Origin of the sequence: Nonomuraea soli, from assembly GCF_013761175.1 — a bacterium.
Lineage (GTDB): Bacteria > Actinomycetota > Actinomycetes > Streptosporangiales > Streptosporangiaceae > Nonomuraea > Nonomuraea soli.
In genome coordinates this window covers 55,023-110,785 of record NZ_JACDUR010000003.1, presented here as the reverse complement: position 1 = coordinate 110,785, position 55,763 = coordinate 55,023, and the positions used below count along the sequence as shown (strand labels likewise).

General features: G+C 70.0%; 58 protein-coding genes and 1 pseudogene (2 of these 59 cut by a window edge). 34 read left to right on the top strand and 25 right to left on the bottom strand.

Going from position 1 to position 55,763, the window contains the following annotated elements; all coding sequences use genetic code 11:
* The 5 genes in view from HNR30_RS13325 to HNR30_RS13305 are tightly spaced (at most 9 nt apart) and all read left to right on the top strand, a layout consistent with a single transcriptional unit that may run on beyond the window.
* Window positions 1-54, top strand: partial view of a taurine ABC transporter substrate-binding protein gene (locus HNR30_RS13325; protein ID WP_181610155.1) — the final stretch only. It extends 945 nt beyond the left edge of the window; 54 of the gene's 999 nt are visible here — the last part of the coding sequence; the start codon falls outside the window, past its left edge; the stop codon is at window positions 52-54.
* Window positions 38-742, top strand: a complete 705-nt coding sequence (locus tag HNR30_RS13320; protein ID WP_181610154.1) for an ABC transporter ATP-binding protein — start codon at window positions 38-40, stop codon at window positions 740-742. Before HNR30_RS13325 ends, HNR30_RS13320 begins: the two co-directional genes overlap by 17 nt.
* A 9-nt stretch (window positions 743-751) precedes the next feature.
* Window positions 752-1,831 (top strand): LLM class flavin-dependent oxidoreductase, encoded by a 1,080-nt coding sequence (locus tag HNR30_RS13315; protein WP_181610153.1) that lies wholly within the window; start codon window positions 752-754, stop codon window positions 1,829-1,831.
* Complete coding sequence (locus tag HNR30_RS13310; protein ID WP_181610152.1) at window positions 1,815-2,924, top strand: GAF domain-containing sensor histidine kinase; 1,110 nt, start codon at window positions 1,815-1,817, stop codon at window positions 2,922-2,924. The genes HNR30_RS13315 and HNR30_RS13310 overlap by 17 nt, the downstream gene beginning before the upstream one ends.
* Complete coding sequence (locus HNR30_RS13305; protein ID WP_312894385.1) at window positions 2,921-3,523, top strand: response regulator; 603 nt, start codon at window positions 2,921-2,923, stop codon at window positions 3,521-3,523. Before HNR30_RS13310 ends, HNR30_RS13305 begins: the two co-directional genes overlap by 4 nt.
* A gap of 4 nt (window positions 3,524-3,527) precedes the next feature.
* Here HNR30_RS13305 and HNR30_RS13300 read toward each other — a convergent pair whose 3' ends face one another.
* The gene (locus tag HNR30_RS13300; protein ID WP_181610151.1) at window positions 3,528-4,202 is read right to left on the bottom strand and encodes a hypothetical protein; all 675 of its coding nucleotides are present in this window, start codon (window positions 4,200-4,202) and stop codon (window positions 3,528-3,530) included.
* Window positions 4,203-4,270: 68 nt separating this feature from the next.
* Window positions 4,271-4,900, bottom strand: coding sequence for a DUF11 domain-containing protein (locus HNR30_RS13295; RefSeq protein WP_181610150.1), 630 nt, complete (start codon window positions 4,898-4,900; stop codon window positions 4,271-4,273).
* Window positions 4,901-5,031: 131 nt separating this feature from the next.
* On the opposite strand from HNR30_RS13295, the gene HNR30_RS49225 reads away from it, so the two are divergent.
* Entirely contained in the window at window positions 5,032-7,572 is a 2,541-nt protein-coding gene (locus HNR30_RS49225) for a serine/threonine-protein kinase (RefSeq protein ID WP_181610149.1), read from the top strand.
* On the opposite strand, the gene HNR30_RS13285 is transcribed toward HNR30_RS49225, so the two are convergent.
* Window positions 7,569-8,285: an Rv1486c family protein gene (locus HNR30_RS13285; RefSeq protein ID WP_181610148.1), complete on the bottom strand. Its 717-nt coding sequence runs from the start codon at window positions 8,283-8,285 to the stop codon at window positions 7,569-7,571. The two genes, HNR30_RS49225 and HNR30_RS13285, sit on opposite strands and share 4 nt — an antisense overlap.
* Before the next feature lie 61 nt (window positions 8,286-8,346).
* Here HNR30_RS13285 and HNR30_RS13280 point away from each other — a divergent pair, with 61 nt between their 5' ends.
* From HNR30_RS13280 to HNR30_RS50790, 5 genes are all read left to right on the top strand, one after another.
* A complete protein-coding gene (locus HNR30_RS13280; RefSeq protein WP_181610147.1) occupies window positions 8,347-9,135 on the top strand; it encodes an ABC transporter ATP-binding protein in 789 nt (262 codons plus the stop codon).
* Window positions 9,136-9,174: 39 nt separating this feature from the next.
* Window positions 9,175-9,312, top strand: coding sequence for a hypothetical protein (locus tag HNR30_RS13275; protein WP_181610146.1), 138 nt, complete (start codon window positions 9,175-9,177; stop codon window positions 9,310-9,312).
* Between the two features lie 212 nt (window positions 9,313-9,524).
* Window positions 9,525-10,424: an SPFH domain-containing protein gene (locus HNR30_RS13270; RefSeq protein ID WP_181610145.1), complete on the top strand. Its 900-nt coding sequence runs from the start codon at window positions 9,525-9,527 to the stop codon at window positions 10,422-10,424.
* 32 nt (window positions 10,425-10,456) lie between these two features.
* Window positions 10,457-11,206 carry a sulfite exporter TauE/SafE family protein gene (locus tag HNR30_RS13265; protein WP_181610144.1) on the top strand — a complete coding sequence of 250 codons (750 nt, stop codon included), beginning with the start codon at window positions 10,457-10,459 and terminating at the stop codon, window positions 11,204-11,206.
* 9 nt (window positions 11,207-11,215) lie between these two features.
* Window positions 11,216-11,449 carry a DUF8836 family protein gene (locus HNR30_RS50790; protein WP_512699300.1) on the top strand — a complete coding sequence of 78 codons (234 nt, stop codon included), beginning with the start codon at window positions 11,216-11,218 and terminating at the stop codon, window positions 11,447-11,449.
* On the opposite strand, the gene HNR30_RS13260 is transcribed toward HNR30_RS50790, so the two are convergent.
* From HNR30_RS13260 to HNR30_RS13225, 8 genes are all read right to left on the bottom strand, one after another.
* A complete protein-coding gene (locus HNR30_RS13260) occupies window positions 11,385-12,266 on the bottom strand; it encodes a DMT family transporter (protein ID WP_220133562.1) in 882 nt (293 codons plus the stop codon). The two genes, HNR30_RS50790 and HNR30_RS13260, sit on opposite strands and share 65 nt — an antisense overlap.
* A gap of 69 nt (window positions 12,267-12,335) precedes the next feature.
* Complete coding sequence (gene argG / locus HNR30_RS13255; protein ID WP_181610143.1) at window positions 12,336-13,781, bottom strand: argininosuccinate synthase; 1,446 nt, start codon at window positions 13,779-13,781, stop codon at window positions 12,336-12,338.
* A gap of 48 nt (window positions 13,782-13,829) precedes the next feature.
* Window positions 13,830-14,642, bottom strand: a complete 813-nt coding sequence (locus tag HNR30_RS13250) for an NAD(P)H-binding protein (RefSeq protein WP_181610142.1) — start codon at window positions 14,640-14,642, stop codon at window positions 13,830-13,832.
* A gap of 18 nt (window positions 14,643-14,660) precedes the next feature.
* Entirely contained in the window at window positions 14,661-15,515 is an 855-nt protein-coding gene (locus tag HNR30_RS13245; protein WP_312894384.1) for a Rieske (2Fe-2S) protein, read from the bottom strand.
* Window positions 15,516-15,597: 82 nt separating this feature from the next.
* Entirely contained in the window at window positions 15,598-16,209 is a 612-nt protein-coding gene (locus tag HNR30_RS13240) for an HD domain-containing protein (protein WP_181610140.1), read from the bottom strand.
* A 1-nt stretch (window position 16,210) separates the two neighbouring features.
* The gene (locus HNR30_RS13235; RefSeq protein ID WP_181610139.1) at window positions 16,211-18,271 is read right to left on the bottom strand and encodes a molybdopterin-dependent oxidoreductase; all 2,061 of its coding nucleotides are present in this window, start codon (window positions 18,269-18,271) and stop codon (window positions 16,211-16,213) included.
* 98 nt (window positions 18,272-18,369) lie between these two features.
* On the bottom strand, window positions 18,370-18,975 hold the full coding sequence (locus tag HNR30_RS13230) for a hypothetical protein (RefSeq protein WP_181610138.1): 606 nt from the start codon (window positions 18,973-18,975) through the stop codon (window positions 18,370-18,372).
* Window positions 18,975-19,199 carry a hypothetical protein gene (locus HNR30_RS13225; protein ID WP_181610137.1) on the bottom strand — a complete coding sequence of 75 codons (225 nt, stop codon included), beginning with the start codon at window positions 19,197-19,199 and terminating at the stop codon, window positions 18,975-18,977. Before HNR30_RS13225 ends, HNR30_RS13230 begins: the two co-directional genes overlap by 1 nt.
* 416 nt (window positions 19,200-19,615) lie before the next feature.
* On the opposite strand from HNR30_RS13225, the gene HNR30_RS13220 reads away from it, so the two are divergent.
* The 5 genes from HNR30_RS13220 (at window position 19,616) to HNR30_RS13200 (ending at window position 24,308) form a co-directional block, all read left to right on the top strand.
* Window positions 19,616-20,422 carry a helix-turn-helix domain-containing protein gene (locus HNR30_RS13220; RefSeq protein WP_246378546.1) on the top strand — a complete coding sequence of 269 codons (807 nt, stop codon included), beginning with the start codon at window positions 19,616-19,618 and terminating at the stop codon, window positions 20,420-20,422.
* Between the two features lie 64 nt (window positions 20,423-20,486).
* On the top strand, window positions 20,487-20,684 hold the full coding sequence (locus HNR30_RS13215) for a DUF397 domain-containing protein (protein ID WP_312894383.1): 198 nt from the start codon (window positions 20,487-20,489) through the stop codon (window positions 20,682-20,684).
* Window positions 20,685-20,829: 145 nt separating this feature from the next.
* Window positions 20,830-21,909, top strand: a complete 1,080-nt coding sequence (locus HNR30_RS13210; RefSeq protein WP_181610136.1) for a CapA family protein — start codon at window positions 20,830-20,832, stop codon at window positions 21,907-21,909.
* A gap of 9 nt (window positions 21,910-21,918) precedes the next feature.
* Window positions 21,919-23,619: an SDR family oxidoreductase gene (locus HNR30_RS13205; RefSeq protein WP_181610135.1), complete on the top strand. Its 1,701-nt coding sequence runs from the start codon at window positions 21,919-21,921 to the stop codon at window positions 23,617-23,619.
* Between the two features lie 32 nt (window positions 23,620-23,651).
* The gene (locus HNR30_RS13200; protein ID WP_312894382.1) at window positions 23,652-24,308 is read left to right on the top strand and encodes a TetR/AcrR family transcriptional regulator; all 657 of its coding nucleotides are present in this window, start codon (window positions 23,652-23,654) and stop codon (window positions 24,306-24,308) included.
* Here HNR30_RS13200 and HNR30_RS13195 read toward each other — a convergent pair.
* Entirely contained in the window at window positions 24,262-24,594 is a 333-nt protein-coding gene (locus tag HNR30_RS13195; RefSeq protein WP_181610134.1) for a hypothetical protein, read from the bottom strand. The genes HNR30_RS13200 and HNR30_RS13195 overlap by 47 nt on opposite strands.
* A gap of 163 nt (window positions 24,595-24,757) precedes the next feature.
* Here HNR30_RS13195 and HNR30_RS13190 point away from each other — a divergent pair, with 163 nt between their 5' ends.
* Window positions 24,758-25,288: a hypothetical protein gene (locus tag HNR30_RS13190; RefSeq protein WP_312894381.1), complete on the top strand. Its 531-nt coding sequence runs from the start codon at window positions 24,758-24,760 to the stop codon at window positions 25,286-25,288.
* A 61-nt stretch (window positions 25,289-25,349) separates the two neighbouring features.
* On the opposite strand, the gene HNR30_RS13185 is transcribed toward HNR30_RS13190, so the two are convergent.
* The gene (locus HNR30_RS13185; protein ID WP_181610133.1) at window positions 25,350-26,018 is read right to left on the bottom strand and encodes a hypothetical protein; all 669 of its coding nucleotides are present in this window, start codon (window positions 26,016-26,018) and stop codon (window positions 25,350-25,352) included.
* Between the two features lie 172 nt (window positions 26,019-26,190).
* Between HNR30_RS13185 and HNR30_RS13180 the strand changes: the two genes are divergently transcribed.
* The gene (locus HNR30_RS13180; protein ID WP_181610132.1) at window positions 26,191-27,135 is read left to right on the top strand and encodes a LysR family transcriptional regulator; all 945 of its coding nucleotides are present in this window, start codon (window positions 26,191-26,193) and stop codon (window positions 27,133-27,135) included.
* Here the strand turns inward: HNR30_RS13180 and HNR30_RS13175 are convergent.
* Together HNR30_RS13175 and HNR30_RS13170 are read right to left on the bottom strand one after the other, a co-directional pair.
* A complete protein-coding gene (locus HNR30_RS13175) occupies window positions 27,123-28,154 on the bottom strand; it encodes a protein kinase family protein (RefSeq protein ID WP_181610131.1) in 1,032 nt (343 codons plus the stop codon). The two genes, HNR30_RS13180 and HNR30_RS13175, sit on opposite strands and share 13 nt — an antisense overlap.
* A 5-nt stretch (window positions 28,155-28,159) precedes the next feature.
* Window positions 28,160-29,104, bottom strand: a complete 945-nt coding sequence (locus tag HNR30_RS13170) for an acyltransferase domain-containing protein (RefSeq protein ID WP_181610130.1) — start codon at window positions 29,102-29,104, stop codon at window positions 28,160-28,162.
* Window positions 29,105-29,106: 2 nt separating this feature from the next.
* On the opposite strand from HNR30_RS13170, the gene HNR30_RS13165 reads away from it, so the two are divergent.
* Window positions 29,107-29,268 carry a hypothetical protein gene (locus tag HNR30_RS13165; RefSeq protein ID WP_181610129.1) on the top strand — a complete coding sequence of 54 codons (162 nt, stop codon included), beginning with the start codon at window positions 29,107-29,109 and terminating at the stop codon, window positions 29,266-29,268.
* Window positions 29,269-29,280: 12 nt separating this feature from the next.
* Window positions 29,281-29,640 (top strand): VOC family protein, encoded by a 360-nt coding sequence (locus tag HNR30_RS13160; protein WP_181610128.1) that lies wholly within the window; start codon window positions 29,281-29,283, stop codon window positions 29,638-29,640.
* 498 nt (window positions 29,641-30,138) lie between these two features.
* Here the strand turns inward: HNR30_RS13160 and clpB are convergent, their stop codons facing one another.
* The 5 genes and pseudogenes from clpB to dnaK all read right to left on the bottom strand — a co-directional run bounded on the left by clpB (window position 30,139) and on the right by dnaK (window position 36,713).
* Entirely contained in the window at window positions 30,139-32,685 is a 2,547-nt protein-coding gene (gene clpB, locus HNR30_RS13155; RefSeq protein ID WP_181610127.1) for an ATP-dependent chaperone ClpB, read from the bottom strand.
* A 31-nt stretch (window positions 32,686-32,716) separates the two neighbouring features.
* Window positions 32,717-33,040 (bottom strand): annotated as a pseudogene (locus tag HNR30_RS13150) (heat shock protein transcriptional repressor HspR); the annotation flags it as partial.
* Window positions 33,041-33,078: 38 nt separating this feature from the next.
* The gene (gene dnaJ, locus HNR30_RS13145) at window positions 33,079-34,263 is read right to left on the bottom strand and encodes a molecular chaperone DnaJ (protein WP_181610125.1); all 1,185 of its coding nucleotides are present in this window, start codon (window positions 34,261-34,263) and stop codon (window positions 33,079-33,081) included.
* A 4-nt stretch (window positions 34,264-34,267) separates the two neighbouring features.
* Window positions 34,268-34,846, bottom strand: a complete 579-nt coding sequence (grpE, locus tag HNR30_RS13140) for a nucleotide exchange factor GrpE (protein ID WP_181610124.1) — start codon at window positions 34,844-34,846, stop codon at window positions 34,268-34,270.
* A 1-nt stretch (window position 34,847) separates the two neighbouring features.
* Complete coding sequence (dnaK, locus tag HNR30_RS13135) at window positions 34,848-36,713, bottom strand: molecular chaperone DnaK (RefSeq protein WP_181610123.1); 1,866 nt, start codon at window positions 36,711-36,713, stop codon at window positions 34,848-34,850.
* Window positions 36,714-36,847: 134 nt separating this feature from the next.
* Between dnaK and HNR30_RS13130 the strand changes: the two genes are divergently transcribed.
* The 5 genes from HNR30_RS13130 (at window position 36,848) to HNR30_RS13110 (ending at window position 43,082) form a co-directional block, all read left to right on the top strand.
* Window positions 36,848-37,525 (top strand): Crp/Fnr family transcriptional regulator, encoded by a 678-nt coding sequence (locus tag HNR30_RS13130; RefSeq protein WP_181610122.1) that lies wholly within the window; start codon window positions 36,848-36,850, stop codon window positions 37,523-37,525.
* Window positions 37,526-37,662: 137 nt separating this feature from the next.
* Complete coding sequence (locus tag HNR30_RS13125) at window positions 37,663-38,346, top strand: hypothetical protein (protein WP_181610121.1); 684 nt, start codon at window positions 37,663-37,665, stop codon at window positions 38,344-38,346.
* Window positions 38,343-40,262 (top strand): hypothetical protein, encoded by a 1,920-nt coding sequence (locus tag HNR30_RS13120; protein ID WP_181610120.1) that lies wholly within the window; start codon window positions 38,343-38,345, stop codon window positions 40,260-40,262. Before HNR30_RS13125 ends, HNR30_RS13120 begins: the two co-directional genes overlap by 4 nt.
* Window positions 40,243-41,775 carry a hypothetical protein gene (locus HNR30_RS13115; RefSeq protein WP_181610119.1) on the top strand — a complete coding sequence of 511 codons (1,533 nt, stop codon included), beginning with the start codon at window positions 40,243-40,245 and terminating at the stop codon, window positions 41,773-41,775. The genes HNR30_RS13120 and HNR30_RS13115 overlap by 20 nt, the downstream gene beginning before the upstream one ends.
* Window positions 41,772-43,082 carry a DUF4407 domain-containing protein gene (locus tag HNR30_RS13110; RefSeq protein WP_181610118.1) on the top strand — a complete coding sequence of 437 codons (1,311 nt, stop codon included), beginning with the start codon at window positions 41,772-41,774 and terminating at the stop codon, window positions 43,080-43,082. The genes HNR30_RS13115 and HNR30_RS13110 overlap by 4 nt, the downstream gene beginning before the upstream one ends.
* Before the next feature lie 12 nt (window positions 43,083-43,094).
* Here the strand turns inward: HNR30_RS13110 and HNR30_RS13105 are convergent, their stop codons facing one another.
* Window positions 43,095-43,733, bottom strand: coding sequence for a CGNR zinc finger domain-containing protein (locus tag HNR30_RS13105; protein ID WP_181610117.1), 639 nt, complete (start codon window positions 43,731-43,733; stop codon window positions 43,095-43,097).
* A 102-nt stretch (window positions 43,734-43,835) separates the two neighbouring features.
* Here HNR30_RS13105 and HNR30_RS13100 point away from each other — a divergent pair, with 102 nt between their 5' ends.
* From HNR30_RS13100 to HNR30_RS50100, 3 genes are read left to right on the top strand one after another with little or no spacing between them, the layout of a single operon-like run.
* The gene (locus tag HNR30_RS13100) at window positions 43,836-44,291 is read left to right on the top strand and encodes a VOC family protein (protein WP_181610116.1); all 456 of its coding nucleotides are present in this window, start codon (window positions 43,836-43,838) and stop codon (window positions 44,289-44,291) included.
* Between the two features lie 10 nt (window positions 44,292-44,301).
* Entirely contained in the window at window positions 44,302-45,186 is an 885-nt protein-coding gene (locus HNR30_RS13095) for a pyridoxamine 5'-phosphate oxidase family protein (RefSeq protein ID WP_181610115.1), read from the top strand.
* 44 nt (window positions 45,187-45,230) lie between these two features.
* Complete coding sequence (locus tag HNR30_RS50100; RefSeq protein WP_181610114.1) at window positions 45,231-45,902, top strand: winged helix-turn-helix transcriptional regulator; 672 nt, start codon at window positions 45,231-45,233, stop codon at window positions 45,900-45,902.
* 7 nt (window positions 45,903-45,909) lie between these two features.
* Here HNR30_RS50100 and HNR30_RS13085 read toward each other — a convergent pair whose 3' ends face one another.
* Entirely contained in the window at window positions 45,910-46,359 is a 450-nt protein-coding gene (locus tag HNR30_RS13085) for a hypothetical protein (RefSeq protein ID WP_246378542.1), read from the bottom strand.
* Window positions 46,360-46,453: 94 nt separating this feature from the next.
* Between HNR30_RS13085 and HNR30_RS13080 the strand changes: the two genes are divergently transcribed.
* Complete coding sequence (locus HNR30_RS13080) at window positions 46,454-47,335, top strand: proline dehydrogenase family protein (protein ID WP_312894379.1); 882 nt, start codon at window positions 46,454-46,456, stop codon at window positions 47,333-47,335.
* On the opposite strand, the gene HNR30_RS13075 is transcribed toward HNR30_RS13080, so the two are convergent.
* Window positions 47,324-49,276, bottom strand: coding sequence for a WD40 repeat domain-containing protein (locus HNR30_RS13075; RefSeq protein WP_181610112.1), 1,953 nt, complete (start codon window positions 49,274-49,276; stop codon window positions 47,324-47,326). The two genes, HNR30_RS13080 and HNR30_RS13075, sit on opposite strands and share 12 nt — an antisense overlap.
* Before the next feature lie 63 nt (window positions 49,277-49,339).
* Here HNR30_RS13075 and proC point away from each other — a divergent pair, with 63 nt between their 5' ends.
* The 5 genes from proC to HNR30_RS13050 are packed head-to-tail and all read left to right on the top strand — an operon-like array spanning window position 49,340 to window position 54,575.
* Window positions 49,340-50,134 (top strand): pyrroline-5-carboxylate reductase, encoded by a 795-nt coding sequence (gene proC / locus HNR30_RS13070; RefSeq protein ID WP_181610111.1) that lies wholly within the window; start codon window positions 49,340-49,342, stop codon window positions 50,132-50,134.
* Window positions 50,135-50,181: 47 nt separating this feature from the next.
* Complete coding sequence (locus HNR30_RS13065) at window positions 50,182-51,360, top strand: MFS transporter (RefSeq protein ID WP_181610110.1); 1,179 nt, start codon at window positions 50,182-50,184, stop codon at window positions 51,358-51,360.
* Between the two features lie 22 nt (window positions 51,361-51,382).
* Complete coding sequence (locus tag HNR30_RS13060; protein ID WP_181610109.1) at window positions 51,383-52,732, top strand: efflux RND transporter periplasmic adaptor subunit; 1,350 nt, start codon at window positions 51,383-51,385, stop codon at window positions 52,730-52,732.
* Entirely contained in the window at window positions 52,729-53,394 is a 666-nt protein-coding gene (locus HNR30_RS13055; protein WP_181610108.1) for an ABC transporter ATP-binding protein, read from the top strand. The genes HNR30_RS13060 and HNR30_RS13055 overlap by 4 nt, the downstream gene beginning before the upstream one ends.
* A complete protein-coding gene (locus HNR30_RS13050) occupies window positions 53,391-54,575 on the top strand; it encodes an ABC transporter permease (protein ID WP_181610107.1) in 1,185 nt (394 codons plus the stop codon). The genes HNR30_RS13055 and HNR30_RS13050 overlap by 4 nt, the downstream gene beginning before the upstream one ends.
* On the opposite strand, the gene HNR30_RS13045 is transcribed toward HNR30_RS13050, so the two are convergent.
* Window positions 54,576-55,328, bottom strand: a complete 753-nt coding sequence (locus tag HNR30_RS13045; protein WP_181610106.1) for an ABC transporter permease — start codon at window positions 55,326-55,328, stop codon at window positions 54,576-54,578. It abuts the gene before it with no gap.
* Window positions 55,325-55,763, bottom strand: partial view of an ABC transporter ATP-binding protein gene (locus HNR30_RS13040; protein ID WP_181610105.1) — the 3' end only. It continues 452 nt past the right edge of the window; the window shows 439 of its 891 coding nt (coding positions 453-891); its start codon lies beyond the right edge, outside the window; it ends in the stop codon at window positions 55,325-55,327. Before HNR30_RS13040 ends, HNR30_RS13045 begins: the two co-directional genes overlap by 4 nt.

Sequence of the window (55,763 nt, the reverse complement as noted above, 5' to 3'; positions counted from 1 at the left end):
GTCTTCAAGCAGGCCCTGGCGGTCAAGGAGCTGGCCGGTGCCTTCGCCGGATAGCGTCGCGCTGAAGGGCGTCACGCTCACCTACGGACGCAAGGTCCACGCGCTCGACGGCATCGACCTCGCCATCGAGCCGGGCGAGTTCGTCGCCATCGTGGGCCCCTCGGGCTGCGGCAAGTCCACCCTGCTCCGCCTGGTGGCCGGCTTCGCCCGGCCCACCGGGGGAGAGGTGCGGGTGGGCGGCGAGCCGGTGGCGGGGCCGGGGCCCGACCGCGGCATGGTCTTCCAGCAGCCCCGGCTGTTCCCGTGGCTGAGCGTGCGGCGCAACGTGGCCTTCGGGATCCGGCGCCACCCCGGCCGCGACGCTCGGGTCGCCGAGCTGCTGGACCTCGTGGGCCTGGCCGACGCCGCCCGGCTGCGGCCGTACGAGTTGTCGGGCGGCATGCAGCAGCGCGCGGCGATCGCCCGCGCGCTCGCGCCGGACCCCGGGATCCTGCTGATGGACGAGCCGTTCGCCGCCCTCGACGCGCTCACCCGCGAGCGGCTCCAGGAGGAGCTGCGCCGCATCTGGCAGCAGACCGGCAAGACGGTGCTTTTCGTGACGCACTCCGTGGATGAGGCTGTGTTTCTCGGCACCCGCGTCCTCGTCATGTCCAAGCGGCCAGGACGCATCGTCCTCGACCTTCCCCACCAGCCCGACCTGCGCGAGACCGTCTCGACGGCGGTACGGCAGGCGGCGGTCTAGGAGTCACCCATGCGCTTCCACTGGTTCCTGCCCACCACCGGAGACGGCCACGAGGTCCGCACCGCCATCACGACGACCGACACCTTCCGCCCGGCGGCCCGCCCTGCCACCGTGGCCTACCTGGCGCAGGTCGCCAGGGCGGCGGAACACGCCGGGTTCGAGGCCGCGCTGACCCCCGTGGGCGCGGGCTGCCCCGACCCATGGATCGTCTGCAGCGCCCTGGCCCAGCACACGTCCAGGCTGAAGTTCCTGGTCGCCTTCCGTCCTGGGTTCACGCTGCCCAGCCTGCTGGCCCAGCAGGCCCAGGCCTTTCAGGAGATATCGGGGAACCGGCTGCTGCTCAACGTCGTCACCGGCGGCGATCCCGTGGAACAGCGCTCCTACGGCGACTTCCTCGACCACGACGCCCGCTACGCCCGCACCGACGAGTTCCTCGACGTGCTCAGGCGCGCGTTCAAGGGCGAGCCGTTCGACTACCGGGGCGACTACTACACGCTCGAAGGCGGCGGCCTGACCGAGCCCATCGCCCCCGAGATCTACTTCGGCGGAGCCTCTCCCGCCGCCGAGCAGGTCGCGGCCAGGCGCGTGGACGTGGCGCTCATGTGGGGCGAGCCGCCGTCGGCCATCGCCGAGCGGGTCAAGCGGCTGCGCGACCTGGCGGGCGAGCGCCCGCTGCGTTTCGGGGTCCGGCTGCACGTCATCGCCCGCGACACCTCGGAGGAGGCCTGGGCCGAGGCCGACCGGCTGCTGAGCGGCATGGACCCGGCGCGCATCGCCAGGGCCCAGGAGCGCTTCGCCCGCTTCGACTCCGTCGGCCAGCGGCGCATGGTCGACCTGCACGGCGGCGGGAGTGCCCGAGACCTGGAGATCCACCCGGGCCTGTGGGCCGGCGTGGGCCTGGTCCGCGAAGGGGCGGGCACCGCGCTCGTGGGCTCCTACGCCGAGGTCGCCGAGCTGATCCGCCAGTACGCCGCGGCCGGCGCGGAGGAGTTCATCCTGTCCGGATGGCCCCACCTGGAGGAGGCCCTGAGGGTCGGCGATTTCGTCCTGCCCCGGCTCGTAGGGTTGGAGGGTGTCAACCGATCGTGAGGCCATCCTGCAGGCGGTCAGCTCGGCCGTGCTGGCCGTCACCCGCCACCTGTCGGTGCGCGAGGTGCTGCAGGTCATCGTGCGCTCGGCCCAGCGGCTGCTCGACGCCCGCTACGCCGCGCTGGGCGTGCCCGACGAAGACGGCTCCTTCGGCGAGTTCGTCGCGGAGGGCCTCACCGACAAGCAGTGGGACGCGATCGGCCCGCTCCCGCGCCAGCACGGCATGCTCGGCGCGATGTTGCGCGAGGGCGCGCCCGTACGGCTCGACGACCTGACCAAGGACCCCCGCTTCGAGTGGTGGCCCAGGGCGCACCCGGTGATGCGCGACTTCATCGGCGTGCCCATCAAGGACGGCGAGCAGGTGCTCGGCATCATCTTCCTGGCCAACAAGCGCAGCCCCGGCGGGTTCGACCAGGCCGACGAGGAGCTGCTCACCCTGTTCGCCGCGCACGCCGCGATCGCGCTGACCAACGCCCGCCTCTACGAACGCGGGCGCGAGCTGGCCATGCTCGAGGAGCGCAACCGCATGGCGCGAGAGTTGCACGACGCCGTCACCCAGAAGCTGTTCTCGCTGCGACTGACCGCCCAGGCCGCCGCCACGCTGCTGGAGGCCGACCCCGGAAGGGCGGCGGTGGAGCTGGAGCGGGTCCAGAAGCTGGCGGGCGAGGCGCTCTCCGAGCTGCGCGCGGTGATCGTCGAGCTGCGCCCGGCCGAGCTCGACCGGCACGGGCTGGCCACCACGCTGCGCAAGCACGTCCAGCTGCTCGACCGGCTGCACCCGATGGAGGTCTCGTTCGACGCCGCCGAGCTGCCCGATCTCGACCCGGCCGTGGAGGTCGCGGTGCTGCGCGTGGCCCAGGAGGCGCTGCACAACGCGCTGCGCCACTCGGGAGCCACCCGCGTGGCCGTACGGCTCGGCCACGCCGGAGGGGTGCTGGCGTTGTCGGTGGCCGACGACGGCACCGGCTTCGAGCAGGGCGACTCACGGGGCCTGGGGCTGGCCTCCATGCGTGACAGGGCCGAGTCGGTAGGTGGCACGCTTGCCGTGTCGTCCCACCGGGGGACGACAGTCGTGATGGAGGTCCAGGCGTGATCAAGGTGCTCATCGCGGACGATCACCCGATCGTGCGGCAGGGGCTGCGCACGTTCCTCGATCTCCAGGACGACATCACCGTGGTGGGCGAGGCGGAGGACGGTTTGCGGGCGGTCGAGCTGGTCGAGAGCCTGGAGCCCGACGTGCTGCTGCTCGACCTGAAGATGCCGCGCCTCGACGGGCTCGGGGCACTGGGCAGGTTGTCGGGCTCCGCCGTACGGGTCGTGGTCCTGACCTCGGTCAGCGACCGTGCCGACGTCGGCCCGGCGATGCGGGCGGGTGCGGCGGGATTCCTGTACAAGGACATCGACCCGCCGGCTCTGGTGCAGGCGGTGCGGGCCGTGCACGGCGGGCAGGTGCTGATGGCGCCGGAGGCCGCCGAGGCGATGATCGGCGCGCCGGTCGCGGTGCCGCTGACGGATCGCGAGCTCGAGGTGCTCAAGCTGATCGCCGCGGGCCGCTCCAACCGGGAGATCGCCGGGGCGCTGCGGGTGGCGGAGAAGACCGTCAAGACGCACGTGTCGAACGTGCTCATGAAGCTCGGCGTACAGGACCGCACCCAGGCGGCCCTGTACGCCGTGCGTCACGGCCTGGGCTGAAGGGTCAGGAGCCCTTCTTCTCGTTCTCTTCCGTCTTGGTCGGTGTCGGCGGCTTCCAGTTCTTGGTCACCGGCGGCACCCAGCGCGGGGTCGGGCGGCCGGGCGACGGCCAGATGACGGTCGTCCTGGCGGTCACCAGGTCGTAGTGGTCGTCGGCGCTCATGCCGAGCCGCTTCAGCTCGTCCTCGGGCAGGTTGTGCGCGCCGGTGGGCAGGTCCCACGAGCGCACGCCCAGCCTGGCCACGGCCGGTCCCCTGGTCTTCTTGTCGAGGGTCAGCTGGAACTGCAGGACGTCGGTCTCACCGACCGGCAGCGCCCACGGGCCCCAGCACCAGAACCACTCGCCCTTCCAGTCGCAGCGGGTGCTGGCCGTCTTGGGCCCTGTCCACCACCGGAGCCTCTTCACGACGCCCTTGGGCACCCTGCCGCCGATCCAGTAGTAGTTGGCGTAGTGGGGCCCGAGGTTCTTGGCCTTGAGCAGGTAGGTGATCTTCCCGCCGCGCGTGGTCTTCTTGTCGTACGTCAAGGAGATCTTGAACTTGGAGTACGGCGGGCGTGCGGCAGCCACCGTCACCGGGGCCGCGGCCGGGGCCGCGACCTGGGCCTGAGCGGGCGTTGTGACGGTGAGCGGCGCTGCCACCAGGGCAGCGCCGATTAATGTCGCGATGGACTTGCGCATGTAGTCGTCTCCCCGTGGGTATCCCGGAAAGCCCTGATTCTTCAGGGGTTGCTGGGATATGGGCAAACTCAGGTGCCCTTCTTGTCGTTCTGACCCTTGCTGGGAGCGGCGGGCGGCGGGGTCCAGGTGTCCCTCGGCGGGGTCCACGGCTTCGACGGGCGCGGCCAGACGATCTTCGTCTTCGCGGTCTTCAGCCAGTACCAGCCCTTGATGCCGATGCGCTTGAGCTCGCTCTCCTCCAGGTCGTCGGCGCCGGTGGGCACGTCGTAGGAGAGGATGCCGAGCTGGGCCTTGTAGCTGTTCTTGGTGTTGCTCTTCAGCGTGACCTGGACGTCGAGCCACTCGGTGTCGCCGACCTCGAGAATGTCGGGCGTCCAGCACCAGAAGCCGTAGTCGTCCCACTCGCATTCGGTGCCCTTGGGGCCCCACCAGGAAAGGCGGTCCTTGATGCCTCCGGGCAGCTTGCCGCCGATCCAGAAGTAGTCGGCGTAGTGCGGCCCGGTGTTGGTCGCGCGGATGCGGTAAGTGATCTTTCCGCCTCGCTTCACGGCCTTGGTGTAGCTGACCTTGACCTTGAAGTGAGAGTACGGGTCGTTCTGGACGACGGTGGTCTCGGCGTTGGCCGGCGCGGTCACGGTGACAGTCGCGACCAGAGCTGCGGCGAGCAGCGCGCCCATCGTGGTACGCACGATGATCATCTCCCCCTGCTGTAGCTGGAAAACCCCGCTTTTGTGGGTGATTATTACCTAAGGCAAATATTTCGCAAAGAGCGTTGATCTATGGTGGTCACGCCGGCGTCGGGGGAGACGCATGACGGGGAGGATTCGAGGTGCCTGAAACGCACCCCTTGCAACCGGGGGACCCCACCACGCTGGGCCCGTATCGGCTGCTGGGAAGGCTGGGCAAGGGGGCGCAGGGGATCGTCTACAAGGGCCAGGGCCACAACGGCGAGCTGGTCGCGATCAAGCTGCTCAACACCAAGCTGGACCGGCCGGGCATGGACGGCGAGCGCTTCATGCGCGAGGTCGCCGCGGCCCGCCGCGTCGCCCAGTTCTGCACCGCCCAGGTGCTGGACGCCAACATGGAGGGCGACACCCCCTACATCGTGAGCGAGCTCGTCGAGGGCGTCTCGCTGCAGCGCATCGTGCAGACCGACGGCCCGCGCAAGGGCGGCGCCCTGTACCGCCTGGCGGTCGGCACCGTCACCGCGCTCGCGGCCATCCACCGCGCCGGCATCGTCCACCGCGACCTCAAGCCCAGCAACGTGCTGCTCGGCCCCGACGGCCCGCGCGTCATCGACTTCGGCATCGCCCGCGCGCTCGACTCGGCGATCACCATGACGAGCGGCGTGGTCGGCACGCCCGCGTACATGTCGCCCGAGCAGATCTCCGGCGAGCGTGTCGGCCCGCCCAGCGACATGTTCAGCTGGGCCCTGACCATGGCCTTCGCCGCGACCGGCCGTCCCGCGTTCGGCCAGGACAGCCTGCCCGCGGTGATCTACCGGGTGATGAACGAAGAGGCCGACCTGTCGGCGATGCCCGACAACCTGCGCCCGCTCGTCCAGGCCTGCCTCAGCAAGCGCGCCGAGGAGCGGCCGACCGCGGCCGAGGCGCTCTTCGCCCTGCTGGAGAACCAGGGGGCCGACAACCACGCCGCGCCGCCGGTGGGCGACTCCGACCTGGCGCTGACGACCGGCTCCCAGGTCGCGGCCGAGGAAGGGCTCGCCGAGCTCTCCAACCCCGGCGCCCGCCCGGCCGGCTCCTCCGGCGGGCAGTACGGCGCGCCCCAGCAGGCCGCCGCCGGATGGGCCAACCCGTCGGGCCTGCACCCGACCCCCGCCGCCGCGCCCCCCGGCTACCGGCCACCGGCGGCGCCCGGCTTCCAGCCGCCCTCAGGCGGTCACCCGGCAGCCCCGCAGAACAGCCCCCACCAGGGCGGCCACCAGGGCGGCCACCAGGGCCCGCAAAGGGCCTACCCGCAGCCGCAGGCCGCCGCCTACCCGGCTCCCCAGGGCGCCTATCCCACGCCCGGCCACGCCTATCCGACGCCCGGCCACGCCACGCCACCCGGCGGCCAGGCTCCGCCGTACCCCTTCAACCAGCACGGCAGGAACGACAACGACGCCTTCTTCCGCGAGACGGGCCAGGAGGACAAGAACTCGGCGGGCCGCCGCAAGCGGGCAGCCCTGGTCGGCGGCGCGCTGGCGGTGGCTTTACTGGTCGCCGCCACGGTCCTGCTGGCGCCGAGCTGGTTCGACCGCACCAACGGCACCACCACCGCGGGCTCGACGAGCCAGGCCTCCTCCACGCCCACGGCCCCTCCGTCGGCCTCGCCCACGCCGTCCCCGACGCCCACCCCGTCGTCCACGCCCACCACCCCGCCCGCCCAGCTGCAGCAGCCGCTCGTCACCCTCGCCCTGGGCAAGCAGGACGGCAAGGCGCTCAAGGGCCACAGCAAGCCCGTGCAGTCGTTCTCCGGCATCTCCATCGACGGCAAGCCGCTGCTGCTGTCCGGCGGACAGGACGGCACGCTGCGCCTGTGGAACATGGACAAGCGCTCCCTGGTCACCCGCCTCAAGGGTCACCGCGGCGAGGTCTACGCGGTCGCCTGCTTCACGATGGACGGCCGGCCCAGCGCGATCACCGGCGGTTTCGACGGCAACGTCCGGTTGTGGAGCCTCGACAAGCGCAAGAGCACGGTGCTCGGCACCCACGGCGACTCGGTCTTCGCCGCCGCGGTCGGCAAGGCGGGCGGCAAGTGGATCGGCGTCACCGGCGACGCCAACGGCTACCTGCGCTTCTGGGACCTGAAGAAGCGCAAGCAGATCGGCAACAGCGTGCGCGCCCACCGCGACGGCATCAACTGGCTGAGCATCGGCAACGTCGGCGGACGCACCGTGGTCGTCACCGCCAGCGAGGACAAGACGCTGCGCGTGTGGGACCTGGCCAAGCGCAAGGCGGCGGGCAAGTACCTCAAGGGCCACAAGAAGGCCGTCTACTCCGTGGCGGTCGGCCAGGTCGACGGCAAGGCCGTGGTCGCCTCAGGCGGCGAGGACGGCTCGATCCGCCTGTGGGACGCCAAGTCGGGCAAGGCCATCGGCAAGCCGCTCACCGGCCACAAGAAGATCGTGTACTCGCTGTCCTTCGGGGTCGTCGAGGGCACCACGGTGCTGCTGTCCGGAGGCACGGACGGCACGATCCGGCTCTGGGACCCGGCCAAGCGCACCAGGATCGGCCCGGCCATCAGCGGTAGCAAGTCGCCGGTCTACGCGGTGGCCATCGTCAACGTGGACGGCACGCCGACCATCGTCTCGGCGGGCAAGGACAAGCAGGTCAGATTCTGGAAGCTGAACGCCTCGACCGGCTCCTAGCCGTAGTTGGGTTCCAGGATGGCGTGGTGGGCGGCCACCAGCGCCCGCCGTACGGCCTGGTCCAGCTCGCGCAGGGCCAGGTCGCGGGCGGCGAACTGGGTGGCCGACAGCCCGCGTTGCGAGGCCACCTCCAGCACCGCCGCCAGGCGGGCGGCCAACGCGTGCACGCGGTGGGCGCGAGCCGGATAGCCGGGCGCCAGCTCGGCGGCGCCCTGGCGCTCCGGCCGGGCGCTCACCGGGCCGTCGACACCGTCGAACGCCTGCGTGGCGGTGCGCATCACGGCCGCCAGCTGCTGCTCGGCCTCGGCCAGACTCGGCAGGTCGGCGCGGACGGGGCCCGCCTCATGGACGGTGAAGCGGGTCCCGGCGTAGGAGGATCCTCGAAGGTCGGGCTCCGGCACCAGCCCGAGGTTCCCGCCCGGCAGGACGGCGAGCACGGCCTGGCCGGCATCGAGCGCCGCCGCGTTGAAGGCGGGCGGCCCGGAGAGGCCCAGGGGGTCACCGGGCGCGGGCAGGGCCAGGCGGAACTCGCTCAGCCCGTCAATGCGCAGGGAGGCGAGACGACCACGCAAGGACGAGGCTTCCCGGCCTGTCACCGCGGGTCCCGAGACCCGCTCGACCTGGTCCACCGCCTCGTCGAGACCCACGTGTCCGGCGAGCCAGGCGTTCCCCCACGCGACCAGCGCAGCGGATACGGGCGTTTTAGCGTGCACGGATCCACGATATGCGGCGATAGGTTTGTCCCAGACCTACGGGCGTAGAGAGGATCCGGGGATGGGTGGTCAGGTGCTGCGGCTCCAGGACGTCGCCGTGCGGCGAGATGGGGCGGCCCTGCTGCGCGGCATCGACTGGACGGTCCACGAGGACGAGCGATGGGTGGTGATCGGGCCCAACGGCGCTGGCAAGACCACGTTGTTGCAGGTCGCGGCCACGTTGCTGTATCCAAGTGAGGGTCAGGTCGAGGTCCTGGGCGAAGTGATCGGCCAGACGGACGTGTTCGACCTGCGGCCACGGATCGGGCTGGCCAGCTCGGCTCTGGCCGAGCGCATCCCGCAGGACGAGAAGGTCATCGACCTGGTGCTGACCGCCTCCTATGCGATCATCGGGCGGTATTCGGAGGAGTACGACTCCAACGACGTGACCCGTGCGGTCGAGCTGATCGACATGATGGGCGCCGCGCATCTGATCAGGCGCCGTTTCGGCACCTTGTCGGAGGGTGAGCGCAAGCGGGTCCAGATCGCCCGCGCGCTGATGCCCGACCCCGAGCTGCTGCTGCTCGACGAACCCGCCGCGGGTCTCGACCTGGGCGGACGCGAAGACCTCGTACGACGCCTGTCGCATCTGGCCCAGGACCGCCGCTCGCCCACCCTCGTGCTGGTCACCCACCACGTCGAGGAGGTGCCCACCGGCTTCACCCACGGCCTGCTGCTGCGTCACGGTTCCGTGGTGGCCCAGGGGCCGCTCGACCACGTGATGACCGCCGACAACCTGTCGCGTACGTTCGGGGTGCCGTTGACGCTCGACCGCAGCGCGGAGGGCCGCTGGTACGCGCGGGCCTACTAGGCGGGCATTCCTGTCGGGAGTGATCGCCAAGGTCCGGCCATGACCGTGAAGCCGTGGCAGGAAGCCGACGACCTCCCGACGTATCTGACCCAGCTCGACGGCGCTGCCCGCAAGCAGATCGCCGCGCGGCTGGCCGACGACGCGCGTGACTCCGCCTGGCAGCGCCGTGACGCGTGACGCCTGGTGGGAGCGGCCTGCCTGCCCGGCGCCGCCCAGGTGGTCGCCTGGCTCAACCGCCGCGACCTGGCCCACCGGCTGGTCGCCCGGCGCGCGCAGGCTGCGTAACGTGCTGGACTCGCCTAGATCGTATTTGGCCGGTTGACGGGCATAGGTGACTTGAGGGAAATATCATTTCCGAGGTCGGACTCCATCTCCCCCGGAGCGTCGCCATGAACGTGGAACTACTGGCTGTCCTGGTCGTCGCGTTCGGCGTGCTGGGGTTCATCGTGGTGCGCTCCATCCGGGTCATCCCGCAGGGCAGCGCGGCCATCGTGGAGCGGATGGGCAGCTACCACCGCACCCTCACGCCGGGCACGAGCCTGGTGGTGCCCTTCATCGACAAGATGCGCGACATGCTCGACATGCGCGAGCAGGTCCAGCCGTTCCCGCCGCAGACGGTGCTGTCGTCCGACAACCAGATCGTCTCCGTCGACGTGGTCGTCTCCTACCAGGTCGTCAATCCCAAGGCCGCCACCTACGAGGTGGCCAACTACTTCAGCGCGATGGAGCAGGTGACCGCCTCCGCGCTCAGGAACGTCGCAGGCGGCAAGGACGTCGACGAGCTGCTCGACGCCCGCGAGGAGATCGCCAACCAGCTGCGCCTGGAGCTGGCCGAGTCGACCGAGACCTGGGGCGTGCAGATCAAGCGGGTGCAGCTGAAGTCGATCGACCCGCCCGCCGCGATCCAGGAGTCGCGCGCCAGGCAGCGGCAGACCCAGCTCGACAACGAGGCGGCGGCCAAGGCGGCGGCCGACCGGAGCAAGGCGGAGATCGCGGCCGCCGAGGGCGAGAAGGAGGCCGCCATCCTGCGTGCCCAGGGCGAGGCGCAGGCCATCGTCCTGCGGGCCGAGGCCGAGGCCCGCGCCGAGGGCATGCGCGCCAAGGGCCATGCCGACGCCATCGGCCTGGTCGCCAGGGCCATCCAGGAGAGCAACGTCGACCATCGCGTGCTGGCCTACCAGTACATCCAGGCGCTTCCCGAGATTGCCAAGAGTGGCTCCAACAAGGTCTGGGTGGTTCCTCCCGACCTGGCGGGGCTCGGATTCCTCAAGGAGGGCGACCCCTCCTGAGTCCACTATGTGGACGCCCCTATGCTCACCATATGACACCCCTGGAGGCCCTGGCCGTTTGTGCCGCCGGCGTCGGAGCCGGCGCGATCAACGCGGTCGTCGGGTCCGGTTCCCTCATCACCTTTCCCACGCTGGTCGCCTTCGGCGTTCCGCCCGTGGTCGCGAACGTCTCGAACAACATCGGCCTGGTGCCCGGCTCCTTCACCGGAGCGTACGGCTACCGCAAGGAGCTGACCGGCCAGCGCTCGCGGCTGATACGGCTCGGCGCCGCCTCGATGCTCGGAGCGGCGCTCGGCGGTCTGTTGCTGATCAACCTCGACCCGGGGGTGTTCCAGGTCGTCGTCCCCATCCTCATCGGCCTGGCCTGCGTCCTGGTCATCATCCAGCCCTGGCTGAGCAAGCGGATGGCCGCGCCCCACGCCCACCCGCACGGCGGGCCGTGGTTGTGGCTGGCCGTCTTCGGCGCCGGCATCTACGGCGGTTACTTCGGCGCCGCCCAGGGAGTGCTGCTCATCGGCATCCTCGGCCTGATGCTCGACGAGGGCCTGCAGCGGGTCAACGCCGCCAAGAACGTGCTCTCGCTGGTCGTCAACTTCACCGCCGCGGTCCTGTTCCTGATCATCGCCGAGATCGACTGGTGGGCGGTGGGCGCCATCGCGATCGGCTCCATGATCGGCGGCTTCGTGGGAGCCAAGGTCGGGCGCAGGATCCCGGCTCCGGTGCTGCGCGGGATCATCGTTTGTGTGGGCCTGACGGCGATTATCAAACTGGTGTACGGGTAAATATCAGACATGAAGGGCGACCGTGTAGAGATCGTCATCGACGCGGGCGACGGCGCCCCGCGCACCTACGAGGTCATCGCCACCAGAGCAGGACGCCGGGTCGAGGTGGCCACCCGGCGCGGGCTCATCGAGGTCAGCGAGGTCACCAGGACCGGCAGCCCGGTCCGCACCGCCAGATTCATGTCGAGCCGAATTCTCGCTCTCGTGGAGCATCCAGCCGACGGGGAAACCGACCCATCATGAAGATCGCGGCCACGACGGCGGCGCCTCCCAGGAGTTGCACCGCCGTCAGGCTCTCGCCGTAGACCAGCGCGGTCGACGCGACGGTGACGGCCGGTTCCACGCACGACAGGATCGCCGCGGTCGAGGCGCCCACCGACCGCACGCCGGCGAACATGGTCACGATGGGCACCACCGTCGAGAACACCGCCAGCGTCACCAGCCACGGCCAGGCGCTCCCGGGCACGGAAGGTAGCCCGGAGAAGGCCGTGACGCTGGCCGCGGCGCCCGTGCACACGACGGCCGACAGCAGGAACAGGTCCAGCTCGCGCGGCAGCCCGTCGGCGACCGTCAGGTACAGCGCGTAGGTCACCGCCGCGCCGAGCGCCAGCATCACCCCCGCCAGGTTGCCGGCGTCGCCGGTGCCGAGCAGGAGCAGCAGCCCGAGCGCCGACGAGGTGAGCGCGGCGACCCTGCCCCGGTCGAGCCCCTGCCTGCGCAGGGCGACCGCGATCCCGGTGACGATGGCCGGATAGGCGTACAGCAGCAGCGAGACCAGCGAGGCGCTGGTGAGCGTCAGCGCGCCGAAGTACAGGGCCGCCTGGCCCGCGTAGCCCACGGCGCCGAGAGCCAGGCAGACAAGCAGCACCCGCCAGGAGGGCAGCCGCGGCCTGCGCCAGGCCGCCAGCAGCCAGAACAGCAGCGCCGCCAGGCCGAACCGGACGACCAGCAGCGTCTGGAGGCTCACTCCTGCGGCGTAGGCCTCCTTGGCGAAGATCGGGGCCAGGCCGAAGCCGACGGCCGAGATCAGGCAGAGCACCGCGCCGAGGGGGGTTCGCATGCGACGACGCTAAGGAAGGCGGCGCCACCGAGGTAGCGCCGCCTTCCTGGGTCAGCCACAGGAGATTCCTTAGTCGGTGCCGAACTCCATGGCGGCGCGGTCGAGCAGCTCGTCGTCGGGGACGGTGCCGCGCGAGGCGATCGCCTGGGCGCCGCCCTCCTCCAGCTCGCCGATGAGGTCGGTGGGGGTGGCCTGGGTGACGCCGAGCAGGGCGGGGTGGGTGCTGCCCACCATGCCGAGACCGGCGTAGTGCTCCAGCTTGGAGCGCGAGTCGGCGATGTCGAGGTTGCGCATGGTGAGCTGGCCGATCCGGTCCACCGGGCCGAACGCGGAGTCCTCGGTCCGCTCCATCGACAGCTTGTCGGGGTGGTAGCTGAGGTGGGGGCCGGTGGTGTCGAGGATGGAGAAGTCCTCGCCGCGCCGCAGCCGCAGCGTCACCTCGCCGGTGATGGCCATGCCGACCCACCGCTGCAGCGACTCGCGCAGCATGAGCGACTGCGGGTCGAGCCAGCGGCCTTCGTACATGAGCCGGCCCAGCCGCCGCCCCTCGGCGTGGTAGGTCGCCAGGGTGTCCTCGTTGTGGATGGCGTTGACCAGCCGCTCGTAGGCGTGGTGCAGGAGCGCCATGCCGGGGGCCTCGTAGATGCCCCGGCTCTTGGCCTCGATGATCCGGTTCTCGATCTGGTCGGACATGCCCAGTCCGTGCCGCCCGCCGATGGCGTTGGCCTCCATGACGAGGTCGACGGCGGAGGCGAACTCCTTGCCGTTGATCGTCACCGGCCGGCCCTGCTCGAAGCCGATCGTCACGTCCTCGGTGTCGATCTCGACCGACGGGTCCCAGAACCGCACGCCCATGATCGGGTCGACGATCTCGATGGAGGTGTCCAGGTGCTCCAGCGTCTTGGCCTCGTGGGTGGCGCCCCAGATGTTGGCGTCGGTGGAGTAGGCCTTCTCCACGCTGTCGCGGTACGGCAGGTCGTGGGCGACCAGCCATTCCGACATCTCCTTGCGCCCGCCGAGCTCGCTGACGAACTGGGCGTCGAGCCACGGCTTGTAGATCCGCAGCGAGGGGTTGGCCAGCAGGCCGTAGCGGTAGAACCGCTCGATGTCGTTGCCCTTGAAGGTCGAGCCGTCGCCCCAGATCTGCACGTTGTCCTGGAGCATGGCACGCACCAGCAGGGTGCCCGTCACCGCCCGGCCGAGCGGGGTGGTGTTGAAGTAGGCCCGCCCGCCCGAGCGGATGTGGAACGCGCCGCAGGCCAGCGCGGCCAGGCCCTCCTCCACCAGCGCCGCACGGCAGTCGACGAGTCGCGCGATCTCGGCGCCGTAGCTGTGCGCCCGGCCGGGCACCGAGGCGATGTCGGGCTCGTCGTACTGGCCGAGGTCGGCCGTGTAGGTGCACGGGACAGCGCCCTTGGCGCGCATCCAGGCGACGGCTACGGACGTGTCGAGGCCGCCGGAGAAGGCGATGCCGACGCGTTCGCCGATCGGCAGGGAGGTGAGGACCTTGGACATGAGTAAGAGTATGCACTGGAACGCATGGTCATGCAATCGTGCGTTGCGTCACACCTTGGTCACGCGGTCTCTCGCCCACTCCGCGTAGGACCGGGCGGGCCTGCCCGTCAGGCGTTCCACGGTGTCGGTGACCTGCTCGGGTTCGTGGACGAAGCTCGCCCAGGCGGCGACCGCCCCCCGGACCAGATCGGGGTCGCCCCAGTGGGAGGCCAGCTCCCCGATGACGACGTCGGGCTCGACCTCCTCCCAGCGGGCCGGGACGCCGAGGGCCTCGCCGATCAGGCGCACCTGCTCGGCCTGGGTGACGGCCTCGGGGCCGCTGAGCACGTAGGCCTGGCCGTCGTGGCCGGCGGAGGTGAGCACGTGGGCGGCGACCGCGGCGATGTCGGCCTCGTGGATCAGCGAGCGCGCCGCATCGCCGTACACCCAGCGCACGACGCCGGAGTTCCGCACGTCGTCGATCCACGACAGGGTGTTGGTGGCGAAGCCTCCTGGGCGAAGGAACGTCCAGGCCAGCCCCGACTCGCGCACGAGCCGCTCCACGTCCACGTGGAACATGGTCGAATCGGGAGGCAGGTTCGCCGACAGGTAGACCACGCGCCTGGCGTGGCGTTTGACGGCCGAGACCACCTCGGCCGCGGTCGAGGCGGCGAAGCCCGGCCAGATCAGCAGGACCGAGTCGACGCCGTCGAGGGCGTCGTCCAAGGACGCGGGGTCGGTCAGGTCGCCGTGCACGACCTCGACCCCCGCGGGGAATTCCGCGGGCCTTCGCGTGAGCGCTCGCACGGGCACCCCCGCGGAGGCGAGCAGTTCGACAGCATGACGGCCGACGTTCCCGGTTGCTCCGGTGACGAGAATCATGTCGCCGACGCTAAGACCTCAAGCTTTGTTGAGGTCAACCCCCGGGCGCACCTGGATCACGCCGTCGGAGCGCACCCTGGTCTGGAAGCACGGCTGCGGCGCCGTGGCGGGACCGTGCTTGACGCTGCCGTCGGACAGCCTGAACGTGCTGCCGTGCCAGGGGCAGGTGACGCAGGACTCGCCGTCCTCGACCACGAGCCTGCCCTGGTGCAGCGGCCCCGCCAGGTGCGAGCAGCGGTCGGCGAGCACGCTGACACTGTCGCCGTGGCGCAGCACGAACAGCTGGATGTAGCCCAGGCGCCTGGCGACCGGGCGGCCGTCCGGCAGGTCGCGCAGCGGGCACAGGTCGTGCCATCCCAGCGGCACCAGGTGGGCGACCTGCTCGGCGTGGTTGGCCCCGGCGGCCTGCCGGTAGGCCAGGTGGCCGCCGAGGTAGCCGGCCAGCGTCGCGGTGCCGAGACCGGCCAGCGAGAGCAATCGCCCGTCGCCGCCGCGCCGCCGTACGAGCAGTGAGGCCGTGAACAGGCCGAGCGCGGTGAGGTTGGCCGCCATGTGGACGAAGCCCACCCGTTGCTGCTCGCGGTGGAGCGTCGACCAGTCGGTCAGCCCGGCAGCGGCCGTCGGGAGCGCGGTGGCCACGCCGGTGGCCAGCAGGACGCGCGAGGCGCGCGGATCGACGTCGGTGAAGTCGAGCACGGTCGCCGAGGCCAGGCAGCCCAGGCTGGCGGTCGCCAGCGACGGGTGCAGGGGATGGCCGGTGGGTACGCCGTGCAGCAGGTCGCGCAATCTGCCGGGTCCGAGTTTGGTGCGTACGGCTTTCGCCAGGGTGGCGATGGGCCCGTCGAGAGCCTTCGTCTTCTCGAGTCGGTCCACGAGGTCGACCGGCCCGACAAAACGCCGCAAATGCCGTCTTCGTGCCTTAACTGTCTCCTCCACGACCTCCCCCTACCCAGGGTTACGGCGCAAGATGCCCTCGCGTGACAGACAGCTCGACCAACTCCCGGGCATAGGCCCCCAACGAGGGAGAACCCTCCTCAATGATCTTCACTTTCTGCATCACCTGGCTCGCCGTCACCGCGTGCAACCGCCATGTGCCGCCCTCGTTGTGGTGATTGGCGAGGATCGGAGCGAACCTGTCGAGCGCCTTGGCGAACACCGCCTCGGGCGTCGCCCGCTCCTCGAACTCGTCCCACAACGCCCGCAGCTCCTGGCCCTGCGGCGCGGGGAGCATGGCGAAGATGCGGTCGGCCGCGGCCTTCTCCGCCGCCTCCTGCGCGGCCACGGCGACCGGGTCGTAGATGAAGGTGTCGCCCGCGTCGATCTCCACCAGGTCGTGCACGAGCAGCATGGCGACCACACGCTGGATGTCGGTGCCGGGCGGGGCGTGCTCGCCCAGCACCATCGCCAGCAGGGCCACGTACCACGAATGCTCAGCGTCGTTCTCCCGGCGGGAGTCGTCCATCAGGTTGTTGCGGCGGATGACCCGCTTCAACTTGTCGATCTCTATGGCGAAGGCGATCTGGGCGTTCAGGCGGTCCTGTTCCGGCGCGATAGTCACGCGCGACACCCTAATGGGCGTTGATCACCTCGGGAACGGAAACGGTGACCGGGACCCCGTTGAAGACGGCGTTACCGGAAGGCACGTCGATCGCCGTTTCGTCGGTGAGCACGTTGACGTTCATCTCCCGCCAGCCGTGCGGCAGGCTCACCACGCCAGGCATGATCGCGTCCGTGGTCCTCACGGTCACGGTGAGCTCGCCGGCGGCCGACCTGACCACCGCGCTGCCGTCGAGCCCCAGCCGTGTCGCGTCCGACGGATGGATGTGCAGGTCGTAGGTGTTGCTGCCGCCCGTCAGGTGCATCCAGCTGTTGTTGGAGCGCAGGTGGCGCCGCCCGATCAGCACCAGATCGGGCACGGGGGAGTCGAGCCCGGCCAGCAGCCGCTCGACGTCGGCGACCAGCTGCGGCGGCGCCAGCTCCACCCGCCCGGACTCGGTCTTGAGCAGGCCGGGCAGGCGCGGCTGCAGCGGCCCCAGGTCGATGCCGTGCGGGTTGTCGAGCAGCGTGCGCAACGACAGGCCCTCGTACGGACCGAGCTTGAGCATCATGTCGAGCCGCCGCTCCGCGCCGGACTCGCCCTCCAGCTCCAGCTCGGCGGCGCCGGGGGTCTGGCCGATGATGAACTCGTCGAGGTCCCCGTCCAGCCCGGTGATGATCTGCGTGAGCCGGGCCAGGATCTCCGACTCCGAGGGCCGCTCACCCAGCGGCAGCACCGGCCGCGAGTAACGCGTGTAGTTGCGCACGGCGAAGCCCTGCAACGCGAAGTCGAAGTGGCCCGACTGCAGCAGGCGCGGCGGCGGCAGGATGACGTTGGCGTGCCTGGTCGTGTCGTTCAGCCACGGATCGACGCTGACCATGAAGTCGAGCTGCTCGAAGGCCTTGTCGAGCCGGGCGCCGTTGGGCGCCGACATCACCGGGTTGCCGCCGACCGTGATCAGGAACCTGACCTGGCCCTCGCCCGGCGTCTCGATCTCGTCGGCCAGCGTCGCGACCGGCAGCTCGCCGTTGGCCTCGGGCAGCTGACGCACCCGGCTCGTCCAGCGGCCCGTGCGGTACGGCTTGCGCCGCGGGCGGGACTCCGTGGCGCCCATCGGGAACATGGCGCCGCCCGGCCTGTCGAGGTTTCCGGTGAGCACGTTCAGCACGTCGACCAGCCACTGCGCGAGCGTGCCGTACTCCTGGGTGCAGGTGCCGATGCGGGCGTAGACGACCGCGCGCTCGGCCGCGGCCAGCTCGCGCGCCAGCCTGACGACCGTCTCGGCGGGAACGCCGGTACGGCGGGCGACCACGTCGGGCGGGAAGTGCTTGGCCTGCGCCTCGACCTGGTCGAGCCCGTTGACCTCCAGGCCGATGTCGAGCAGGTCCTCGGCGAACAGCGTGTGCACGAGGCCGAACAGCAGGTACGCGTCGGTGCCCGGGCGCACGAACACGTGCTCGTCGGCCTTGTCGGCGGTCCTCGTGCGGCGCGGGTCGACCACGACGACCTTGCCGCCGCGCCTGCGCAGCGCCTTGAGGCGGCCGGGGAAGTCGGGGGCGGTGCACAGCGAGCCGTTCGACTCCATGGGGTTGGCGCCGAGCATCAGCAGGTAGTCGGTGCGGTCCAGGTCGGGCACCGGGATGGACAGCGGGTCGCCGTACATCAGCCCGCAGGCGACGTGCTTGGGCATCTGGTCGGCGGTGCTGGCCGAGTAGATGTTGCGGGTGCCGAGCGACTTGATCAGCGGCGTGGCGTAGAGCGCGCCCGCCATGCTGTGCGCGCTCGGGTTGCCCAGGTAGATCGCGGTGGACTGGCGGTCGGCCACCTGCGACCAGGCCTGGCGCACGAGTTCGAAGGCCTCCTCCCAGCTCGCCTCGCGGAAGGTGTCGCCCTCGCGTACGACAGGCCTGGTCAGGCGCTCGGGGTCCTCGTCGAGCTTGCCGAGCGAGGCGCCCTTCGGGCAGATGAAACCCTTGCTGAACGGGTCGTCCTTGTCGCCGCGGACGCTCGTGACATGTCCACCGTCGTCGAGTGTCAGCGTCAGGCCGCAGACGGCTTCGCAGAGCGGGCAGGTCCGGTGCACGGTGGTCATGACTGCTCCTGGCTGAGTTCGTCGGATGAACTCATCTAATCTCGTACGGCACGCGGAAGGAAGCCCCGGGCCCCCGCGATCCCGGGGCTCCGGTCTCCCTACGCGGGAATGAGCAACCGGTCGAGATCGAGAGGCTCCTCGGAGGCCACCGGCGTCCAGGCGGTGCCGTACAGACGCTCGATGCCGGGCGCGACAGCCCCCGGCCGCTCGTCACGGCGCACGATCTCCAGGACCAGCAGGTTGGCGTACTGCCGGTGCCGGTGCACCTGCACCTGCCTGGCCCAGCACGCCGCCGCGAGCTCGGGCCCGTAGGCCTGGAACTCCTCGGCGGAGATGCCCGCCCTGGTCATGATGAGCGCCTTCTCGCCCGAGGCCGTGGGGGTGATCCACAGGATGAGGGGGATGCGCCCCCGAGTGGTGTGCTTGGTCGTCTCCATGCAGGTGCGCTGGATGCGGTGGCGGGAGAAGACGCACCAGAAGTGGCCGAACACCCAGCTACGGCCGAACCTGGTGGCCACCGGCATCGAGATCACGCTGCCGAGCGCGGCGAACGGCAGCCACTGGCCCGCCCTGACCAGCATGACGAGCAGGGCCAGCGCCAGCAGCTCCGTGCGCCAGCGCCACAGCACCACCAGACCGCGGCTGCGGTGGGTGCGAGCCTCCACGGAGGCGGGGAAGATCTGGTTGCGGGGGTTCCTCGACATCAGGACACCTCCTCAGCGACCAGAGCTACGCTTCGACGAGCCTTCAGCTGGTCGAAGCGCGGGTCGCGGTAGGCGCGGGCACCGAAACCGGTCTTGGTGACGGTCCAGCCACGCCGGTGGGCGAATTCATCCTCTTCCAGACAAAGTTCGCGATCCGCCCATGCGATGAGTTCCCGGATTCGGGTCTTGATTCGACTGAGCCCCTTGGTACCTTGTGAGTACATAGAAGACCCCTTTCGCGGCATTACTTAAGGTGGACTTCTTGTCGGGCCGTGGATTGATGGCCTGGTCGCCGTGGGTGGCAGCCCGTCTCGGCGCCAGGGGATCAATCTGCGGCTCGGCTCTTTTGCGAGCAGGTGTTCGGCAGATGGGCCTCCCGGAGGATCTCGCGGATATCGGGAACGGCGCCTTTGCCGGGTGTGCTGGCCTCTGCGGCCTCTGACTGGATGGTCTCTCCGGAGGTCTGCCGCTGCAATAGGCCGAGCAATAGAAGATTTACATTTCTTCGTTTGTTGCTCCTCCTGTTGCCGTGCAACTTGCACGCTAAGATGTGGAGCACGGTCCACCTTCATGAAGGGCTACCCGGGTGTCACGCAAACCACCCAGCCCCACTGTCCGCCGGCTTCTGCTGGGACAGGAGTTGCGCACGCTCCGCGAGCGGCGCAAGATGACCGGTCGTGACGTCGCCAAGTCTCTTCGCTGGTCGGCGAGCAAGGTGAGTCGCATCGAATCCTCCACCACCATGCCGAGTGCTGATGACATTGAGGCATTGGCCGAACTGTTCGAGCTCAACGACGACAAGCTCGGCGAGCTCCTGAGCTTGCTGCGCGACGCCGACGAGCAGGGCTGGTGGGAGGAGTATGGAGACGCCCTGCCCCAGGAGTTCATCACTTTTCTGGGGCTGGAAGCGGAGGCCATCGAGCACCGCGGCTGGGAACCCCAGCTGGTGCCAGGTCTGCTGCAAACCGAGGACTACGCGCGGGAGGTCATCCAGTCCACCCGTGCGATCGCGCGCCTGACTCAAGGAGGGGTCAGGAGCCGGGTGGAAGCCAGAATGGACCGACAGCAGCGACTTTTGAAGTCGCCCGACCCGCCGCAGCTGCAGATGGTGCTCGACGAGTCAGTGCTGATCCGCCAGTTCGGCACGCCGAAGGTCATGCGTGAGCAGCTCGAATACTTGCTGGAGCAGTCTCTGCTTCCGCACGTGAGCGTGCAGGTCCTGTCGCTGGACGGCAAGCATCCCGTCAACACGGGAGCATTCGTCCATCTGATATTCAACGATCTCGACGATGCGGTCTACTTGGAGTCGCTGATGGCGGCCCGCTTCGTCGAAGGTCCAGAGCTTGTCGCCGTCTACGAGCTCGCCTTCGAGCACCTCAGGGCGACCGCCCTGTCGGAGGAAGCCAGCCGGAATCTGATCAAGCTCAAGCTCGAAATGTGGCGGTGACCGCCCCGAGGTGATGGTCACGGCAATGGGGCTGTGCCACGCCTCTTCCAGATAGGGAACGATCGTGATTCTCAAGACCGACTGGCGCAAGAGCCAGCGTTGCAGCGGTAACTCCTCGTGCGTCGAATTTGCGGAGCTTGCCAACGGCAACGTCGCGCTACGGGATAGCAAGCAGGACGATGGGCCTGTCCTGGTGTTTACTCCCGAGGAGTGGGAGAGCTTCGTCGCCGGGGTGCGCGACGGGGAGTTCGACCTGGTGTGAGTTCATCGGCCCACACCGCTCGCGTGTGGGCCGACATCTTGGAGATCCCGAATGTTCGCCATGAGGTGCATGTAACGACACAGGTGGCCCACTCTGGCATGCTCAATGCTGTCCCCTAGGCCCCCGACCCGGAAGTGCCCCCTCGATGAGAAGCCCCCGCGCGTTCGCGACGACGACGCTGGCCGTCGCCCTCACGCTTGCCGCTTGCTCCGCGGCCAAATCCGAGCCGGAGACCACCCTCACCGGCGGCACTCCCACCATCGGCCCGATCGAGCAGAAGACCGCCGCCGAACGACAGCCGTTCACCATCGCCTTCGGCGGCGACATCCACTTCGAAGGTGCTCTGCGCGGGCGGCTGAACAACCCGAAGACCGCGCTCGGGCCCATCTCCCGAGTCCTGTCGAGGGCCGACCTGGCGGTCGTCAACCTGGAGACCGCGATCACGACGGGCGGAACGCCCGCGCCGGGCAAGCAGTACACCTTCCGGGCCCCGGCCAGCGCGCTCACCGCGCTCAAGGCGGCCGGGGTCGACGTGGCCTCGCTGGCCAACAACCACGGCATGGACTACATGGAGAGCGGCCTGCGCGACACGCTCGCCTCGATCAAGAGGAGCAAGTTTCCCGTCATCGGCGTCGGCAAGGACGACGACGAGGCGTACAAGCCGTTCCGCGCCACCGTCAACGGTCACAGGGTGGCCGTCATCGGCGCCACCCAGGTGCTCGACGCGGAGTTCATCCAGTCGTGGACGGCAGGACCGGGCAAGGCGGGGCTGGCCAGCGCGAAGAACGAGGCGCGGCTGATCCAGGCGGTGCGCGAGGCGCGCAAGAACTCCGATACCGTGGTCGTCTTCCTGCACTGGGGCACCGAGTTGCAGGCCTGCCCGAATCCCGCGCAGTCGTCGCTGGCGCCCAAGCTGGCCAGGGCGGGCGCCGACGTGATCGTCGGCGGGCACGCCCACCAGCTGCTCGGCAGCGGCTACCTGGGCAAGGCCTACGTCAACTACGGCCTGGGCAACTTCGTCTTCTACAACTGGGGCCCCGTCACCGGCAAGACCGGCGTGCTGACGCTGACCATCGACGGGCGCAAGGTCGTGAAGGACGTCTGGACCCCCGCCACGATCCAGGCTCCCGGCCTTCCGGTGCCGCTGAGGGGCGCCGCCGCCAGGCAGGCGATCGCCGACTGGAAGTCGCTCCGCTCTTGCGCCGGGCTGTCCGCCAAACCTTAATGGTGGACCATGGGTCCCATAACCTCTGGTGACGTACGGCTCGCGCTGCAAGAGGAGGGCGACCCCGCTCGCCCCACGATCCTGCTGATCCACGGCTACCCCGACACGCGCCGGGTCTGGGACGAGGTGGCGGAGCGCCTGCGCGGCCGTTTCCACGTCGTTCGCTACGACGTGCGCGGCGCGGGCGAGTCCACCGCTCCGGCGGACCGCCGCCACTACACCTTCGACCATCTCGCCGCCGACCTCACCGCCGTCCTCGACGCGATCGGCAAGCCGCTGGTCCACCTCGTCGGCCACGACTGGGGCTCGATCCAGGGCTGGGAGGCGATCGGCCGCCCCGCCGTCGCCGAGCGCGTCGCGTCGTTCACCACGATCGGCGGCCCCGGCCTCGACCAGGCGGCCCACTTCATGCGGTACGGCACGCGCCGCGCCGCTCTCGGCCAGCTGGCCCGCTCCTGGTACATCGGCGCCTTCCGGATCCCCGTCGTGCCCGAGCTCGTCTGGAAGGTGCTCTCGCGCAGGCTCCTCGACGGCTCGATGAACCTGGTCGGCGACACGCCGCCGCGTCCGGGACACCCGGCGCGGACCCTGCCCGCCGACGCGAGCAACGGGCTCCAGCTCTACCGGCAGAACATGTTCGGCCGCCTGAGCAGGCCGCTGGACCCGGGTGTCCACGTGCCCGTGCAGCTCATCGAGGCGACCGGCGACATCTACGTCTCGCCCAGGCTGCTGGCCTCGCTGGAGCAGTGGGCGCCGGAGTTCTGGCATCGCAAGGTGGCCGCAGGTCACTGGGTACAGCGCAGCCACCCCGACGTGATCGCGCGCATGGTCGGCGAGTTCGTGCTGGCGATCGAGGGGGAACGGCCGGCCCGCGAGCTCAGGCGGGCGCGGCGCGACGACGCGCGCAAGCCGTACAGGGACACCCTGGTGGTGATCACGGGGGCGGGCAGCGGCATCGGGCGTGCCACGGCACGGGCCTTCGCCGCGCACGGCGCCGACGTGATCTGCGCCGACCTCGACCGCAAGGCCGCCGCCGAGACGGCCGAGGGCATCGAACGGGCCTACCCGGTCGCCGCGGTGTCGTACGAGCTCGACGTGTCCGACGCGAGCCGGATGGAGGATTTCGCCGGCTGGGTCCGCGAGCACCACGGCGTGCCCGACGTCGTCGTCAACAACGCCGGCGTCGCGGTCGCCGGACCGATCCTGGAGCACTCCCTCGACGACTGGCACCGCATCATCGACGTCAACCTGTGGGGCGTCGTCCACGGCTGCCGCCTGTTCGCCAAGCAGATGGTCGAGCGCGGCGAGGGCGGGCACATCGTCAACATCGCCTCGCTGGCCGCGTTCGCGCCCTCGCGGCTGCTGCCCGCCTACTCGGTCTCCAAGGCGGCGGTGAAGTCGCTCAGCGACGTGCTGCGGGCCGAGCTGGCGGGTCACGGCATCGGCGTGAGCGCGATCTGCCCGGGATTCGTCTCCACCAACATCGCCAGGAACGCCGTCTTCGTGGGCGCCCTGGACCGGAGGCCTGCCGTAAAGGCCCTGGAGCGCCGCTCGTATCCACCCGAGAGGGTCGCCGCCCACATCCTGCGTGCTGTCCACCGCAACGAGGCGGTCGTCCCCGTCAACGCCGAAGGCAAGATCGGCTATACGCTGTCGCGGATCTCGCCGGGAGCGATGCGCGCACTTGCGCGTGTACTGAGAAATCCGTGAATTGGTGACCAGATCGGGGGATGATGGGTCTCGTGTCCATCCCCCAGAACGGTCATGACGACTGTGACGATCCGACTCCGCTGCGTCGCCAGCCGACTCAGCGCCGTAGCGCCCGCAGGGTCGAGCGCATGCTCGACGCCTGCGCCGCGCTCCTGGACGAGATCGGTTACGAGGCGCTGTCCACCACGCGCATAGCCGAGCGCGCGGGCGTCGCCATCGGGTCGGTTTACCAGTTCTTCCCCGACAAGCGCGCCATCACCCAGGAGGTGACCAGGCGCAACGTCGAGCAGTTCGTCTCCCGCATCGGCGCCCGCTTCCTGGAAGAGGAATTCCGCGGCTGGTGGGACGCGGTGGACGCGATCATCGACGTCTACGTCGACATGCACCGCACCGTGCCCGGCTTCAAGAGCCTGCACTTCGGCGACGTGGTCGACCTGAACCTGCTCGACAGCGACTCCGACAACAACACCGTGATCGCCGGACGGCTACGCGGCCTGCTGCTCAAGGAGTACGGCCTGGCCGACAGCCACGAGCTCGACGTGGCGATCCTGGTGTCGGTCGAGGCCGGCGACGCCGTATTGAAACTGGCCTTCCGCCGCGACCCCGAGGGTGACCCCGAGATCATCGGCGCGGCCAAACAGCTCATTCGCGGGTTTCTGCCCCGGCAGCTGAGCCCCTTTCGGGGATGATCGGTTGGTGTGCCCGCTTCTTCGGCTTGAACTCCGGGGCGGGCACGAACGCCGCAGCGGGCGGCACCGTGGGCAGCGGCGAGGCCATCTCGCACGGCTGCGGCCAGGAAATCGTCCTCGTCATCGAGGCCTGACCACGCTGCAGGCGCAACTCCAGCGAGCGCAGTTGATGCTCGGCTGCTTCCACGGATTCCAGTCGGGCCGACAGGTAGCCGGCCGTACCGGGCACCACGGCAGCGGCCAGCACCGCCGCACAGGCCAGGGAGAAGGTCAGCTGCTTGCCCATCACTGCTCCCTCCGGTCGCGGTCATGCGAGGGCTTTATGCCCGGCGGCCTGGGATGACACGCGGAGGGTGAACAGCGTTGCACAAAACGTTGCCAAACCTAGGCAGAGCCGTACATCGCCAATGGCCAGTCAGGATCGCGGGTCGCTCGGTAGTCTCGGCGGTGTGGCGCATGTGACCCGTGAGCACCTTGATCGCCTGCTCGAGCAGGCCCTGCTGGCCGACGACCACGGCTCTCTGGCCAGGAGACTCGACGATCTCGCGCTGACCTACAACTCCGGTGACGTCTCCAGGGCGGCGATTCTCGTCCTGGCCGCGGAGGAGTGGCGGGCGGCCGGACAGCCGGCGCGAGCTCTCGACTGTTACCAGCGGGCCGTCGACGACGGTGGAGAAGCAGGCATCGACCCCAGAGCCGGCATCGCCGACACGCTGTTCGAGCTCGAACGGCCAGGCGAGGCGCGCGAAGTGATCGCGACGCTTCAGGCGGAGGGCGAGGTGAACGCTGTGACAGCGCACAGCATCGCCGAGACCCTCGCCGCCTACGGCGACCTGACCACCGGACACGAGTGGGCCACCCAGGCGGTGCTGGCCTGCGACGACGACGATCCGGAACACGTGGCCATGCTGCGCACGCGCTACCGGATCCGGCTCGATCTGGGGCTGCCGGAGGACGAGCTCGACGCCCTGATCTCATGAAGAAGGGGGACCCCGGCCGGGGTCCCCCTTCTTCATGGCCGCGCGGTCGGCTCGGTATCGGCTACTTGCCGAGGTCGAGACCGTCGAGCAGGCCGGTCAGGTCCTCCACGGCCTTCGGCTCGGTCAGCGGCACGTGGCCGGCCACGTCGGGCACCTGCGGCACGGTCCCGGTCACGGTCCCCTCGACCTGCCGCTTGACGCCGGTGACCGGCTCGATCAGCTCCATCGGAGGCTTGAGCGAGGTCGCCCCGGAGGCGTCCGGCAGCGCGGGCAGCGCCGGCCGCTTGTCGAGCGGCTGCGGCAGCGCGCTGACCGGCTCCGAAGGCAGGCCCGGCAGGTCAGGAAGCTCGGCCACCTGCGACACGCTCTCCAGGCCCGCGGGCACCCTCGCCGGCACCGCGGGCACCCCCGCGCCCGCCGCGACACCCGCCAGGTCGGCCAGGCTCAGCACCGCCGACGCCCTCGACAGGCCAGGCAGGCCCGCCCGCATCGCCAGTTCCTCCGCCGTCCCCATCACGGCGTTGTCGTCCGGCACGTTCATGCGCCAGCCGTACCCGCCCGCGGCCGCCAGCCCGGCGACGTTGTCGCAGACCGAGACCATGGAACTGGTCGACCTGAGCACGCCGCCCTTCTTCTTGCAGTCGTTCTCGGCGGCCGCGGCGGGCCCGGCGGCCATCCAGGTCACTCCCGCCGTCAACGCGGCAACTGCAAGGATGCTACGAAGTTTCACTGCACGTCCCCCTGATCGTGTTCGGCGATCTGACGAACGAGAAGCTAGTGGGGGTCCCGGAGGGCGCCGCGCGGCTTGGCGTAGTCCTTACCGTGTCGCGGGGCGGACCCAGCGGTCGGGTCCCCCTCCGTCCCCTTGGCTTGACGATCCCCGGCACAGCACAGGAGTTCCCGTGGTTTCCCTCCATCAGCTGCGCTGCTTCCTGGCGACGCTCGAACACGGCTCGTTCACGGCCGCCGCGGCCGCGCTCGGCTACGCCCAGCCGTCGATCGCCGACCAGGTGCGGCTGCTGGAGCAACACCTCGGCACCCCGCTGTTCCAGCGGGCGGGGCGCGGGGTGGTGGCGACGGAGGCCGCGACGGCCCTGCGGCCGCACGCGGTCGCCGCCCTGGCCTCCGTCGAGGAAGGTGTGCGCGCCGTCCGCTCGGTGCGCGACGTGCTCACCGGGACCGTGCGGTTCGGCATGTTCAACATCGCCCACTACTACCTGGGCGTCGAGCTGGTGTCCGACGTGCTCGAACGGTATCCGGGGGTGCGGCTGGAACTGTTCGGGCAGAACTCGGCGGCGGCCCTGGAGCGGCTGCGGCGGGGCGAGCTGGAGGCGGCGCTGATCGCCCGGCCGCCCGGCTACGACGGCCTCGTCGTCAACATGACCATGCACGACCAGCTCATCTACGTCAGCGCCGACCCCGAGCGGGTGCGGCGGCCCGTCACCGCCGAGCTGCTGGCCGCCGCCTCGCTGGTGCTGCCCGACGTGAGCTGGCGCAAGGAGGACTCCACCCGGCAACTGCTGGCACGCCGCCTGGCCGACGCCGGACAGGTGCTGAGCCCGCGCGTCGAGGTCGACAACGCCGAGATGGCGCTGCAGGTGGCGGCGACGGGACTGGCCGACACGGTGAGCCTGCGCGGAGTGCTGCACCGGCTGGCCGGGCGGGTTCCAGGACGGCTGTACTGGGCTCCACTGGAGCCCGCCATGGTCGAGGAGTTCGTCATCGTGCACCGGCCGGTGGGTGAGCTGTCGCCCGCCACCCGCGCGGTCGTGGAGCTGGCCGCGGCACGCATGCGGGCGCTGGAGGCGACGCTCTCCATGAGTACGGCCCTGCATCAGGCCGGGTAGGGGACCTGCCTGCTCTGCCGCTGGAACGCCCGGAAGAAGTCCGACATCACCGCGGCGATCGGCGCGTGACGAGCGATGATCGCCGCGGGCACGTCAGGGATGCCCGTGGGGCGCTCGCCGCCCGCGTAAGCCAGCACCCGCCGGTAGCGGCCCTCCCCGTCCGACCTCTCCAGCCCGTACAGGGCTGTGACCAGCCAGTCCACCCGATACTTGGAGGAGTACCAGCGGTCGTAGGTCTGGTGACGCTCCACGAAGGCGGCCTCCTGCGGCGACAGGGCGAACCCCGAGGAGATCGCGAGGCCGTAGTCGGCGAAGTAAAGACGCCTGCCGTCGGTCAGGATGTTCTCGAAGTGCGTGTCGAAGTGCAGCAGCCCGTGGCCGTTCATGAACGAGATCCCGGCGGCCAGCTCCCGCTCCACCATGGCGCAGGCACGGTCGGTGGCGTCGGCTCCCGCCCCGATCCGGGCGTCGAGCCACTGGAACAGGTTCTGCGGAATGTACTCCAGGAACAGCGCGATGCTCGCCGACGACTCCTGGAGCGCCTCGAGCCGGTGACGCACCCGCGCGCCGCCGCCCCAGTAGCCGACGGCCCGCTCGACGTCGGCCAGCTCCTCGGACACGGGTATCGAGCCCGGCAGCACACGCCAGTGATACATCAGCGGGAAACCGGGATACCTGCCCGCGAGCACCCAGTCCGTGGTCATGGTGTGCACGGCGAGCTCCCGCCAGGCGCCGAAACCGGGCGAGCCGACGACGCCGAGGCCGTAATGGCAGAACGCGGGCAGATCGAACAGGTTCGCCGTCGACCCGACGTGCTCGGGCCGCCGCTCCAGATCGGTGAGGGGGATCCGCTTCACGAAAACCGGAGTACCGGCGACCTGCAGCAGGGCGGACTGGCCGCCGATGCCGGACCCGAGCGGCACCGCCGTGTCCACAAGCTCGCGCAGCGCGCGGTCGCCGTACTGGCCCAAGGCCGCGCGGACGGCACCGTGGGCGGTCAGCCGCGCGCCGCGCGCCATCCCCATCAGATCGCGAACCGGCCGCGACGCCAGTACCAGTGACCCCCGGCCTTCAGGTGGTCGACGATCGCGCGCTGGAGCAGCGTACGGCGGGGCAGCCGGTCGAGCGGCGTGCTCAGGCTACGGAAGGCGAACCGCAGCACCTCGACGTCGCCGTCCAGGCCTTCCTGCTCCTCGTACGGCTCCAGCTCGAACCTCTGCTGGAAGCGCACGATGTTGGAGCCGGGCGGGAGGTAGTCCCGCAGCTGTGGGTCGAGCAGCCACGAGCCGCAGGAGAACGCCGAGTAGCGCTCGTCGGGGAAGTGACGCGGGAAGAAGGCGCGGGCCTCGTCGAGGGACGCGTCGACGGCCTCAGGGGTCAACGGCCCCGAGTCGGGGATGTGCAGGGCGATGGCGGTGTCGTCGCGCTGGTGCTGGAGGCGACCCAGCTCGTAGACGCCGCCGCGGGCGTGCAGCGTCAGCCAGGCCTGCATGACCGGCCAGCCCTCGCCGTTCATCCTCCGGTCGACCGCCAGGTTGCGGCCCAGGTCCGCGAGCGTCGCCCACGACACGGCCTCCGGGATGCCGTGGTCGCGGTGGTAGTCCATGACGACGCCGACCATGGCCAGGAAGCCGTACACGTAGAGATGCCGCCAGGCGAGACCGCGCTCGCGCGGCAGCTCCGGCCCCGGCGGCAGCCAGCCGTAGCCCCCGAGGTCGGCGCGCACCAGCGCCGTCGAACGATCGAGCAGCTGGCGCAACTCCGGCGTCCACAGGGGAGAGCCGGGGTCGGGCCAGGCCGCCATGATCTCGGCCGCGTCGTCGCGCGGGACGGCCAGACGGTCGAGGATCGCGGGCGCGTCGGCCTTGGCGGGCAGCGGAGCCGACGGGCCGTCGCCGGCAAGCCGGTGCACCCGTTCGACGTCCTCGACGGGCAACCCGAGCCGGGCGGCGATGTCGTCGGGGGTCACGGGTGGATTTTACTGTCCACGGGCTCGACGAGGGACAGGCCGACCCCTTCGAGGACGACGCGCCAGACCGGTACCTGCTGCAGATCTGGCCCGCGCAGGAGCACGAGGGAAGGATCGTCAAGAGCACCAGCCGCCGGCACCGGGCATGGGTCCAGGCGGGGTGAGATCGTTACTGCGTGAACTCCGTACAGATCACCACCGCCTTCCTGCCCGTCGCCGACCCGGCCGCCTCCGCCCGCTGGTACAGCGAGGCCCTCGGCTTCCAGGTCGTCTCCGTCGACGAGTGGAGCGCGGTGCTCCGGTGCGGCAGCGGGTCACCGACGCTGACGCTCATGGGACCCGCCAGCGGCATCGCCGCCGCCCCGGGGCTGGCCTGGGCGACATGCAACCTCGCCGTCGCCGACCTCGACCAGGCCAGGTCGGAGCTGGAGCGGCACGGGTGCGAGCCGGGGGACGTGGAGGGGTCTTACGAGGTGTGCCGGTTCTTCACGGCCAGTGACCTTGACGGGAACACGCTGCTGGTCACGGATCGGTAGGGCTTTGTCCTCGGCGGGGGCGGATCGGCTCCCGCAGGAGACGCACCGGCCACGCGGCAGGGCCCGCGGGCACGCTGCGGTCATTCGTGGTGTCACGACTCGCTGCGGTCATTCGTAGCGTCACGACTCGCCGGCTGATCGGGGCGGCGATGGTGCTGGCTTCCAGCGCGCGCCGACATCACACCTCCCGGTTCGCCGCCGACGCTCCACTTCCATGAACGCCTCCTTCAAGGCGGCACGCGTCACCCGCCCAGGAGACCACCCCCACCATGGGTTGCCCGGGCGGAGCCCGGGCCAAGGCAGGACGCCCGAGCGCGGAGCGCGAGGACGACAGAGCCGGGTGGGGTCCAAGCGGGTAACCCAGGAAACGCGTCACGGGTGGGCGGGGGGTGCCGGGGGGCGGAGCCCCCCGTGCGGGGTCCGGGGCGGGGCCCCGGTGTCACAGCCCCGACCACGCCACGGCGCGAAGCGCCCGCCGCCCAGGGAGGGACCGAGCCGTCAGGAGGTGCGTTGCACCACCAGCTCGTCATCGCCAAGGTCGACCACGACCTTGTCCCCGTCGACCACGTCCCCCGCCAGGATCGACTTGGCCAGCTTGTCCCCGATGGCCGACTGCACCAGCCGCCGTAGGGGTCGCGCGCCGTACAGGGGGTCGAAGCCGGTGAGCACCAGCCACTCCCTGGCCGCGGGTGTCACGTCGAGGGTGAGCCTGCGGTCCGACAGCCGGTGGGCGAGCCGGTCGACCTGGAGGTCGACGATGCGGCTGAGCTCCTCGGTGCCGAGCGCGTCGAAGAGGATGACGTCGTCGAGCCGGTTGAGGAATTCGGGCTTGAACGTTTTCCGTACGAGCGCCATGACCGCGTCGCGGTCGGGCAGGAGGGCGGAGCCGAGGTTGGAGGTGAGGATCAGGATGGTGTTGCGGAAGTCGACGGTGCGGCCCTGGCCGTCGGTGAGGCGGCCGTCGTCGAGGACCTGCAGCAGGATGTCGAAGACCTCGGGGTGGGCCTTCTCGACCTCGTCGAGCAGGACGACGGTGTAGGGCCGGCGGCGGACGGCTTCGGTGAGCTGGCCGCCCTCCTCGTAGCCGACGTAGCCGGGAGGGGCGCCGACGAGCCGGGCGACGCTGTGCTTCTCGGAGTATTCGCTCATGTCGATGCGGGTCATGGCCCGCTCGTCGTCGAAGAGGAATTCCGCCAGTGCCTTGGCCAGCTCGGTCTTGCCGACGCCGGTGGGGCCGAGGAAGAGGAAGCTGCCGGTGGGGCGGTCGGGGTCGGCGATGCCGGCGCGTGACCGCCGTACGGCGTCGGAGACGGCGCGCACGGCGTCGCGCTGGCCGATCAGCCGGCGGCCGAGCTCGTCTTCCATGCGCAGCAGCTTGGCGGTCTCGGCTTCCAGCAGCCTTCCTGCCGGGATGCCGGTCCAGGAGGAGATGACTTCGGCGATGTCGTCGGCGCCGACCTCCTCCTTGACCATCTGCTGCTCGGGTGTCTCCTGGGAGGCGGCTTCGAGTTCGCGCTCCAGGCGGGGGACCTCGTCGTAGAGCAGGCGGGAGGCTTCGCCGTAGTTGCCGTCGCGCTGGAATCGTTCGGCGTTGCTGCGCACCTCGTCGAGCTGCTTCTTGAGGTCGCCGACGCGGTTGAGTCCGGCCTTCTCGTGTTCCCACCGGCCCACGAGGGCGTTGAGCTCTTCCTGGCGGTCGGCCAGTTCGGCGCGCAGCCGTTCGAGCCGGCCAAGTGAGGCTTCGTCGGTTTCCTTGGCGAGCGCGAGCTCTTCCATTTTCATGCGGTCGACGTCGCGCTGGAGCTGGTCGATCTCCACGGGACGGGAGTCGATCTCCATGCGGAGCCGGGAGGCGGCCTCGTCGACGAGGTCGATGGCCTTGTCGGGCAGGAAGCGGTTGGTGATGTAGCGGTCGGACAGGGCCGCGGCGGCCACGAGGGCGCTGTCGGCGATCTGGACCTGGTGGTGGGCCTCGTAGCGGCCCTTGAGCCCGCGCAGGATGGCGATGGTGTCCTCGACGGTCGGCTCGCCGACGTAGACCTGCTGGAAGCGGCGCTCCAGGGCGGGGTCCTTCTCGATGCGCTCGCGGTATTCGTCGAGGGTGGTCGCGCCGATCATGCGTAGTTCGCCGCGGGCGAGCATGGGCTTGAGCATGTTGCCGGCGTCCATGGCGCCTTCCGCGGCGCCGGCGCCGACCACGGTGTGGAGTTCGTCGATGAAGGTGACGACCTGGCCGTCGCTCTCCTTGATCTCGGAGAGCACGGCCTTGAGCCGCTCCTCGAACTCGCCGCGGTACTTGGCGCCCGCGACCATGGCGCCCAGGTCGAGCGACATCAGGCGCTTGTTGCGCAGGGATTCGGGCACGTCGCCGGCGATGATGCGCTGGGCGAGGCCTTCGACGACGGCGGTCTTGCCCACGCCTGGCTCGCCGATGAGCACGGGGTTGTTCTTCGTACGGCGGGACAGCACCTGCACGACGCGGCGGATCTCGGAGTCGCGGCCGATGACCGGGTCGAGCTTGCCGGAGCGCGCCCGCTCGGTCAGGTCGACGGCGTACTTCTCGAGCGCCTTGTAGGTGTCTTCGGGCGTCTCGCTCGTGACGCGGGCGTTGCCGCGCACCTTCTCGAAGGCGTCGAGCAGGGCCTCGCGGGTGGCGCCCGCCTGCTTGAGCAGGTCGGCCACCTGGCCGCCGTCGGTGGCGAGTCCGACCAGGAGGTGTTCGGTGGAGACGTAGTCGTCTTCGAGTCGCTTGGCCTGGTGGGCGGCGGTGTTGATGACCGTCAGCAGCTGGCGGGAGGAGTTGGGGGCGCTCACGGTGGCGCCCTGCGCCTTGGGCAGGCCGGCGAGCAGCTGCTCGGTCTTGACCTTCAGGGCCTTCCAGTCGGCGCCGACGGCGTCGAGCAGGGGCACTGCCGTACCGCCTGTCTGACCCAGCAGCGCGGCGAGCAGGTGCGCGGGGGCGATCTCGGGGTTGCCCTCGGCCGCGGCCCTGCGCATGGCGACCGACAGGGCCTCCTGGCTCTTCTGGGTCAGCTTGTAGTCCATATGTTCACGCCCCCGGTGGCAGCTCGTATCTGATGAGCGCCTTGATCATCTGCATCTCGGCGCGTAGCCGGTGCACCTCCTCGCGGAGGCGCAGTCCTTCGTTCTCCAGCTCCAGGATCCGTTTGATCCCGGCCAGATTGATGCCCTCCTCCTGGGAGAGCCGTTGCACCTCGCGCAGCTGGAGGATGTCGCGGGTGGAGTACAGCCGCCCGCGTCCCGCGGTCCGCCCGGGGCTGACCAGCCCCAGGCGGTCGTACTGCCGCAGGGTCTGCGGGTGCAGACCGGAGAGCTGGGCCGCCACCGAGATCACATAGACGGGTGTGTCGTCGGAGAGATCGAAGTATCTGGCGTCCATGGCTCGGTTCCTTCGGTACGGCAGGCGGATGCCTGCTGCTACTCGCTTCTGGCCTTCTCGATCAGTTCCGCTCGCGGGTCGTCGCCCGCGGTGGCTTCGCGGAACTCGGTCAGGAGCTCGCGAGCCTTGTCGTCGAGGTGCTTGGGCACGACGACCTCGAAGGTGACCAGCAGGTCGCCCTTGGTGCCGTCCTTGCGTGCCACGCCGCGTCCGCGGACGCGCTGCACCTGGCCGTTGCGCGTGCCGGGCGCGATGCGCACGGTCACCGGCATGCCCTTGAGCGTCGGCACCTTGATCTCCGCGCCGAGGGCCGCCTCCGTGAAGGTGACGGGCACGGTGATCGTGAGGTTGTCGGCGTTCCTCCCGAACACGGGATGCGGCTTGACGTGGGTCAGGATGTAGAGGTCTCCGGCGGGCCCGCCGTTCTCGCCGGGCGCGCCCTTGGCCTTCAGCTTGACCCGCTTGCCGTCGTCGACCCCTGCCGGGATCCGCGCCTGGATGGTGCGGGTGCTCTTGGCCCGGCCGCTGCCCTCGCACACGGGGCAGGGGTCGTCGACCAGGAGTCCGCGGCCCTTGCAGTCGCGGCACGGCTCGGAGAAGGCGAAGTTGCCGAGGTTGCGGCTGGCCGCTCCGGTGCCTTCGCAGGTCGGACAGACCCGCGGGGTGGTGCCTGCCTTGGCGCCGGTGCCGGAGCAGGCGGCGCATCCTTGCGAGCTGGTGAGCCGGAGCGACACGGTGGTGCCCTGGACCGCCTCGGTGAAGGAGAGGGTCACCTCGGACTCGATGTCCTGCCCGCGCCGTGCCCTGGTGGCGCCGCCGGTGGTACGGCTGCCGCCACCGCCGCTGCCGCCGCGGTTGAAGATGCCGCCGAACAGGTCGCCTATCCGGTCGGATGTGCTGCCCTGCTGGTTGGAGCCGCCGAACAGGTCGCCGAAGTCGAAGGGGAATCCTCCGCCGCCGCCCGGCCGGGCGCCACCCACGCCCGACCCGAACAACGTGCGCGCCTCGTCGTACTCCTTGCGCCGTTTGGCGTCGGAGAGCACGTCGTAGGCCTCGGAGATCTCCTTGAACTTGGCCTCTTTCTCCGGGCTGCCCTGGTTGGCGTCGGGGTGGTTCTCCCTGGCCAGCTTCCGGTAGGCCTTCTTGATCTCGTCGGCCGAGGCGGACTTGGGCACACCAAGGACCTTGTAGTAGTCCTTCTCCAGGTAGTCCTTGGTGCTCATAACCTCATTCCTCGGTTTCTGGCTCTGCCACGGCGACGCGCGCCGGGCGCAAGATCCGCTCACCCATCCGGTAGCCCGGCTGGAGCACCTCGATGCAGGTCGGCTCGGTGACCTCCGACGAGTAGCTGTGCATCAGCGCCTCGTGGATGGTCGGGTCGAACGGGTCGCCCTTCTGGCCGTACGGCTCGAGCCCCAGTTTGGTGGCGGCCGACTCCAGGGATTCGGCCACCTTCGCGAAACCGCCGGTGAGCTCGCCGTGGTCGCGGGCCCTGCCGATGTCGTCGAGCACGGGAAGCAGTTCGGTGAGCACGCCCGCGACGGCCTGCTCCTTCACCGCGACCCGGTCACGCTCCACCCGGCGGCGGTAGTTGGTGTACTCCGCCTGGAGGCGCTGCAGGTCGGCGGTGCGCTCCAGGAGAAGGTCGGCCTCGGCGCCGCTGAGGATCTGGCTCCCAGCCTTGGCGGCGTCGTCTTCGGCGATCTCCTGCTCCGCGTCCTTGTGACGTGCCTCGCCCGTCTCCGGGTCGATCTTGCGGTTGTCGCGGATCACGGGTGCTTCCTCAGCTCCGTTTCCACTACTCACTTCACGCGTCCTTCTTCGGCTGCTCGTCGTCGACGATCTCGGCCTCGACCACGTCGTCGTCGGCCTTGGTCTGCTGGGGGCCGTCCTGCTCAGGGGCCTCCTGGCCGGCGGCGGAGCCCTGCGACTGGGCGTAGATCGCCGAGCCCATCTGCTGGCTGACCGTGGCGAGCTTCTCCGCGGAGTTGCGGATCGCGTCGATGTCGGTGCCCTCGAGGGCCTTCTTCACCGCGGCGAGCTCGTCGTTGACCTGCTGCTTGATGTCGTCCGGGATCTTGTCGTCGTTCTCGCGGACGAACTTCTCCGTCTGGTAGACGAGACCGTCGGCGTTGTTGCGGGTCTCGGCCTCCTCGCGGCGCTTGCGGTCCTCGTCGGCGTAGGACTCGGCCTCGCGCATCATGCGCTCGATGTCGTCCTTCGGCAGCGCGGAGCCGCCGGTGATGGTCATCGTCTGCTCCTTGCCGGTGCCGAGGTCCTTGGCGGAGACGTTGACGATGCCGTTGGCGTCGATGTCGAAGGTGACCTCGATCTGCGGGATGCCGCGCGGCGCCGGGGCGATGCCGGTCAGTTCGAAGGTGGCCAGCTTCTTGTTGTAGGCCGCGATCTCGCGCTCGCCCTGGTAGACCTGGATCTGCACCGACGGCTGGTTGTCCTCGGCCGTGGTGAAGACCTCGGAGCGCTTGGTCGGGATCGTGGTGTTGCGCTCGATGATCTTGGTGAAGATGCCGCCCTTGGTCTCGATGCCCAGCGACAGCGGGGTCACGTCGAGCAGCAGGACGTCCTTGACCTCACCCTTGAGCACGCCCGCCTGGAGTGCGGCGCCGATGGCGACGACCTCGTCGGGGTTGACGCCCTTGTTCGGCTCCTTGCCGCCGGTGAGCTCCTTGACCAGCTCGGAGACGGCGGGCATGCGGGTCGAGCCGCCGACGAGCACCACGTGGGCGATGTCGGAGACCTTGATGCCGGCGTCCTTGATGACCTGGTTGAACGGGCCCTTGGTCCGCTCGAGCAGGTCGGCGGTCAGGCGCTGGAACTCGCTGCGGGTGAGCTTCTCGTCGAGGTGGAGCGGGCCCTCGGAGCTGGCGGTGATGTAAGGCAGGTTGATGGAGGTCTCGCTCTGCGAGGACAGCTCGATCTTGGCCTTCTCCGAGGCCTCGCGCAGACGCTGCAGGGCCATCTTGTCCTTGGACAGGTCGACGCCGTGAGCGTTCTGGAAGCGCTTGACCAGCTCGTCGACGACGCGCTGGTCCCAGTCGTCGCCGCCCAGGTGGTTGTCGCCGGAGGTGGCCTTGACCTCGACGAAGCCGTGGCCGTCTTCGGAGCCGACGTCGAGCAGGGACACGTCGAAGGTGCCGCCGCCGAGGTCGAAGACCAGGATCGTCTGGTCCTTGTCCTTGTCGAGGCCGTAGGCCAGGGCCGCGGCGGTCGGCTCGTTGATGATGCGGAGCACGTTGAGGCCCGCGATCGTGCCGGCTTCCTTGGTGGCCTGGCGCTGGGCGTCGTTGAAGTAGGCCGGGACGGTGATCACCGCGTCGGCGATCTTCTCGCCCAGGTACGCCTCGGCGTCCTGCTTGAGCTTCTGCAGCACGAAGGCGCTGATCTGCTGGGGGGAGAACTTCTTGCCGTCGATCTCCTGGGACCAGTTGGTGCCCATCTCACGCTTGACCGAGCGGATCGTCCGGTCGACGTTGGTGACGGCCTGACGCTTGGCCACCTCACCGACGAGGACCTCGCCGTTCTTCGCGAAGGCGACGACGGACGGGGTCGTCCGCGAGCCCTGCGCGTTGGCGATGACAGTGGGCTCGCCGCCCTCGAGAATCGAGACGACGGAGTTGGTCGTCCCCAGGTCGATACCTACCGCACGTGCCATGAGTTCGTCCTTGTAGTCAAAGTTGAGTTGGCTGGACTCAACGTATGAATGCTTGGGGTCTTTGTCAAACGTCTTGAGCCTACTCGACTCAACCCTGAGAAGGGGATCGGGTATTCCCCTGAGATGGAGGTCCGATGGACGGAGAGTGGCCCCCCGGGAGCCTGCTCGGAAGGCTCGCGACCGCCGACCGTTCCGCACTGCTTGGGCTCGGCACTGTGGTCCGTTACCAGGCCGAGGAGCAGCTCCTGGTGGAAGGCGACACGGGCACCCACGTGCTGCTCCTGCGCGAAGGAGTCGTCAAGATCACGGCGGGCGACCAGTCCGCGTTACTCGCCATCAGGGTGAGAGGAGACCTGATCGGCGAGCTGTCAGCGGTCGATCCGTCGCCGCGCATCGCCACCGCGACGGCGACGGGCCCGGTGCTCGCCAACCGCATCAGCAGCCGCGACTTTCGTGTCTTCCTCGCGGCCCGCCCGGAGGCGTCGCTCGCGGTGAGCGGGGTCATCGGCGCCAAGCTACGGTCGGCGACGAGGCGGCGGATCGACTTCAGCGGTCACGACGTGCAGTCCAGGCTCGCCAGGGTCGTCGTCGAACTGATCGATCTGTACGGCAGGCAGGTCAAGGAGGGCGTCGAGATCACGGTGGCGCTCACCCAGCAGGAGCTCGCCGGCATCATCGGAGCCAAGGAGCCGTCGGTGCACAGGGCGCTGGCGGTGCTGCGGCGTGACGGTCTGATCGAGACGCGCTACCGGAACCTCGTCGTCCGGGACGAGAAAGAACTCAGACGGATCGCCAACATTTCCGTCATTTGATGAAATCTCTCGACCCATGGGCCTCTAGAGTGTGCTTCCCCAGGCGCGGAACAGATCCCACATTCCCCGATAATTCGGCAACTTCGGTGTCCTGTGGAGCATCTAATCCGCTGATCATCTCAGCCTCAGGTGAGCCCATGACTCAGATCTACTGGCGTGCCCCTTTGGTGGGCGCCGACATCGTCAACTACAGCGCGGGCGGCCCGCTGGAGAACGCCGCCCAGCAGACAGGCCTGCGGGACCTGCTCGCCCAGGCAGCCGCAGCCGCGCGGCTCGACCATGACGCCTGGCAGGTGCAGCCCTCGGGGGACGGCGTGTTCGCCGTCCTGCCACGGGAGTCCGATGAGATCGCCCTGGTGGACGGCTTCGTCCGTCACGTGAACAAGCTGCTCCGTGCCAGGGACGACAGCATGCGCTTACGGATGTCCATCCACTATGGCGTCCTGTCCGAGGGCGACAACGGCTTCCCCGGCAAGGCGCCCATCGTCTCCGGTCGGCTCTTGGACGCCAGGCCGGTCAGGCTCGCCATCGAGCGCGCACCGCGCGCCCGCCTGGCCGTACTCCTGTCCGACGACGTCTACCAGGGCGTGGTGGCCAACGGGCACACCACCTGGGAGCCGGAGGACCTGCGCGAGGTGGACGTGTCAGTCAAGTCCTTTAAAGGCACCGGATGGCTGCTGATGCCCGGCATCGACGTTCAGGCGTTGGACCTGGGGGAGAAGACGGGACAGGAAAACCACCACGGCCAGCGCGTCGAGAACGTCTTCCACGGGTCCGTCCAGCTCGGCGACGGCGGCGTGATAGGGATCCAGAACCGGTGAGCGAGACCGGGGATGCGCCCGTCCCGCCCAGCGCGGGCGAGGCCGCGAAGGAGATGCGGGCCACCCAGACCACCTCCACGATCATCACCGGTCCTGTGCACCTGGGCGCCAACTCCACGATCGGCCTGGCCAACGGGGCGACGGGCGTCGTCTCATACCGGTTGTCAGGACGGGTGCCTACCAGGGTGATCGAACAGGCCTGTACCAGGTACGCCCGACCTGAGCCGTACCAACAAGCCCTGGACACGCTCCGTGAAGAGCGGGTCATCGTGCTCCACGCCGCTCCCGGCAACGGAAGGCGTACGGGCGCCATCAACCTGATGCGCGGTCTGGGCGGCGACCGCGTGATGCACATGTTGTCGGCCGATCGGCCCTTTCAGGAACTGGCCGAACTCTCCTTCGAGGTCGAGGCCTGCTATCTGCTGCTGAACCGGCCCGCCGACGAAGACACGGGCGACGTCGGGCTGAGCACCCTGGTCGAGAAGATCCAGGCGGCCGCCGCGCATCTCGTCATCACCGCCGAGCACCAGATCTCCACGCTGGTCTCGCACTTCTCCTGGCCGCGCCCCACGCCCCAGAGCCTGCTTTCTGTGTACGGCGTGCAGGAGGTTGCCGTCGGTTGGGAGGTGCTGAACGAGCACAGCATGGCCGATCTGGTCCGCTTCGCGGGCAGCCGCGCCGACGGTATCGACGAGCAGGAGTCGCTCGCCGGCCTGGATCTCGCCCACAAACGCCGCGTCGAGGACTGGTTCGCCGGGGAGCCCGAGTGGAGAGAACTGGCGGAGGCGGCCGCCCTCGCCTTCCTGAACGGGCTCCAGGAGAACCGGTTCGAGCACTGGTCAAGCCGCCTGCGCGCCGATCCCGAGCCGGAGGATCCTACCGAGGCGCCCAGGTTCCGCCAGGTCAGGAAACGCCCTGAGAGCTCTCTGATCGCCATGGTACGGCGTGAGGCCGTCTCCGATGACGCGATTCCTGGCCAGACCAGGCGGTGCGTGGAGTTCAAGTCGTCCGGGTTCCAGCCGCACGTGATCGCCGAGCTGTGTGAGTACCCCGACGACTTCTGGACCAGGGTGTTCGACTGGATCGACGAGGTCGTCGACGACCGTGATCCCGAGGTGCTCACGCAGCTCACGTACGGCCTGGCCCTCCTGGCCGAGCACGATTTCGACAGCGTGCGCACCAGGTTCCTACAGCCCTGGTCGGACGGGGAGCGCGGCTGGCGGGCCTGGACGGCTGCTACCTATGTCCTCTCCTTCATGTGTTACGGCGACAGCACAGAGCCTCTTGCCCGCCGTACGGCTCTGCGATGGTCGCGAAGTAAGGCGGTGCTGCGCAGGTGCGCGGCGGCCTCCGCCTTCGGCACCCTGGTCGGCGTGCTCGACCCGGGCGAGGCGATGCGGAACCTGTGGACGCTGGTGCGGGACGAGGAGATCGCGGAAGCCGCCGTCGCGGCCATCGCGGTCCTCTACCAGAACCTCTGCTACGCCGAGACCGGGGCGAACCGGGTGGTGCTCGACAGTCTGGTCGCCAAACTGCGTGCCGAGCGGAACGGGCCCGCCAGCGAGATCGCTCTCGGCGTGCTCTGCGCGGCTGACGACGACGGCACCACCTCCGCGGGCCACCTGGGCAGACAACCGCAGGACTCCCAGGTGTTCGGCGAGCTCTGGGCGTTGCTCGTGACGAACCGTCCGATCCGGACGGCCACCTTCGCCAATCTGTACACCGTTCTCGACGCCGTGAAGGACGAGGAGATCATCCGCTCCGCCGTCAGAGCGCTGCGCGACGGGCTGCCCGCAGGGGAGCGCGAGCCCTTCGAAACGCAGTTCGTTCGTTTCGCCCAGCGTCGCGACTCCCGTCGCGCACCCACTTTCGTCGCCCTGATCGGGGAGATTTTCAATGACATATCCGGTGATTGACCAGGGCACGCTCACGGCAGCGAGCAAGCGCGGCACCTTCGGCCTCGGCGCGAAGGAACGCGTGGCCGGCGAGATCCCCAGCCCGCTGCCCCACCAGACCGTCGTCGTGAGCGATGGTGTCACCTCCATCAGCAGCAGAGACAGGCGGCACGGCCTGCGCGCCGACCACGTAATCCATGCCACGAGCTGGTGCCTGGTCGACATGACCTCCAAGAAGCCGGTCACCGTACAGCTCACGCTGCAGTCGAGCGGGGTGGACGAGTTCACGCTGCGCGTCACGTTCGCCTGTACGGTCACCGACGAGCGACTCGTGGCCGAGGCCGGTCACCGCGACCTGACCGAGCCGCTCCTGACCTACCTCAAGGGCTATCACAAGCTCTACCTGCTCGGCATCGCCCACCCGATCGCTGACTCCGCCCAGGTCCACGACAACGCGCAGCTTGAGCTGGGCATCTACGTGCAGGCCAGCCCGCCGGCCACCCGCGGCATGCAGATCCAGCTGTCGAGCATCGAGGTGCTCAAGCCGGAGGACGTGCTGAAGGAGCAGCGCGAGCAGGAGGAGCGGCTCAAGGCGCATCGCAGCCAGCAACTGCTCATGGAGCTGGAGCGGGAGCAGGAGCTCACCAAGCGCGGGTACCAGCGGGACGACCAGCAGTTCGCGCGGGAGATGGCTGCCGAGGAGGGCCAGACGGAGCGTGAGCGTCAGTCCCAGACCGAGCAGACCAGACGGCTGGAACGCACCTACCAGCGTGACGAGGCGGAGTTCGGCCAGGAGCAGCGGCATCGCGCGATGGCCGCGGACCTCAAGCTGGGCAGGATGTTCGCCGACGCCACCGCCGACGACCCGAACGCGGTCATCGCCCATGCCGTCGTCCGAGGCGACCTGGACGGCAACGCGCTCATTCAGCGTGTGGATGAGGCGATGAGACTCAGACGGGAGGACGGGCTGCGCGAGGAGCAGAGAAACGACCGGCATCTCGAACACCGGTGGGAGGTCGAGGGCAAGCTCCTGGACAGCAAGATCGCCCTCGACCACGAGAGGTTGCGGCTCGACATCGAGAAGGAGTCACGCGCCAAGCAATGGGAGGTCACCAGGGACGACAGGGAGTGGGAGCGCGAGAAGGAGAAACTCAGGATCGAGCGCGAGATCACGATCGCCCAGCAGGCGCTGGAGTCCGATAGGGCCGCCAACGACAGGGAGTGGGAGCGTGAGAAGATCCGGCTCGACCACGCCAAGCAGGCCCGCGACCAGGACATGGCCGCGGCCAGGGAGCAGCGCAGGTGGGAGAGCGAGCGGGAGTCCGAGCAGTGGGACAGGGAGCAGCGGGCCCGTGACCAGGAGCTGCAGGCCAGGATCGCCGAAGAGCTGATCAAGCGGGGTCAGACCGACCACGCCGACCTGGCTGAGGTGATCGTCGGCGTGGTCCGCAACCTCACCGGCACGCCACAGGTCTCCGCTGAGCAGCCTCGCCAGATCCCCGGTTCCCTTGAGTCCAACGGGAGCGCGCCATGACGACGACCCAGGACGCGCCCGTGCAGCGTATTCCGCTGCCGCCTCCGCCCCGTGGGGGACGCGGGTTGGGCAGGCTGCTACGGCGGATCATCGGCGTCCAGGAGGATGTGCTCGCCTGGGTGCCAGAGGACCGCGCCAAGCTGAGCCGTACGGGAGCCATCGTCGTGTGCACGGCGCTGATCGCGGGCGTCTCGGTCTATATCGTGCTCCACGAGTTCCTACAGGCGCCGTTGCCGCTGAGCATCGGAGGAGCGCTGTTCTGGGCGGCGGTCATCGGAGTTTTCGACAGCTGGCTCATCTCCAGCTCGCAGGGCGTGATCGGGCCGAGCCGATTCTTCGTGCTGCTGCCCCGGCTGTTCATCTCGGTGATCATCGGGGTGCTGATCTCCGAGCCGGTGACGCTGAAGGTGTTCGAGTCGGCGATCGTCGAGCAGATCAAGGAGGACCAGGTCGCCGCCGTGGACGCGGTCAGGACCAAGTACGGCAACTGCTATCCGAAGCCCCAGCTGGGGGCGGACTGTTCGGACGCGAAGCTGACGATCGCCGCGCCCGACCCCGCAGCACTCAAGCGCGCCATCGAGCAACGTGACCAGCTCGCGAAGGATTTGAAGCCGCTCAACAAGGAGGAGAATCGGCTGTCGGGGCTGAAAATGGACGAATGTGCCGGTTACAAGACTAGCGGCGAAGTCAGCGGTATCCAGGGTCGAGGACTGCGGTGCATCGAGCGCGAGCGTGCCCTGGAGGACTACCGCGCTACCAACGGACTGGCGGCCAAGCAGGCGAGCTTGAAGGAGCTCGGCATCGAGGTCAACCGGCTCATGAAGGTCCAGGCCGACCTCACGGGCACCTACGAGAAGCAGGTGACCGAGCAGATCGAGGCCAAGGTCGAAGAGGAGCGTGACAAGCATGCGGCCGTGCCGGGACTCCTCGAACGTTTCGACGGCCTGTCCTCGCTCGCAGACAAGAGCTGGGCGGTGTGGTGGGCGCACCTGCTGCTCGCGGGCCTGCTGGTCCTCATTGACTGCTTCCCCGTGCTGACCAAGTTGATCAGCAAGCCGACCGCCTACGATCGCCGCATCGCGACCCAACTCGAGAGCAGGGAGCGGATGCACGACAACGACCTGCGGCTTACCGAGCGGCTGCGAACTGGAGACGGGGACGTCCGCCTGCATCAGGAGGACGCGCGCGTCCGCCAGGCCATGGAGGAGTCCGACTACGACGGGCGGCTCCAGACGGCTCGGCGCGAGGTCGAGCTGCGGGCCCGGATCGACGCGCTCGTGGCGGAGGCCAAGGGCCTGCGCTCCTGACTCGGCGGACGGTCAGGAGGACCCACTCGCCGGAGGTTCTGCCTTGGGCCCGGGTTTGTGCATGGTCCGAGTCTTCGCGTAGTGGCGTGCCACGCGGGCCCGGTTGCCGCAACCGGCCGAGCACCACTCACGCCGGGGGCTGTCGCGCACGAAGAACAGCACGCAGCCGGGACCGTGGCACGCGCACACCTCCAGCCCCGTGGATCCGGCGAACAGGGCCGCGGCCTCCTCGGCCAGTGCGGCGAGCGCCGCTTCGACCGGGCGCCCCGACGTGGCCGTCACCAGGTGCGGTTCGGGGGTGGCCCGCAGCTCAGGCCATCGCGGGGCGCGCGCGGTGTGGCGGTTGAGTGCCGCGACGGCGTCCGCGTCGAACGCCGTGCCCTCGACCGCCGCGGCGGCCAGGGTCCTGATCGTGTCGCGGAGCTCTCTGGCCTGGCGCAGGTCGTCGTCGCCGATGCTCCCCAGGTCGGCGTCCGTGAGGGTGATCGCGAGGCGGGGGCGCATGTCGCGCAGCCATGCCGCCAGGTGCTCGATCGTCCGCAGCCCGTCGTTGGGCCGGCCGCGCACCGCGTAGACGGTGTTGCCGAACTCGATCGGCAGGGCTTCGCCGAGGGTGGGGGAGCCGCCCCCTGTCAGCTGTGCGACGTCCATCGTCCTAATGCTATCCCTCTCTTGACACCGTAAGAATGTGGAGGTCATTCTAATGTTTAATAACGCGATAAAACGTTAGAAATTCCAGCCTCGGAGGTTCGTATGAGCGGTACTCCAGCCCTGCAGACCGGCCACGTCGGCCTCAACGTGACGGACCTGGCCAGGTCCGTCGCCTTCTACCGGCAGGTCTTCGACTTCGAGGTCTTCGGCGAGCAGGCGGAGGGCGAGCGCAGGTTCGCCTTCCTCGGGAGGGACGGCGAGCTGGTGGTGACGTTGTGGCAGCAGAGCGACGGCGCCTTCGCCGCCGACCGGGCCGGGCTGCACCATCTGGCGTTCAAGGTGTCCGACATCGAGGCCGTGCGCCGGGCCGAGGCGACGCTGCGCGGGCTCGGCGTGGAGCCGCTGCACGACGGGATCGTGCCTCACCGTGAGGGCTCGTCGTCGGGTGGCGTGTTCTTCTACGACCCGGACGGCATCCGGCTGGAGATCTACGCGCTGACCGGTGCCGACACCGCCCCCGCTCCCACTCAGGGTGCGCCGACCTGCGGCTTCTTCTAGGAGGTTGGTCGTGCTTCACCCGGGTGAATACGCCGTGCAGCGCCGTACCGGCCTGGGCGACGGGAGCAGGGGGTCGGTGGCCGTGGGCGCGGACGTGCCGGCGGTGGCGGCCGAGTTCCTCGCGGACAGGCGCCTGGCGGTGATCGCCGCCGTGGACGATTCGGGCACGCCGTGGATCGGGCCGGTCACCGGCCCGCCCGGCTTCCTGGCCGCGCCGGACGCCCGCACGGTGGTGGTCGACCGCCTGCCCGGCGCCGGTGACCCGCTGGCCGGGCTGTTCGGCGCGGAGCGGGAGATCGGCATGCTGGTGATCGACCCGCCGACCCGGAGACGGATGCGGGTCAACGGGCGGGCGCGGCGCGACGGTGACGGGCTGGTGGTGCGTACCGAGCAGGTGTACTCCAACTGCCCCAAGCACCTCCAGGTCCGTACTTTTCGAGATTCGCCACCCATGGAGAGGAAGGTCGCTCCCGCCGCCACGACCCTGACCGCCGCCCAGCAACGCTGGATCACCGCCGCGGACACGTTCTTCGTGGGCACCTACGCCGACGGCCTCGGCGTCGACGCCTCGCACCGGGGCGGGAATCCGGGATTCGTCGGCGTCCTCGGCGAAGGGCGTTTGGCCTGGCCCGACTACGTGGGCAACACGATGTTCATGACCCTGGGCAACCTCGAGCTCGAACCCCGGTGCGCGCTGGTGTTCCTGGACTGGGAGAGCGGGGACGTGCTGCAGCTGACCGGCCGCGCCCGCGTCGACGGCGACGAGGACAGGGCCGCGGCCTTTCCCGGCGCGCAGCGGGTGATCGACTTCGAGATCGGCGAGGTGGTCGAGATCACCGGCGGGCTGGGTCAGCGCTGGGAGTTCGTGGAGTATTCACGCTTCAATCCCCGCTGACTGCGAACTTCAATAACAAGAAGCGCCAGAACTAGAATGAGGAAGTGGAACAGCGGAACTACAACCAGTACTGCGCGACCGCGCGCACCCTCGACCTCGTGGGCGAACGGTGGACGCTGCTGCTCGTCCGCGAACTGCTGACCGGCCCCAAACGCTTCAGCGACCTGCAGCACAGCCTGCGCGGCCTGGGCACGGGGCTGCTGGCGGCGCGGATGAAGCACCTGGAGCACGAAGGGCTGGCGCACAAGGTCACCCTCCCGCCGCCTGCCCGCACCCCCGCCTACGCCCTCACCCAGGCGGGAGCGGACCTCGAACCGGTGGTGATGGCCCTGGCCAGGTGGGGGCTGACCTGGGCCATGGACGAGCCGCGCGAGCAGGAGAGCTTCCACCCGGGCTGGGCGGTGCTCGGCCTGAAGGCGTGCTTCGACCCCGTGGCCGCCGCCGGGCTGCGGGCGTTGTACGAGTTCCGCGTGGAGGAGGAGGTCTTCCACGCGCGCGTCGACGACGGCACGATCGAGACCGTGCACGGACCGGCGCAGCACCCCGACGCGGTCGTTACGACCGGCCGCGAGGTCTTCCGCGACCTCGCCGCCGGCAGGACGACCCTGGAAGGGGCGATCGGCGCCGGTGCCGCCTCCGTCACGGGCGACGGGGAGGCGCTGCGCCGGCTGCGCGGGCTGTTCCGCCTGCCGCCTCAGCGCACCCGGCACGGCTGAAGGGCGCTCAGCGCTTGGCCCCGTCGACGATCTTGCGCTTCCCCAGCGCCTTCTTGAGCTTCACCGTGTAGGTCTTCTCCACGGCGACCATGATGCAGCTGACGTCCTGAGCCTTCCGAGCGGCCCCTTCGTACAGCGTGATGGTCACCCGGGACCGGGTCTCCTTCACCGTCACCCGGTCGAGCACCGTGCACGGCTCGACGCCCGACCACCACACCAGCCGCACCCGCTTGCCTCCGGAAACCGGCTTGGCCGAGGTGAAGGTCACCTTCCTGGTGTTGACCGTGTCGCCGACCGGCTTGACCGGCTCGGGCGAACCGGCGGGCGTCTGGCTGCTGCCCGCGGTGGCGCTGGTCGAGGTGACCGGCGGTGCCAGCGTGGTGCTGACGGGGGTATCGGGAGCGGGCGCGGCGGTCGAGGGGGGCGTCGCCGTGCCGCAACTCAGGGGCAGAATCATAAATCCGGCCAAAGCGATTGCTCTGCGCATACTCCTTCGACGGATTCGGATGTCGCCCGGTTCAACTCCCAGAACCTGCGGTTATGGTGAGCCTGTGCTCCTGCGTCAGACTCTGATCGCCGTGTCTCGTAGCCGGCGGGCCGAGGCGCTGCTGTCGAACTCCTCGATGACCACGAGCGTGGCCAGGCGCTTCGTGGCCTCCGACGTGATCGCGGCGACGTCCGAGCTGACCCGGCGCGGCCTGCTGGTGACGGTCGACCATCTGGGCGAGGAGGTCGACGACCGGGTCAAGGCCGACGGTGAGGTGATGGCCTACGTCGACGTGATCGGCAGGCTGGCGCCCGGCGCCGACGTGTCGGTGAAGCTGACCGCGCTGGGCCTGCGCCTGTCGGAGCAGCTGGCGCTCGACAACGCGGCGACGATCTGCGAGGCGGCCGCCGCCAGGGACGTGACGGTGACGCTCGACGCCGAGGAGCACGACACGATCGACGCGCTGATGTCGGTGCACGCGACGCTGCGCAAGGAGCACCCGCTGGTGGGCGTCGCCGTACAGGCGTATCTCAAGGACGCGGCCGAGCGCTGCGCCGCGCTCACCGGCGCCAGGGTCAGGCTGTGCAAGGGCGCCTACGACGCGCCGGGAGCGTATTCGGGCAAGGACGTCGACCGTTCCTTCGTGAAGTGCCTGCGCGTCCTGATGTCCGGCTCGGCCTACCCGATGGTCGCGTCGCATGATCCGCGGATGATCGAGATCGCCTCGACTCTCGCCGTCCTGCACGGTCGCGACGCCGACGGTTTCGAGTACCAGATGTTGTACGGCGTGCGCACCGACGAGCAGGCGCGCCTGGCGGGGCTGGGGGCGAAGGTCAGGGTCTACGTCCCGTACGGCGACGACTGGTACGCCTACCTGATGCGCCGCCTGGCCGAGCGCCCGGCCAACCTGCGCTTCGTCGCCCGCGCCCTCGTTTCAGGGCGTTAGCCGCCACACCTGCAGCTTCTCGTCGGGCCCGCTGACCAGCACGGTTCCCGTGGGCGTGGTGGCGAAGGCGGAGATGCGGCGGGTCGTCGGCTGCGCCCGGCCGATCGGCCTGCCCGCCGACAGGTCCCACAGCTGGGAGTGCTGGACGATGTCGTCGAGCTGCAGCGTCACCTGCGCGACGAGGTGCCCGGCGACCTCGCCGGTGCCGTCGAGCACCGCCGTCCACAGGGAGTCGTCGGGCCTGGGCACGGTCAGGGGAGCGGTCAGGTCGCGGCCGGTCATCGGGTCGAGGACGCGGATCGCGGTGCTCTCCAGGCGGGTGACGACGATCGCGGGCGCGCAGCCGTACATGCCGACGTGACCGAGGGCGAGCCACGAGTCGGCGCGCTCGCCTGCCAGGGGCGGCACGGCGAACGTCGAGACCTGCTCGTGCGTGGTGACGTCGCGCACGCTGATCGTGTTGTCCTTCAGGGTGACCGCGACGGGCTCGCCGTGGAAGAGGCCCAGCCTGGTGGTGCCGGGGGGCGGGGCGAAGGTGGCGAGCTGGCGGCGGGCCGTCAGGTCCCAGGTGTGGATCTGACGGTCGGCGAGTCCGACGAGTCTGCCGTCGTTCACGAGGAGCGGCCCGACGGCGCCGCCGGGCAGGGTGGCCAGGAGCTTGCGCGCGTTCAGGTCCCACAGGTGGACGGTGGGCGGGTCGTAGTGGCCGGTCACCGCGACGGAGCCGGTGACCGCCAGCGAGGTGAGGCTGCCCGGCCCGGTCATCCGCGCGCCGGCGGGCCTGCCCTCGGCCAGGTCCCAGACCTGGAGCGCGCCGTTCTCCTCGGCGGCCACGGCGAGCCGGTCGTCGGCCAGCGCGACGTGGTCGACGCCGTCGACGGCCCCCGCCGGGCTGCTCCCGAGCTGCCGGCGGGTGGCGAGGTCCCACAACCGCACGGTGTTGTCCTCGCTGCCGCTGAGCAGCACCCGCGTGCCGTCGAGGGTGCCGAGGGCCAGGGAGGTGATCCCGGCGTCGTGTCCTTGCAGCGAGCCGAGCAACTCCCCGGACGTCGAGAACAGCTCGATCGGGCTGGCCAGCGAGCCCTCGCCGCCCTGTTCTTCCGGCACGCGCCGGCCGCCGGCGAGCAGGCCGGGGGCGGCGAGCGCGGCGCGGAAACGTGTGCCGTCGGCGGGCACGAGGATGGATGGGCGCGGCTTGGCCGCCGTCAGGTCGGCCACGTGCAGGCCCTCGTAGGTGCGGTAGTGCAGGGTGTCGCCGATGACGACCAGGTCGTCGGGGTCGGCGAACTCGTCGCCGCTGTAGAAGGGCTTGCCGACGGGACGTCCGGTGTGCCGGTCGTAGAGGCGGAACGGCTCCTCCATCCCGGCGTAGGTGACGAGGATGTCCTGGCCGCGCAGCCTGCCCGCCGCCATCTCCTCCGCCCGCCCGATCGGCAGGGAGCCGCGCCAGGAGCGGGCCCTGGTGTCCCAGACCCGCACCCGCTCGCCGTCGCTGACGTACAGCAGGCCGTCGTGCAGGGTGGTGCCTCTGGGGGCGGGCAGGCGGGTGACGACGCGGCGCGTGCCGGGGTTCCAGACGTAGGCGTGCTTCTCGCCGGAGACCAGCACGTCGTGGCCGAGCCAGAGCGCGCTCGTGCCCGCCAGGGGTTCGAGGACGGGCCGGAAGCCGGGCAGCGACCAGAAGCGCACCGTGCCCTCGGCGCCCGCCGAGATCGCGATCGGCTCGCCGCCCAGGCTGCCGAAGGAGACGGTGAGCACGTTGCCGTGGCCGCCGCCGTCGAGGACGCGGGGTCCCTCGGCCCTCAGCGCGGTCGCGGCCGGCGGGCTCGGGCAGGGCTTCGCGGACGTCCACGAGCTCGACGGCGAGGGCGCGCCCGCCGGGGTCGAGGTACAGGCCGAGACCAGCAGCCATACCAGCGCGAAGGCGGGCCATCTCCTCACTCTTCTGGACGATAGCGGCCCGGTAAGCTGTCAGACCAGCTTCGTCAGGTGAGGTACACAGGCATGATCGCGATTCTCGGCACCGGCAAGATGGGCGAGGCCCTGCTGTCCGGGCTCCTGCGCGCGGGCTTCAAGCCCGGCGATGTGATGGCCACCGTCCGGCGCCCCGAGCGGGCGCAGGCGCTCAAGGAGACGTACGGCGTGCAGATCGTCTCCAACACCGAGGCGGCCAAGAACGCCGACACCCTCATCCTCGCGGTCAAGCCCCAGGACATGGCGGCGCTGCTGGCCGAGATCGGCCCGTTCGTCCCGGCCGGGCGGCTGGTCATCTCCTCGGCCGCCGGCATCACCACCTCCTTCGTGGAACAGCGGCTCGATGCCGACGTCCCGGTGGTCAGGGTCATGTCGAACACGCCGATCAAGTTCGACGAGGCGATGAGCGTGATCTCCGCGGGCGCCCACGCGGGCGAGGAGCACCTCAAGCTGACCGAGGCGCTGCTCAAGCCGGTCGGCAAGGTGCTGCGCATCCCCGAGTCGCAGCAGGACGCCGCCACGGCGCTGTCGGGCAGCGGCCCCGCGTACTTCTTCTACCTGGTGGAGGCGATGGTCGACGCGGGCATCCTGCTGGGCATGCCGCGGGCGGCGGCGCTCGACATGGTCACCCAGTCGATCGTCGGCGCGGCGATCATGCTGCGTGATTCGGGCGAGCACCCGGTGATCCTGCGCGAGGCGGTCACCTCGCCCGGCGGCACCACGATCGCCGCGATCGCGGAGCTGGAGCGGCACAGCGTGCGCGCGGCGTTCCTGGCGGCCATCGAGGCGGCCAGGGACCGCGGTCGCGAGCTGGCGGGAGGCTGACACCCCCCTCGCGGTTTAATTCTTAGGAAGGTTTACTATTCCGGTCCATGTGGACCCGGGATTTCGGCCTGTTCTTCGCCGCGCGCACGATCTCCATGCTCGGCTCGTCGATGATGCCGGTGGCGATCGCGCTGGGCATGCACGAGGCCGGCTACGGAGCCACGGGAGTGGGCCTGGCCCTGGCCTCGTGGATGCTCCCGATGGCCGGGCTGATCCTTTTCGGCGGCGTCATCACCGACCGGTTCACCCCGCGCCGCATGATGGTCGCCGCCGACGTGATCCGCGCCGTCGTCCAGACGCTCACGGCGGTGCTGTTCCTGACCGGCCGCCCGGTGCTGTGGCAGATCCTGGTGCTCACCGCGATCACCGGCGCCGCCGCCGCGATGTACACCCCCGGAGTGGCGGGGACGATCCCGCGCATCACCACCGACGTGCAGCGGGCCAACGCCACCCTGCGCGTCTCCGAGGCGATCATGCAGCTGGCCGGTCCCGGCCTGGCCGGTCTGCTGGTGGGCTTCATCGGCGTCGGCATGCTGTACGCCGCCGACGCCGTGGGCTTCGCCGCCAGCGCCGCGTGCCTGCTGCTCATGAGGGCGCGGGTGGCGGCCACGGCCCAGGAGCCGATGATGGTACGGCTGCGCGAGGGCTGGCGGGAGTTCCGCTCCCGCACCTGGATGTGGAGCGTCATCCTGATCTGGGTGATCTTCGGCATCACCCTGTTCGGCCCGCTGATCCCGCTGGGCTCCACCCTGGTCACGGGGATGTACGGCCAGGCGGCCTACGGCCTGGTGATGTCGGCGGGCGGCGCTGGAACGATCCTCGGCGGCCTGGTCGCCATGCGCCTGCGCCCGGCCAGGCCGCTGGCGGCGGGAGCGGTGGCGATGTTCCTGTTCGCCGCCCAGCCGCTGACGATGTCGCTCGAGGCCGACCTGTGGGTGATCATGGCGGGGTTCGTACTGGGAGGCGCCGGCTGGGCGTTCTGGTCGGTCATGTGGGCCACCAGCGTGCAGACCCAGGTGCCGCAGGAGGCGCTCAACCGGGTCAGCGCCTACGAGATCGGCGGCTCGACCATCTCCATCCCGATCGGCCAGGCACTGGCCGGTCCGGTGGCGGGGCTGTTCGGCGCGGCGGGTGTGCTGTCGGTCTCCACCGTCGTGGCGCTGGCGGGTTGTGTCGCTCTGCTGGCCGTACCCCAGATCCGGCGACTCGCCCGAGTGACCGCCTGACCCGGCTCCTACGATGGATCGGGTGACGATCCGTCGCGGTATCCCCCCGCTCGCGATCCTGCTGCTCCTGACGGCCTGCTCCGCGGAGGAGGCGCCGGAGGTGCAGGTCGCGGAAGTGAAACGCGCCCCCGTGGTCGAGGTGGTGGAGGCCCCGGCGACGATCGGGGCCCGCGCCACGGCCACCTTACGATCACCGGCCCAGGGCACGGTCGCCAAGCTGTACGTGCGCGACGGCGACACCGTGGAGAAGGGCCAGCTGCTCGTCAAGATCAGCTCGCCGCAGGCCGAGGAGCAGCTCAAGCAGGCGCGCAAGGCGGCCAAGGCCCCGCCCGCGCCGAGGATCGGCGCCCCGGGCATCAGGCTGGCGGGCTTCGACACCGGGGCGTTCGACCGCCAGGTGGCAGGACACTTCGCCAAGGCGCGCGCCGCGGCCAGGAAGCTCGACGACGCGCAGGCGCGGCGGCAGTTGCTCAGCGCGATCGACCTGGCGCAGGCGCAGCACCGCGCGCAGAGCCGGGCGCTCGCCAAGATCACCGCAGACCTCAACAGGACCATCAACGGAGTGCTCTCCCAGGTCACGGGCGGCCTGTCGGGGCTGACCTCCTCGATGGCCTCGCTGCGCACCGCCTCCATGGCCCAGTCGAAGGCGGCCGTGCGCGTCGCCTCCGACACCGTCAAGGGCCTGTCGATCAAGGCGCCCTTCGACGGCGTCGTCACCTTGGGCTCGGCCTCCGGAGGCGGCGGTTCGGCCCCCGACCTGGGCGGCCTGCTCAGCCAGGTACCCGGCGCCATGCAGTTGCCGTCGTCGGGCAACGGCCCTTCCACTCCGGTGGCGACGGGCGTGCCCGTCTCGGCGGGCGACGCGGTCGTCACCGTCACCGACATCTCCGAGCTCACGCTCTCCGCCGACATCGACGAGACCGATGTGCTGCTGGTCAAGGAGGGCACCAAGGCCACGGTCGAGCTCGACGCGGTGCCGGGCGCCGGGTACGCCGCCAAGGTCACCGGCGTCGGCGTCACGCCCATGGAGGCCAGCACGGGCGGCGTGAGCTACCCGGTCAGGCTCACGCTCGGCGCGGGCACGTTCGACGACGGCAGCCAGGCGCCGACGCCCAAGCCCGGCATGAGCGCCGTGGCGCGGCTGACCGTGCGCGAGGTGGCCGACGCCCTGTCCGCCCCGGCCTCGGCGATCGTGACCAGCGGGCGCGAGAGCGTGGTGTGGGTCGTGCGCGACGGTACGGCCGAGCGCCGCGTGGTCAAGCTCGGCGCCCAGGGCGAGGCCGTCGTCGAGGTGCTCAGCGGCCTGCGTGCCGGGGAGCGCATCGTGGTCAAGGGCGCCGACGCCGTACGGCAGGGCCAGCGGCTGTCATGATCGAAGCCGTCGATCTCACGCGCTCCTACCAGCTCGAAGGCGTCTCGGTGGAGGCGCTGCGCGGCGTGAACCTGACCATCGGGCCCGGCGAGTTTGCCGCGATCGTCGGCCCGTCGGGCTCGGGCAAGTCGACGCTGATGCACCTGCTCGGCTGCCTCGACAGGCCCACGTCGGGATCGTTGAGGATCGACGGCGTGGAGGTGGCCGGGCTGAACGACACCCAGATGGCCGAGCTGCGCAACCGGACGATCGGCTTCGTCTTCCAGTCCTTCCACCTGCTCGCGCGCACGTCGGCGCTGGAGAACGTGGCCCTGCCCCTCGTGTATCGCGGGATATCGCGAAATGAGCGGATAAAGCGTGCGAAAGCCGCGCTGGAGGCCGTCGGCCTGGCCCACCGGCTCGACCATCGTCCGTCCCAGATGTCCGGCGGCGAGCAGCAGCGGGTCGCGATCGCCAGGGCCCTGGTCGGCGAGCCCGCCGTCCTGCTGGCCGACGAGCCGACCGGCAACCTCGACACCCGCAACGGAGCCGAGGTGATGCGCATCCTGGACGGGCTCGACTGCACCAGGATCGTGGTCACCCACGAGCCGGAGGTCGCCGCGCACGCCGTACGGCAGATCCACGTCCGCGACGGCCTGATCGAGCTGGACACCGCGACATGAGGCGCTACGAGGCCTTCTCCATGGCCCTGGAGGCGCTGCGGGTCAACCGCATGCGCTCCCTGCTGACGATGCTCGGCGTGATCATCGGCGTGCTGTCGGTGGTGATCCTCGTGTCGATCGGCACGGGCGCCAAGAACGCCGTCGAGAGCGAGATCGCCGGCCTGGGCAGCAACATCATCCTGGTGGTCCCCGGCAGGCTGACCACGGGGGCCGCGCCCACCCAGAGCCGCCTGAACCTCCAGGACGTCGCCCACGTCAGGCGGGTCGTCGGCGATCCGGCCAAGGTCACCGTCTCCCTGCAGTCGGGCGAGACCGTGCGGGTGGGCAGGACCGAGCAGTTCGCCACGATCGTCGGCACCGACGAGAACCTGCCCAACATCTTCGAGCGCCCCCTGGAGCGCGGCAGGTACCTCAGCGAGACGGACGTCGACACCAGGCGCCGGGTGACCGTGCTCGGCGCCGAGGTGGCCGACAAGCTCTTCGGCGACATCGACCCGATCGGCCGCCAGGTCTCCATCTCCGGCGCACGCTTCCGCGTGGTCGGCGTCTACGCCACCGTGGGCGCGACCTTCGGGGTGGCGCGCGACGCCGAGGTGCACATGCCGGTCACGACCGCCCAGCGCCTGCTGGGCATCTCGCGCATCAACGGCATGGCGGTGGGAGCGTCGGGTCCCGACGAGATCGAGCCGCTCCAGGGCCGCGTGCTCGCGGCGCTGCAGGAACGCCATCCGGGCGACCAGTTCTCCGCCGTGACGCAGACCCAGCTGCTGGGCACCATCGGCAGCATCCTGGGCATGCTCACCGGCGTGCTGGCCGCCATCGCGGGCATCTCGCTGCTGGTGGGCGGCGTCGGGGTCTCCAACATCATGCTGGTGAGCGTGCGCGAGCGTACCCGCGAGATCGGCCTGCGCAAGGCTCTCGGGGCGCGCCAGCGTGACATCCTGCTGCAGTTCCTCATCGAGGCGGTGCTGCTCACGACCATCGGCGGGACGATCGGCATCGCCCTCGGCGTCGGGGGGTCGCTGCTCATCCAGGCGCTCACCCCGGTGCCCGCCGCGATCACCTGGTGGTCGATCGCGCTGGCGTTCGGGGTGTCGGTCGCCGTCGGCGTCTTCTTCGGGGTCGCGCCCGCCCGCCGCGCGGGGAGACTGGACCCGGTGATCGCCCTGCGGGCGGAGTGATCAGGCGTCGCGCCTCCGCATCAGGACCGCCGCCGCGATCATGATGACGGCGACCCAGGCGAGGTAGACCGCGAAGCCCTGCCACGGGCCCAGGCTCCCCGGCCCGGTCTCCAGCGCCATGACCTTGCTGCCCGCGTTGGTGGTGAAATGCTTGCTCACCGCCGCGCCCCAGGCGCCGGGCAGCAACTGCGAGAGTTGCGGCGCGACCAGGATGAGGCCGACGGCCGACAGGATCGCGCCGGGCGTGTGCCTGATCAGCGCGCCCAGCGCCAGCCCGAGCAGACCGCCGGCGGTCAGGAACAACGCGGTCCCGATGAGGGCGCGCAGCACCTCGGGGTCGCCGAGCGCCGTGTCGAGGCCCTTGCCGGCCAGGATCGGCTGCACGGCGAAGAAGGTGACGGCGGTCGCGGCCGCGCTGATGAGGGCGGTGGCCACCGTGAAGACGAGAACCTTGGCGCTCAGCAGCGTGAGCCTCTGCGGCACCGCCTGGAGCGAGGTGCGGATCATGCCGGTGCGATACTCGCTGGAGATCACCAGCACCCCCAGCGTCGCCATGGCGATCGAGGCGAACGGCGTGCCCATCACCGTGATGTCGAAGCCGGTCATGCCGTCGATCGGCTCGCGGGTGTTGGCCACCGAGATGCTGACCAGCAGCGCGAAGCCCAGCATGAGCAGGAACCCGGCGGCGTAGGTCCACATCGTGGAGCGGACCGAGCGCATCTTGGTCCACTCGGAGGTGAGAACGTCGATCATGACGAGAACTCCAGACTGTCCTTGGTGAGCTCCATGTAGGCGGCCTCCAGCGTCGGCTGGACGAAGGTCAGCTCCTCCAGCTCCAGCGCGTGCCGCGCGGCCAGCCTGCCGATCTCCAGCGACGGGATCCCGGTCACCCGCAAGTGATCGGCGTGCGACTCGGCGGCGGGAAGGAGCGCCGCGAGCTCGGACAGCCGCGGCGAGCGCACCCGCACGTAGCCCTGCGAGCTGCGCCCGATGAACTCCTCGACGCCGGTGTCGGCGATCATCCGGCCCTTGCCGATGACGATGAGGTGGTCGGCGGTCTGCGCCATCTCGCTCATCAGGTGGCTGGAGACGAACACCGCGCGGCCCTCGGCCGCCTGCTTGCGCATGAAGGTGCGGATCCACAGGATCCCGTCGGGGTCCAGCCCGTTGACCGGCTCGTCGAACAGC

Coding starts and splice junctions, on each gene's coding strand:
- HNR30_RS13315 (WP_181610153.1), top strand. CDS start 752: ATGCGCTTCCACTGGTTCCTGCCCACCACCGGAGACGGCCACGAGGTC.
- HNR30_RS13300 (WP_181610151.1), bottom strand. CDS start 4,202: ATGCGCAAGTCCATCGCGACATTAATCGGCGCTGCCCTGGTGGCAGCG.
- HNR30_RS13295 (WP_181610150.1), bottom strand. CDS start 4,900: ATGATCATCGTGCGTACCACGATGGGCGCGCTGCTCGCCGCAGCTCTG.
- HNR30_RS13280 (WP_181610147.1), top strand. CDS start 8,347: ATGGGTGGTCAGGTGCTGCGGCTCCAGGACGTCGCCGTGCGGCGAGAT.
- HNR30_RS13275 (WP_181610146.1), top strand. CDS start 9,175: ATGACCGTGAAGCCGTGGCAGGAAGCCGACGACCTCCCGACGTATCTG.
- HNR30_RS13270 (WP_181610145.1), top strand. CDS start 9,525: ATGAACGTGGAACTACTGGCTGTCCTGGTCGTCGCGTTCGGCGTGCTG.
- HNR30_RS13265 (WP_181610144.1), top strand. CDS start 10,457: ATGACACCCCTGGAGGCCCTGGCCGTTTGTGCCGCCGGCGTCGGAGCC.
- HNR30_RS50790 (WP_512699300.1), top strand. CDS start 11,216: ATGAAGGGCGACCGTGTAGAGATCGTCATCGACGCGGGCGACGGCGCC.
- HNR30_RS13260 (WP_220133562.1), bottom strand. CDS start 12,266: ATGCGAACCCCCCTCGGCGCGGTGCTCTGCCTGATCTCGGCCGTCGGC.
- argG (WP_181610143.1), bottom strand. CDS start 13,781: ATGTCCAAGGTCCTCACCTCCCTGCCGATCGGCGAACGCGTCGGCATC.
- HNR30_RS13250 (WP_181610142.1), bottom strand. CDS start 14,642: ATGATTCTCGTCACCGGAGCAACCGGGAACGTCGGCCGTCATGCTGTC.
- HNR30_RS13235 (WP_181610139.1), bottom strand. CDS start 18,271: ATGACCACCGTGCACCGGACCTGCCCGCTCTGCGAAGCCGTCTGCGGC.
- HNR30_RS13230 (WP_181610138.1), bottom strand. CDS start 18,975: ATGTCGAGGAACCCCCGCAACCAGATCTTCCCCGCCTCCGTGGAGGCT.
- HNR30_RS13225 (WP_181610137.1), bottom strand. CDS start 19,199: ATGTACTCACAAGGTACCAAGGGGCTCAGTCGAATCAAGACCCGAATC.
- HNR30_RS13210 (WP_181610136.1), top strand. CDS start 20,830: ATGAGAAGCCCCCGCGCGTTCGCGACGACGACGCTGGCCGTCGCCCTC.
- HNR30_RS13205 (WP_181610135.1), top strand. CDS start 21,919: ATGGGTCCCATAACCTCTGGTGACGTACGGCTCGCGCTGCAAGAGGAG.
- HNR30_RS13195 (WP_181610134.1), bottom strand. CDS start 24,594: ATGGGCAAGCAGCTGACCTTCTCCCTGGCCTGTGCGGCGGTGCTGGCC.
- HNR30_RS13175 (WP_181610131.1), bottom strand. CDS start 28,154: ATGGCGCGCGGCGCGCGGCTGACCGCCCACGGTGCCGTCCGCGCGGCC.
- clpB (WP_181610127.1), bottom strand. CDS start 32,685: ATGGACTACAAGCTGACCCAGAAGAGCCAGGAGGCCCTGTCGGTCGCC.
- dnaJ (WP_181610125.1), bottom strand. CDS start 34,263: ATGAGCACCAAGGACTACCTGGAGAAGGACTACTACAAGGTCCTTGGT.
- dnaK (WP_181610123.1), bottom strand. CDS start 36,713: ATGGCACGTGCGGTAGGTATCGACCTGGGGACGACCAACTCCGTCGTC.
- HNR30_RS13130 (WP_181610122.1), top strand. CDS start 36,848: ATGGACGGAGAGTGGCCCCCCGGGAGCCTGCTCGGAAGGCTCGCGACC.
- HNR30_RS13125 (WP_181610121.1), top strand. CDS start 37,663: ATGACTCAGATCTACTGGCGTGCCCCTTTGGTGGGCGCCGACATCGTC.
- HNR30_RS13115 (WP_181610119.1), top strand. CDS start 40,243: ATGACATATCCGGTGATTGACCAGGGCACGCTCACGGCAGCGAGCAAG.
- HNR30_RS13110 (WP_181610118.1), top strand. CDS start 41,772: ATGACGACGACCCAGGACGCGCCCGTGCAGCGTATTCCGCTGCCGCCT.
- HNR30_RS13105 (WP_181610117.1), bottom strand. CDS start 43,733: ATGGACGTCGCACAGCTGACAGGGGGCGGCTCCCCCACCCTCGGCGAA.
- HNR30_RS13100 (WP_181610116.1), top strand. CDS start 43,836: ATGAGCGGTACTCCAGCCCTGCAGACCGGCCACGTCGGCCTCAACGTG.
- HNR30_RS13085 (WP_246378542.1), bottom strand. CDS start 46,359: ATGATTCTGCCCCTGAGTTGCGGCACGGCGACGCCCCCCTCGACCGCC.
- proC (WP_181610111.1), top strand. CDS start 49,340: ATGATCGCGATTCTCGGCACCGGCAAGATGGGCGAGGCCCTGCTGTCC.
- HNR30_RS13065 (WP_181610110.1), top strand. CDS start 50,182: ATGTGGACCCGGGATTTCGGCCTGTTCTTCGCCGCGCGCACGATCTCC.
- HNR30_RS13055 (WP_181610108.1), top strand. CDS start 52,729: ATGATCGAAGCCGTCGATCTCACGCGCTCCTACCAGCTCGAAGGCGTC.
- HNR30_RS13050 (WP_181610107.1), top strand. CDS start 53,391: ATGAGGCGCTACGAGGCCTTCTCCATGGCCCTGGAGGCGCTGCGGGTC.
- HNR30_RS13045 (WP_181610106.1), bottom strand. CDS start 55,328: ATGATCGACGTTCTCACCTCCGAGTGGACCAAGATGCGCTCGGTCCGC.